Annotated in this window: 48 protein-coding genes and 1 riboswitch (1 of these 49 only partly in view); of the genes, 22 read left to right on the top strand and 26 right to left on the bottom strand. The window is 73.2% G+C overall.

What is annotated here, in order from left to right; genetic code table 11:
• Positions 1 to 196, bottom strand: the 5' portion of a protein-coding gene (locus ACTMSW_RS27670) for a hypothetical protein (RefSeq protein WP_441183642.1). It extends 2 nt beyond the left edge of the window; the window shows 196 of its 198 coding nt (coding positions 1–196); the start codon lies at positions 194 to 196; the stop codon is cut by the window's left edge — 1 of its three bases falls inside, at position 1.
• Between the two features lie 221 nt (positions 197 to 417).
• Between ACTMSW_RS27670 and ACTMSW_RS27665 the strand changes: the two genes are divergently transcribed.
• The 3 genes from ACTMSW_RS27665 to glgB all read left to right on the top strand — a co-directional run bounded on the left by ACTMSW_RS27665 (position 418) and on the right by glgB (position 4892).
• Positions 418 to 630 (top strand): winged helix-turn-helix domain-containing protein, encoded by a 213-nt coding sequence (locus ACTMSW_RS27665; RefSeq protein ID WP_441183641.1) that lies wholly within the window; start codon positions 418 to 420, stop codon positions 628 to 630.
• Positions 631 to 708: 78 nt separating this feature from the next.
• Positions 709 to 2802 carry a maltotransferase domain-containing protein gene (locus ACTMSW_RS27660; protein ID WP_441183640.1) on the top strand — a complete coding sequence of 698 codons (2094 nt, stop codon included), beginning with the start codon at positions 709 to 711 and terminating at the stop codon, positions 2800 to 2802.
• Positions 2790 to 4892: a 1,4-alpha-glucan branching protein GlgB gene (gene glgB, locus ACTMSW_RS27655; protein ID WP_441183639.1), complete on the top strand. Its 2103-nt coding sequence runs from the start codon at positions 2790 to 2792 to the stop codon at positions 4890 to 4892. Before ACTMSW_RS27660 ends, glgB begins: the two co-directional genes overlap by 13 nt.
• A 202-nt stretch (positions 4893 to 5094) precedes the next feature.
• Here glgB and ACTMSW_RS27650 read toward each other — a convergent pair whose 3' ends face one another.
• Complete coding sequence (locus tag ACTMSW_RS27650; protein WP_441183638.1) at positions 5095 to 6135, bottom strand: App1 family protein; 1041 nt, start codon at positions 6133 to 6135, stop codon at positions 5095 to 5097.
• 145 nt (positions 6136 to 6280) lie between these two features.
• Here ACTMSW_RS27650 and ACTMSW_RS27645 point away from each other — a divergent pair, with 145 nt between their 5' ends.
• From ACTMSW_RS27645 to ACTMSW_RS27630, 4 genes are all read left to right on the top strand, one after another.
• Positions 6281 to 7900 (top strand): ArnT family glycosyltransferase, encoded by a 1620-nt coding sequence (locus ACTMSW_RS27645; RefSeq protein ID WP_441183637.1) that lies wholly within the window; start codon positions 6281 to 6283, stop codon positions 7898 to 7900.
• A 58-nt stretch (positions 7901 to 7958) separates the two neighbouring features.
• Complete coding sequence (gene yaaA / locus ACTMSW_RS27640) at positions 7959 to 8756, top strand: peroxide stress protein YaaA (protein WP_441183636.1); 798 nt, start codon at positions 7959 to 7961, stop codon at positions 8754 to 8756.
• Between the two features lie 100 nt (positions 8757 to 8856).
• Positions 8857 to 9528, top strand: a complete 672-nt coding sequence (locus ACTMSW_RS27635) for a hypothetical protein (RefSeq protein WP_441183634.1) — start codon at positions 8857 to 8859, stop codon at positions 9526 to 9528.
• A gap of 96 nt (positions 9529 to 9624) precedes the next feature.
• A complete protein-coding gene (locus ACTMSW_RS27630; RefSeq protein WP_441183749.1) occupies positions 9625 to 10545 on the top strand; it encodes a TAXI family TRAP transporter solute-binding subunit in 921 nt (306 codons plus the stop codon).
• A gap of 57 nt (positions 10546 to 10602) precedes the next feature.
• Here the strand turns inward: ACTMSW_RS27630 and ACTMSW_RS27625 are convergent, their stop codons facing one another.
• Complete coding sequence (locus ACTMSW_RS27625) at positions 10603 to 12060, bottom strand: sensor histidine kinase (protein WP_441183633.1); 1458 nt, start codon at positions 12058 to 12060, stop codon at positions 10603 to 10605.
• Between the two features lie 7 nt (positions 12061 to 12067).
• Positions 12068 to 12724 (bottom strand): response regulator transcription factor, encoded by a 657-nt coding sequence (locus tag ACTMSW_RS27620; RefSeq protein WP_441183632.1) that lies wholly within the window; start codon positions 12722 to 12724, stop codon positions 12068 to 12070.
• A gap of 89 nt (positions 12725 to 12813) precedes the next feature.
• Here ACTMSW_RS27620 and ACTMSW_RS27615 point away from each other — a divergent pair, with 89 nt between their 5' ends.
• The 3 genes from ACTMSW_RS27615 to ACTMSW_RS27605 all read left to right on the top strand — a co-directional run bounded on the left by ACTMSW_RS27615 (position 12814) and on the right by ACTMSW_RS27605 (position 15224).
• A complete protein-coding gene (locus tag ACTMSW_RS27615) occupies positions 12814 to 13152 on the top strand; it encodes a DUF952 domain-containing protein (protein WP_441183630.1) in 339 nt (112 codons plus the stop codon).
• Between the two features lie 85 nt (positions 13153 to 13237).
• Positions 13238 to 14500 carry a hypothetical protein gene (locus tag ACTMSW_RS27610; RefSeq protein WP_441183629.1) on the top strand — a complete coding sequence of 421 codons (1263 nt, stop codon included), beginning with the start codon at positions 13238 to 13240 and terminating at the stop codon, positions 14498 to 14500.
• Positions 14501 to 14675: 175 nt separating this feature from the next.
• Positions 14676 to 15224, top strand: a complete 549-nt coding sequence (locus ACTMSW_RS27605; RefSeq protein WP_441183628.1) for an acyltransferase — start codon at positions 14676 to 14678, stop codon at positions 15222 to 15224.
• A gap of 65 nt (positions 15225 to 15289) precedes the next feature.
• Here ACTMSW_RS27605 and ACTMSW_RS27600 read toward each other — a convergent pair whose 3' ends face one another.
• The 5 genes from ACTMSW_RS27600 to ACTMSW_RS27580 form a co-directional block, all read right to left on the bottom strand.
• Positions 15290 to 16573: a nucleotide sugar dehydrogenase gene (locus ACTMSW_RS27600; protein WP_441183627.1), complete on the bottom strand. Its 1284-nt coding sequence runs from the start codon at positions 16571 to 16573 to the stop codon at positions 15290 to 15292.
• 5 nt (positions 16574 to 16578) lie between these two features.
• Positions 16579 to 18135: a glycosyltransferase family 2 protein gene (locus ACTMSW_RS27595; RefSeq protein ID WP_441183626.1), complete on the bottom strand. Its 1557-nt coding sequence runs from the start codon at positions 18133 to 18135 to the stop codon at positions 16579 to 16581.
• Positions 18132 to 19760 carry a glycosyltransferase family 4 protein gene (locus ACTMSW_RS27590; RefSeq protein WP_441183625.1) on the bottom strand — a complete coding sequence of 543 codons (1629 nt, stop codon included), beginning with the start codon at positions 19758 to 19760 and terminating at the stop codon, positions 18132 to 18134. The genes ACTMSW_RS27595 and ACTMSW_RS27590 overlap by 4 nt, the downstream gene beginning before the upstream one ends.
• Before the next feature lie 166 nt (positions 19761 to 19926).
• Positions 19927 to 21390, bottom strand: coding sequence for a glycosyltransferase family 39 protein (locus tag ACTMSW_RS27585; RefSeq protein ID WP_441183623.1), 1464 nt, complete (start codon positions 21388 to 21390; stop codon positions 19927 to 19929).
• Between the two features lie 103 nt (positions 21391 to 21493).
• Positions 21494 to 22957, bottom strand: a complete 1464-nt coding sequence (locus tag ACTMSW_RS27580; RefSeq protein WP_441183622.1) for a hypothetical protein — start codon at positions 22955 to 22957, stop codon at positions 21494 to 21496.
• A 211-nt stretch (positions 22958 to 23168) separates the two neighbouring features.
• On the opposite strand from ACTMSW_RS27580, the gene wecB reads away from it, so the two are divergent.
• Positions 23169 to 24257 carry a non-hydrolyzing UDP-N-acetylglucosamine 2-epimerase gene (gene wecB / locus ACTMSW_RS27575; protein WP_441183621.1) on the top strand — a complete coding sequence of 363 codons (1089 nt, stop codon included), beginning with the start codon at positions 23169 to 23171 and terminating at the stop codon, positions 24255 to 24257.
• 70 nt (positions 24258 to 24327) lie between these two features.
• Here the strand turns inward: wecB and ACTMSW_RS27570 are convergent, their stop codons facing one another.
• The 4 genes from ACTMSW_RS27570 to ACTMSW_RS27555 are packed head-to-tail and all read right to left on the bottom strand — an operon-like array spanning position 24328 to position 28093.
• Positions 24328 to 24915 carry a hypothetical protein gene (locus tag ACTMSW_RS27570; RefSeq protein WP_441183620.1) on the bottom strand — a complete coding sequence of 196 codons (588 nt, stop codon included), beginning with the start codon at positions 24913 to 24915 and terminating at the stop codon, positions 24328 to 24330.
• Complete coding sequence (locus ACTMSW_RS27565) at positions 24912 to 26294, bottom strand: glycosyltransferase (protein WP_441183619.1); 1383 nt, start codon at positions 26292 to 26294, stop codon at positions 24912 to 24914. Before ACTMSW_RS27565 ends, ACTMSW_RS27570 begins: the two co-directional genes overlap by 4 nt.
• Positions 26291 to 26845: a hypothetical protein gene (locus ACTMSW_RS27560; RefSeq protein WP_441183618.1), complete on the bottom strand. Its 555-nt coding sequence runs from the start codon at positions 26843 to 26845 to the stop codon at positions 26291 to 26293. The genes ACTMSW_RS27565 and ACTMSW_RS27560 overlap by 4 nt, the downstream gene beginning before the upstream one ends.
• A 30-nt stretch (positions 26846 to 26875) precedes the next feature.
• Positions 26876 to 28093 carry a glycosyltransferase gene (locus ACTMSW_RS27555; protein ID WP_441183617.1) on the bottom strand — a complete coding sequence of 406 codons (1218 nt, stop codon included), beginning with the start codon at positions 28091 to 28093 and terminating at the stop codon, positions 26876 to 26878.
• Positions 28094 to 28225: 132 nt separating this feature from the next.
• Here ACTMSW_RS27555 and ACTMSW_RS27550 point away from each other — a divergent pair, with 132 nt between their 5' ends.
• A complete protein-coding gene (locus ACTMSW_RS27550; RefSeq protein WP_441183616.1) occupies positions 28226 to 29872 on the top strand; it encodes a glycosyltransferase in 1647 nt (548 codons plus the stop codon).
• Between the two features lie 107 nt (positions 29873 to 29979).
• Here ACTMSW_RS27550 and ACTMSW_RS27545 read toward each other — a convergent pair whose 3' ends face one another.
• The 3 genes from ACTMSW_RS27545 to ACTMSW_RS27535 all read right to left on the bottom strand — a co-directional run bounded on the left by ACTMSW_RS27545 (position 29980) and on the right by ACTMSW_RS27535 (position 32886).
• Positions 29980 to 31017 (bottom strand): Gfo/Idh/MocA family protein, encoded by a 1038-nt coding sequence (locus tag ACTMSW_RS27545; RefSeq protein WP_441183614.1) that lies wholly within the window; start codon positions 31015 to 31017, stop codon positions 29980 to 29982.
• Positions 31014 to 32123, bottom strand: a complete 1110-nt coding sequence (locus ACTMSW_RS27540; RefSeq protein WP_441183612.1) for a DegT/DnrJ/EryC1/StrS family aminotransferase — start codon at positions 32121 to 32123, stop codon at positions 31014 to 31016. The genes ACTMSW_RS27545 and ACTMSW_RS27540 overlap by 4 nt, the downstream gene beginning before the upstream one ends.
• Positions 32124 to 32235: 112 nt before the next feature.
• Positions 32236 to 32886, bottom strand: coding sequence for a TetR/AcrR family transcriptional regulator (locus ACTMSW_RS27535; RefSeq protein ID WP_441183611.1), 651 nt, complete (start codon positions 32884 to 32886; stop codon positions 32236 to 32238).
• A gap of 163 nt (positions 32887 to 33049) precedes the next feature.
• Here ACTMSW_RS27535 and ACTMSW_RS27530 point away from each other — a divergent pair, with 163 nt between their 5' ends.
• From ACTMSW_RS27530 to ACTMSW_RS27510, 5 genes are all read left to right on the top strand, one after another.
• Positions 33050 to 33946: an ABC transporter permease gene (locus ACTMSW_RS27530; protein WP_441183610.1), complete on the top strand. Its 897-nt coding sequence runs from the start codon at positions 33050 to 33052 to the stop codon at positions 33944 to 33946.
• Positions 33939 to 34748 (top strand): ABC transporter ATP-binding protein, encoded by an 810-nt coding sequence (locus ACTMSW_RS27525; RefSeq protein ID WP_441183609.1) that lies wholly within the window; start codon positions 33939 to 33941, stop codon positions 34746 to 34748. The genes ACTMSW_RS27530 and ACTMSW_RS27525 overlap by 8 nt, the downstream gene beginning before the upstream one ends.
• A 128-nt stretch (positions 34749 to 34876) precedes the next feature.
• Positions 34877 to 36406: an SDR family NAD(P)-dependent oxidoreductase gene (locus tag ACTMSW_RS27520; protein WP_441183608.1), complete on the top strand. Its 1530-nt coding sequence runs from the start codon at positions 34877 to 34879 to the stop codon at positions 36404 to 36406.
• Positions 36396 to 38096, top strand: coding sequence for a CDP-glycerol glycerophosphotransferase family protein (locus ACTMSW_RS27515; RefSeq protein WP_441183607.1), 1701 nt, complete (start codon positions 36396 to 36398; stop codon positions 38094 to 38096). The genes ACTMSW_RS27520 and ACTMSW_RS27515 overlap by 11 nt, the downstream gene beginning before the upstream one ends.
• Positions 38097 to 38269: 173 nt before the next feature.
• Positions 38270 to 39205, top strand: coding sequence for a peptidoglycan-binding protein (locus tag ACTMSW_RS27510; protein WP_441183606.1), 936 nt, complete (start codon positions 38270 to 38272; stop codon positions 39203 to 39205).
• A gap of 51 nt (positions 39206 to 39256) precedes the next feature.
• Here the strand turns inward: ACTMSW_RS27510 and ACTMSW_RS27505 are convergent, their stop codons facing one another.
• From ACTMSW_RS27505 to ACTMSW_RS27485, 5 genes are all read right to left on the bottom strand, one after another.
• Positions 39257 to 40000, bottom strand: coding sequence for an alpha/beta fold hydrolase (locus tag ACTMSW_RS27505; protein WP_441183605.1), 744 nt, complete (start codon positions 39998 to 40000; stop codon positions 39257 to 39259).
• A 110-nt stretch (positions 40001 to 40110) separates the two neighbouring features.
• The gene (locus ACTMSW_RS27500) at positions 40111 to 40959 is read right to left on the bottom strand and encodes a C39 family peptidase (protein WP_441183604.1); all 849 of its coding nucleotides are present in this window, start codon (positions 40957 to 40959) and stop codon (positions 40111 to 40113) included.
• A 225-nt stretch (positions 40960 to 41184) separates the two neighbouring features.
• A riboswitch (cyclic di-AMP (ydaO/yuaA leader) is annotated at positions 41185 to 41327 on the bottom strand.
• Between the two features lie 321 nt (positions 41328 to 41648).
• Positions 41649 to 42395 carry a hypothetical protein gene (locus ACTMSW_RS27495; RefSeq protein ID WP_441183602.1) on the bottom strand — a complete coding sequence of 249 codons (747 nt, stop codon included), beginning with the start codon at positions 42393 to 42395 and terminating at the stop codon, positions 41649 to 41651.
• A 136-nt stretch (positions 42396 to 42531) separates the two neighbouring features.
• The gene (locus ACTMSW_RS27490) at positions 42532 to 42933 is read right to left on the bottom strand and encodes a hypothetical protein (RefSeq protein WP_441183601.1); all 402 of its coding nucleotides are present in this window, start codon (positions 42931 to 42933) and stop codon (positions 42532 to 42534) included.
• 92 nt (positions 42934 to 43025) lie between these two features.
• The gene (locus ACTMSW_RS27485; protein WP_441183599.1) at positions 43026 to 44276 is read right to left on the bottom strand and encodes an acyltransferase family protein; all 1251 of its coding nucleotides are present in this window, start codon (positions 44274 to 44276) and stop codon (positions 43026 to 43028) included.
• Positions 44277 to 44469: 193 nt separating this feature from the next.
• Here ACTMSW_RS27485 and ACTMSW_RS27480 point away from each other — a divergent pair, with 193 nt between their 5' ends.
• On the top strand, positions 44470 to 45081 hold the full coding sequence (locus ACTMSW_RS27480) for an alpha-ketoglutarate-dependent dioxygenase AlkB (protein ID WP_441183748.1): 612 nt from the start codon (positions 44470 to 44472) through the stop codon (positions 45079 to 45081).
• A 198-nt stretch (positions 45082 to 45279) separates the two neighbouring features.
• On the opposite strand, the gene ACTMSW_RS27475 is transcribed toward ACTMSW_RS27480, so the two are convergent.
• From ACTMSW_RS27475 to ACTMSW_RS27460, 4 genes are all read right to left on the bottom strand, one after another.
• On the bottom strand, positions 45280 to 45798 hold the full coding sequence (locus tag ACTMSW_RS27475; RefSeq protein WP_441183598.1) for a TrmH family RNA methyltransferase: 519 nt from the start codon (positions 45796 to 45798) through the stop codon (positions 45280 to 45282).
• Positions 45799 to 45955: 157 nt separating this feature from the next.
• Positions 45956 to 48439, bottom strand: a complete 2484-nt coding sequence (locus ACTMSW_RS27470; protein ID WP_441183597.1) for a DNA gyrase/topoisomerase IV subunit A — start codon at positions 48437 to 48439, stop codon at positions 45956 to 45958.
• A gap of 32 nt (positions 48440 to 48471) precedes the next feature.
• Entirely contained in the window at positions 48472 to 50529 is a 2058-nt protein-coding gene (locus tag ACTMSW_RS27465) for a DNA gyrase/topoisomerase IV subunit B (RefSeq protein ID WP_441183596.1), read from the bottom strand.
• Between the two features lie 188 nt (positions 50530 to 50717).
• Positions 50718 to 51161, bottom strand: a complete 444-nt coding sequence (locus ACTMSW_RS27460) for a DUF5990 family protein (RefSeq protein WP_441183595.1) — start codon at positions 51159 to 51161, stop codon at positions 50718 to 50720.
• A 175-nt stretch (positions 51162 to 51336) separates the two neighbouring features.
• Here ACTMSW_RS27460 and ACTMSW_RS27455 point away from each other — a divergent pair, with 175 nt between their 5' ends.
• Both ACTMSW_RS27455 and ACTMSW_RS27450 read left to right on the top strand, forming a co-directional pair.
• A complete protein-coding gene (locus tag ACTMSW_RS27455; RefSeq protein WP_441183594.1) occupies positions 51337 to 51993 on the top strand; it encodes a class I SAM-dependent methyltransferase in 657 nt (218 codons plus the stop codon).
• A gap of 203 nt (positions 51994 to 52196) precedes the next feature.
• Positions 52197 to 53456 (top strand): hypothetical protein, encoded by a 1260-nt coding sequence (locus ACTMSW_RS27450; RefSeq protein ID WP_441183593.1) that lies wholly within the window; start codon positions 52197 to 52199, stop codon positions 53454 to 53456.
• Between the two features lie 124 nt (positions 53457 to 53580).
• Here the strand turns inward: ACTMSW_RS27450 and ACTMSW_RS27445 are convergent, their stop codons facing one another.
• Positions 53581 to 54219 carry a class I SAM-dependent methyltransferase gene (locus ACTMSW_RS27445; protein WP_441183592.1) on the bottom strand — a complete coding sequence of 213 codons (639 nt, stop codon included), beginning with the start codon at positions 54217 to 54219 and terminating at the stop codon, positions 53581 to 53583.
• Between the two features lie 291 nt (positions 54220 to 54510).
• Between ACTMSW_RS27445 and ACTMSW_RS27440 the strand changes: the two genes are divergently transcribed.
• Complete coding sequence (locus ACTMSW_RS27440) at positions 54511 to 56163, top strand: carbamoyltransferase family protein (RefSeq protein ID WP_441183591.1); 1653 nt, start codon at positions 54511 to 54513, stop codon at positions 56161 to 56163.
• Positions 56160 to 57167: a glycosyltransferase family 2 protein gene (locus ACTMSW_RS27435; RefSeq protein WP_441183590.1), complete on the top strand. Its 1008-nt coding sequence runs from the start codon at positions 56160 to 56162 to the stop codon at positions 57165 to 57167. Before ACTMSW_RS27440 ends, ACTMSW_RS27435 begins: the two co-directional genes overlap by 4 nt.
• Positions 57168 to 57222: the final 55 nt, after the last annotated feature.

Raw genomic sequence — 57222 nt, 5'->3', positions numbered from 1 at the left:
ACCGCACGATCCCCACCACGAACAGCACGAGTACGCACAGCGCGATGGTGAGGCCGTAGGCGTACTGCCGCCGGGTGAGCGGCGCGTGCTCGCGGCGGGGCGGACAGGGCACCCGATCCCCGTCGGGGTGCGGAGGCCGGGCGCCCGGCACCGGGTACGCGGGCGGCAGCGGCCCATCCGGCGGACGCTCGTGCACTGTGCCTCCTCGTAGGTCACGGGAGTTGCAGGTCAGGACAGGTGGCACGGGGGAACCACCCCGCCCCGAACGGAGGTACTCCGCTGCTGACAAGAGAACCCCTACACGAAGCAACTTAGGACCCTAAGTAGCCAGAGTCAACACAGCATCCTCACCGTGTCGAGCCTGGTGCGATTCTGGACAGGCTGACGAGAGGTGGTTCCACCATGCCCCGCAAGCCTGTGTACGAGCAGGTCGTCAACGACGTCGTTGCGTCGATCCGAAGCGGCACCCTCAAGCCCGGCGACAAGTTGCCGACGATCGCCGAACTTGCACGGCAGTACAACTCTTCCGACAACCCGATCAAACGTGCCCTCTGGATGCTCGACGAACGGGGCTGGATCGAGGTGCACCAGGGCAAGGGGTCGTTCGTGGCGGCGGAGCCGCCGGCCTGAGCTGCCGCCTTCCACCCGGAGAACGGAAGCGGAGGCGCTGGCCGCGCGTGAGACGATCTCGCGCAGTAGGTTGAAGCGGTGACTGGACGGTTCCCGATCGAAGACGTCTCCCCCGTCGTCTCCTGCGGTCGCTACCCCGCCAAGGCGGTGGTCGACGAGCCGGTACCGGTGTCGGCGCGCGCCTACCGGGAGGGGCACGACGCCCTCGGCTGCAACGTGGTCTGGCTCGGCCCCGACGGGCGGGCCCGGCCGTTCACCCGGATGCGGCCGGGCGAGCCGGGGCAGGACCGCTGGCACGCCACGATCCGGCCGGATGCGGTCGGCGCGTGGTCGTTCACCGTCGAGGCGTTCTCCGACCCGTACCTGACCTGGCAGAACGCGGTGACCAAGAAGATCGCCGCCGGCCAGGGCCCGGAGGACCTTGCCAACGACCTGGCCGAGGGCGTGCGGGTGCTGAAGGCCGCCCGCAAGCGGGTGCCGGCGGCCGAGGTCGCGCGGGTGCGCGCGGCGGTGGCCGCGTTGCGGGACGGCACGCTGGCGCTGCCCCGGCGGGTCTCCCCCGCGCTGGACCTTGCCGACCTGCTCTGGGAGCACCCGGTGCGCGAGCTGGTCACCACCGGCGAGACGTACTCGATCTGGGTGGACCGCCAGCGGGCCCTCTACTCCGCCTGGTACGAGTTCTTCCCCCGCTCCGAGGGCGCGATACCCGCGACGGTGGACGCCCCGGCCCGCTCCGGCACCTTCGTCACCGCCATGGACCGCCTGCCCGGCGTCGCGGCGATGGGGTTCGACGTGCTCTACCTGCCGCCGATCCACCCGATCGGCCGGGTCAACCGCAAGGGTCCCAACAACTCGCTCACCGCCGGGCCCGACGACGTCGGCTCGCCGTGGGCGATCGGCGCCGCCGAGGGCGGCCACGACGCCATCCACCCCGACCTGGGTGAGCCGGAGGACTTCCGCGACTTCATCGCCGCCGCCGCCGAGCAGGGCCTGGAGGTGGCGATGGACCTGGCGTTGCAGTGCGCGCCGGACCACCCCTGGGTGAGGCAGCACCCGGAGTGGTTCACCACCCGGGCCGACGGCAGCATCGCCTACGCGGAGAACCCGCCGAAGAAGTACCAGGACATCTACCCGCTGAACTTCGACAACGACCCCGAGGGCATCCGGGCCGAGATGCTGCGGGTGGTGCTGCACTGGGTCGGCGAGGGTGTCCGGATCTTCCGCGTGGACAACCCACACACCAAGCCGGTCGACTTCTGGCACTGGCTGATCGCCGAGGTCAAGAAGGTCGACCCGGACGTGCTGTTCCTCGCCGAGGCGTTCACCCGGCCAGCGATGATGCACGGGCTCGGCAAGGTCGGCTTCACGCAGTCGTACACGTACTTCACCTGGCGGACCACGCCGGCGGAGATGCGCGCGTACTGCGAGGAGCTGGTGGCGGCGGCCGACTACATGCGGCCGAACTTCTGGCCGAACACGCCGGACATCCTGCACGAGTCCCTGCAGCACGGTGGCCCGCCGATGTTCAAGATCCGGGCGGTGCTGGCCGCGCTGCTCTCCCCCTCGTGGGGCATGTACGCGGGCTTCGAGCTGTTCGAACACGTGGCCCGCCCCGGCGCCGAGGAGTACCTGGACAACGAGAAGTTCCAGCTGCGTCCCCGGGACTGGGCCGGCGCGCAGGCGCAGGGCCGGTCCCTGGCGCCGTTCATCGCCACCCTCAACCGGGTCCGCCGGGACAACCCCGCCCTGCACCAGCTGCGCAACCTGGTCTTCCACGACATCGACAACCCGGCGCTGCTCTGCTGGTCCAAGCACGACCCGGTCACCGGCAACACGGTCATCGTGATCTGCTCGTTCGACTCGCGGACCGTCCAGTGGGGCAACACCACGCTGGACATGCCGGCGCTGGGCTTCGACTGGCACGAACGGTTCACCGTGCACGACGAGCTGACTGGCACCTCCTACGACTGGGGGCAGCGCAACGCGGTCCGGCTCGACCCGTATCTTCAACCGGCGCACGTGCTGACCGTGCGCCGACCGGTCCACCACGCGCCCGACGTGCCCGCCGCCGTCCAACCGGCCGAGCTGACCGTCGAGGACATTCCCGACGACCTGTCCGGCGGCACCGCCCCGACCGCTGCAACGAAGGACGACCCACGATGGACCAGCTGATCGCCGGCCGTACCCACGATCCGCACGCGGTGCTCGGGGCCCACCCGGCCGACGGGCGCACCACCATCCGGACGCTGCGGCGCGGAGCGCAGGACGTGGCCGTCCTGGTCGGCGGGGAGCGCCACCCGATGAAGCGGGTGCACGACGTGGGCGTGTTCGAGGCGACGGTCCCCGGCGAGGCGCTCGACTACCGGGTCGAGGTCGACGGGCAGACGCACGACGACCCGTACCGCTACCCGCCCACCCTGGGCGAGCTGGACCTGCACCTGATCGGCGAGGGCCGGCACGAACGGCTGTGGGACGCCCTCGGCGCCCGCGTCTTCGACGAGGGCGTCGCCTTCACCGTGTGGGCGCCGAACGCCCGGGGCGTCCGGGTGGTCGGCGACTTCACCGGCTGGTCGCCGGACGACGGCTGGCCGATGCGCTCGCTGGGCTCCAGCGGCGTCTGGGAGGTCTTCGTGCCGGGCGCGCAGGTCGGCGCCCGCTACAAGTACCGGGTCCTCGGCGCCGACGGACAGTGGCGGGACAAGGCCGACCCCCTGGCGGCGTACGCGGAGGTGCCGCCGGCCACCGCCTCGGTGGTGCACCACTCGACGTACGAGTGGAGCGACGCGGTCTGGCTGGAGCGGCGCGCCCAGCGGCGCGCGCACCAGGAGCCGATGAGCGTGTACGAGGTGCACCTCGGCTCCTGGCGGCCCGGCCTGAACTACCGGGAGCTGGCCGAGCAGCTGACCGCGTACGTGACCGAGCTGGGCTTCACCCACGTGGAGTTCCTGCCGGTGATGGAGCACCCGTTCGGCGGTTCCTGGGGCTACCAGGTCACCGGCTACTACGCGCCGACGTCCCGCTTCGGCGACCCGGACGACTTCCGGTACCTGGTGGACCGGCTGCACGCCGCCGGGATCGGGGTCATCCTCGACTGGGTGCCGGCGCACTTCCCCAAGGACGAGTGGGCGTTGGCCCGCTTCGACGGCACACCCCTGTACGAGCACCCCGACCCGCGCCGCGGCGAGCACCCGGACTGGGGCACGTACGTCTTCGACTACGGTCGCCGGGAGGTGCGCAACTTCCTCGTCGCCAACGCGCTGTACTGGTGCGAGGAGTTCCACGTCGACGGGCTGCGGGTCGACGCGGTCGCCTCGATGCTCTACCTCGACTACTCCCGCACCGACGGCCAGTGGGCCCCCAACCAGTACGGTGGCCGGGAAAACCTGGAGGCCATCGCGTTCATGCAGGAGACGAACGCGACGGTCTACCGGCGGCACCCCGGCGTGGTGATGATCGCCGAGGAGTCCACCGCCTGGCCGGGCGTCACCCGCTCCACCGACGGCGGCGGCCTGGGCTTCGGGTTCAAGTGGAACATGGGCTGGATGCACGACACCCTGCTCTACACGGCGAAGGACCCGATCTACCGGCAGCACCACCACCATCAGCTCACCTTCTCCCTGGCGTACGCCTGGAGCGAGAACTACGCGCTGCCGATCAGCCACGACGAGGTGGTGCACGGCAAGGGCTCTCTCGCGGGGAAGATGCCCGGTGACACCTGGCAGCGGCTGGCCAACGTGCGGGCGCTGCTCGCGTACATGTGGGCGCACCCGGGCAAGCAACTGCTCTTCATGGGCTGCGAACTGGCCGACGACCGGGAGTGGAGCGAGGAGCGCGGGCTCGACTGGTACCTGCTGCACGACCCGGCGCGGGCCGGCGTGCAGCGCCTCGTCGGCGACCTGAACGCCGTCTACCGGGACACCCCGGCCCTGTGGTCGCAGGACACCGAGCCGGCCGGTTTCCGGTGGATCGCCGGGGACGACGTCGCCAACAACGCCGTCTCCTTCGTCCGGATCGCCCCGGACGGCGCGACGTTGGTGTGCGTGGCGAACTTCTCCGCCCTGCCGCTGGAGGACTACCGGGTCGGCCTGCCGGCCGGGGGCGCGTGGGCGGAGGTGCTGAACACCGACGCGCACCACTACGGCGGCTCCGGCGTCGGCAACATGGGCCGGGTGCACGCCGAGGATGTGCCCTGGCACGGCATGCCCGCCTCGGCAGCGCTACGGGTACCCCCGCTCGGCGTCCTCTGGCTCCGCCCCGCCTGACCCCGGTCGGCGGTCGGCGGTCGGCGGTCGGCGGTCGGCGGTCGGCGGTCGGCAGCTCATGATCCACTCGATGTCATTGACATCGGGGTTAAAACCGCACCTGGACACCCCGATGTCAATGACATCGAGTCGATCTTGCCCGGAACTCAGGCGCTTCGGTCGCGAGGCCGCGTAGACAGCCGCGCGGGCCGGTCGGCGGCGCTCAGACCAGGCCGGCGTCGCGCAGCAGCTTCCACAGCCCCGCGCCGTCGGGCGCGGAGAGCCACTTCTGCCCCACCGGACCGGCCGACGAGCTGCCGGCCGGGGCCGGCAGGCTACCGGCGAGGACGGCCTGGGTGGGCGAGAGCCGCCGGATCGCCACCCCGGCGACGTTCTCCGGGTGGGCGGCGGCGAACTCCCGGTAGATCTCCGGGTCGTGCTGCCCGTCGTCGCCGACCAGCAGCCACTTGACCTCCGGGAACTCCTTGGCCAGCCGGGCCAGGGTGATCCGCTTGTGTTCCTTGCCGCTGCGGAACCAGCGGTCCTGGGTCGGGCCCCAGTCGGTCAGCAGCAGCGGCCCGGCCGGGTAGAGGTGCCGGGACAGGAAGCGGGTGAGCGTGGGGGCGACGTTCCACGCGCCGGTGGAGAGGTAGAACACCGGGGCGCCGGGGTGGGCGGTGACCAGCCGCTCGTACAGCACCGCCATGCCGGGCACCGCGTTGCGGGCGTGCTCGTCGAGGACGAACGTGTTCCATGCGGCGAGCAGCGGGCGGGGCAGCGCGGTGACCATCACCGTGTCGTCGATGTCGGAGAGGATGCCGAAGCGCACCTCGGGGTCGAGGATGCGGACGGGCGCCTCGACCGGCTCGGCGTCCGGCACGGTGATCCGCACCGAACCCCAGCCGGGCGGCAGGTCGGCCTCGACGGTCACGTCGACGAAGCCACTGCGGTCCGCCTGCGTCTCGTGCGTCACCCCGCCGGCCTCGATGGTCACCATGACGTGCTTGGCGGGCAGGGTGGTGAAGCTGCGCCAGCCCCGGACCTTCTCCAGCCGGCCCTGCTGGCGGGTGTCCGGCCGTCCCAGCAGCACCCGGCACATCACGCGTACCCAGCCGGGCGCGCCGTAGCCGGTGTAGGCGATGACGTTCGTCCGCCACCCGGTCCGCCGCAGCCGGCGCGAGACGAGGTGGTGCACGGCGTCCTCGATCCGCGCGGCCCGGTGCAGGTTGGGGATGGCCAGCTGGCCAGCGGGAGTGGGTGGCACGCTGCAACCCTGCCACACGTCGGCCGCCTCGGCCACGCGAGGCGATCGCCGGCGGCGCCACCGGCACCCCCGTCGCAGCGAACCGGCCCGGTCCCTCACGACCACGTGAAACACTCCGGTCGGGACGACGACGGGGGCCTTGGTCGTGTCGCGATCTGATGAACGCGCCGGGCGGTGGCGTCCCCGGCTCGACCGGCCGGCGCTCGTGGCGCTGCTGCTGGGGCTCGCCGGGGTCGGGTACCGGCTGGTCCTGACCCTTGCCACGGTGCCGCCGTCGAACAGCGACGAGGCGACCTTCGGACTCATCGCGGTGCACATCGCCCAGGGACGCGAGTTCCCGGTCTTCCTCTACGGGCAGCGCTACATGGGAGTCCTCGAGTCGTACCTGGCCGCGCCCGGAATCGCGATCGCCGGGCCGAGCTGGCCGGTGCTGCGGCTGCCACTGCTGGCGTTGTACGCGCTGTTCCTCTGGCTGGTCCACCGGCTGACCCGGCGGATCGGCTCGCCGTGGTTCGCCACGTTCGTCGTCGGTCTGCTCGCGCTCGGATCCGAACGGGTGGTTCGGGACCAGCTCACCGTGGTCGGTGGGCGGCCCGAGGTGAAGGTGGCGGTCCTGGCGATGCTCCTGGTGGCGGTGGGGCTCGCCCAGGGAACGGTCCACCGCCGCCGGTTGGCCGTCGGGGCGTTCGGCCTGCTGGCCGGACTGGCCGTCTGGTCGGACTGGCTGATCCTGCCGTACCTGGCCGTGGCCGGTCTGGTGCTGCTCTGGGTGGCGCGGCGGGAACTGCTGGGCTGGGCGGGTCTGCTGCTGGTGGCCGGGTTCGCCGTCGGTGTCGCTCCGATGATCCGCGGCAACCTGGTCGCCCCGCCCGGGGAGGACTCGCTGTCGGTGTTCCGGGAGATCAGCACCCCGGCCGGGCCCGTGCCGGCGTGGCCGGAGCGGGTGCGCGGCGCGCTGCTGGAGGGGGTGCCGCTGGCCCACAACCTCTGCCCGATCGACGGGTGCGCCCCCTGGGCGCGGTGGTTCGGCCTGCTCTACCCCGTGCTGCTGGTGATCGCCGCGGTGGTGGCGCTGGTCGCGTACGCCCGGACGGCCGGTCCGGGACGGGCCCGGCGGGTCGCCCCGGTCGTGCACCTAGCCCTGGTCGTCGGCGCGGCGGCGACCCTGCTGTCGTACGCGCGCAGCCCCTCGGCCGCCACCGACCCGCTGGGCAACGCGCGCTACCTGTCGCTGCTCCAGCTCTCCCTGCCGGCGGTCCTGTGGCCGGTGTGGCTGGTCGCCGTGGCCTGCTGGCGGGGCACGGTCGGCGTGCTCGGCCGGCTGGCCGGCGCGGTCGCCACCGCCGGGTTGGCCGCTCTGGCGGCCGCCACGCTGGTGGTCACCGTGCTGTTCGCCATCACCGGCACACAGGCCGGCCGGGCCGAGGAGCGGGGAGCCCGGGAGCTGGCCGACGCGGTCCGCGACGGCGGGCCCCGGGAGGTGTACGGGGACTACTGGACCTGCAACCGGTTGATCTTCAACACCGGCGAGGACGTGGTGTGCGGCGTCCTCGACGACGGGCTCACGCCCGGGCAGAACCGCTACTCGGCGTACTGGCGGCAGGTGGCGCGGGCCCCCCGGCCGGGCTACGTGGTGGAGGCCGGCTCGGCGCTGGAGCGGAAGCTACGGCGGCTGCTCGGCGACCGGGCCGACGCGGCGCTGGTCGTCGAGGTCGGCGGATATCGCGTGTACCACCCGGAGCAGCCGGTCCGGCCGTGGCGGTAGGGCCGGGCCGTACGCTGGCCGCAGCCGGCGCGTGCCGGGCCGACCGAGGAGTCCACCGATGCTCATCCTGCTGCCGCCCTCCGAGGGCAAGGCCGACGCCGGCACCGGCCGGCGGGTGGACCTCGCCCGGCTCTCGTCGCCGGAGCTGACGTCGGCCCGGGAGGAGGTGCTGGCGGCGCTGGTCGCGCTCGGCACCTCGGGGGACGAGCAGGCGGCGCTGGCCGCGCTCGGGCTCAGCCCCGGCCAGCGGGCGGAGCTGCGGCGCAACGCCCGGCTGCGGGAGGCGGCGACCGCACCGGCGGAGCGGCTCTACACCGGCGTTTTGTACGAGGCGCTCGACCTCGGCTCGCTGCCCGCCCCCGCGCTGCGGGCCGCCCGGCGGTCGGTGCTGATCAGCTCCGGCCTCTGGGGCGCGGTACGCCTCACCGACCGGATCCCCCCGTACCGGTGCCCGGTCGGCGCCAAACTGCCGGGGGTGGGTGCGCTGTCGACGTGGTGGCGGACGGCGCTGGCCCCCGCGATGACCGCCGCGGCGGGTACCGGGCCGGTGCTGGACCTGCGCTCCGGCGCGTACGCGGCCACCTGGACGCCGCGCGGCGCGACGGCCGCCCGCACGGTGACCGTGCGGGTGCTGCACGAGCGTGACGTCGACGGTGCACCCGTCCGATCGGTGGTGAGCCACTTCAACAAGGCCACCAAGGGCCGGCTGGTCCGTGACCTGCTGCTCGCCGGCGCCCGTCCGCGCACCGCCGACGCTCTGGTGGGCGCCCTGCGGGACCTCAAGTACCAGGTCGAGGAGCAGCCGACGCCGGCCGGCCGGCCACGTCAGGTCGACGTGGTCGTGTCCGAGCTGTAGGCCGCACCCGCAAGATTTCCTCAAGGCTCGCCCGGATCGGTTCTCTCGGCGCGCCGCAGCCGCCACGGTAGGGGGACACGACGCCGACGAGGAGCCCGAGGTGTCCCCCGAACTGATCCTGCTCGACCGGTCCCGGCCGCCGGTGACCCCGCCGCCCCTGGACTGGCTGACCCTGGCCGACGCGTTCGAGGCGGCCTGCCTGCTGCGCTGCATGACACCGCCGGCCGGGTCGAACTCCCGGCGGCCCGCTCCGGTGCACCCACCGATGACGGTGGAGTTCAACCGGGAGGAGGCGGCGCAGCGGATGCGGCAGCTGCTGGACCGGCTGGGCGTACCCGTCCGCCACGAGATGGCCGTGGGCGGGCTGCGTCGCCGCTACGAACTGCACCGGATCTCCGTGCCGGCCGCGCACCGCACCACGTACACGCAGGTGGTGGAGGCCGGGTGGCGGCAGGGCCGCCGCGAGCTGCTGGGCGGACCGGTGCCCGGGGCGTCGACCGCGCGTCGGGTGTGGCGGCCCCGGCTCGCCGCGGCGGCGTGGCGTGCCGCGCTGCTGGGCGGCGGCCGGCACGTCCGGCGGCACATCCTCGGCGTCCGGCTCACCGACCGGGAGCTCGCCGCCGTGCTGGTGCGGGGCGCGGCCCTGCTGGACGTGCCGGCGCTGCTACGGCCCGGCACCGGCTGCTTCGTGGTGAGCGTGGCGCAGGGCCGGGACCGGGAGCAGATCCTGGAGGCCACCGCCCTCGCACCGGCACCGGCTCAACCGGCATGATCGCCACCTGAGGGTTGCGCCGGGCCGCCCGGTCGGCGCACAGTGCAGCGCGTGAGCCGTACCTGGTCCGCCCGCTCCCGGCCGCCGTCCGCTCCGATGGCATTGCTGGCGCTGCTGTTGGTCGCGGTCCTGCCCGGTGCCGCCGGCTGCCGCGAGGGGGGCGAGGAGCCGGTGCGGATCCGGATCGCCACCGGCAGCCCCACCGCTGTCTACCACGCCTTCGGGCGGTCCCTGGCCGCGATCCTCAACCGGGAGCTGCCGAACGTCGAAGCCAGCGTCGTGGTCACCGCCGCGTCGGCGGAGAACGTCCGGCTGGTCGGCTCGGGCGCCGCCGAACTCGGGTTCACGCAGGCCGACGTGCTCCCGCCGGCCGGCGCGACGGACCCGGCGGTCGTGGCGGTGGCCCGGGTCTACGACGACCTGCTGCACCTGGTCACCGCGGCGGGCGGCCCGGTGCGGAGCCTGGCCGACCTGCGGGGACGACGGGTGTCGGTGGGCGCGTCCGGCTCCGGTACCTCGATCACCGCCTCCCGGCTGCTGGACGCGGCTCGGCTCGGCGGCGCCGACGACGTACGCCGGCAGCACCTCGGGCTGGACGACTCGGTCGCCGCCCTCCGGGCCGGCCGGGTCGACGCCTTCTTCTTCTCCGGGGGCCTGCCGGTACGGGCCGTCGAGGAGCTGGCCCGGGACCTTCCCGTCCGGATGGTCGACCTCGGTGACTGGACCGAGCCGCTGCGCGCGCGCAACCCGGAGGTGTACGTGTCCCGGGACATTCCCCGCTCGGTGTACGGGGTGGACCCGGTCACCACGGTGGCGAACCCGAACTTCCTCGTCGTCCGCGCCGATCTGCCCGAGGCGCTGATCCGGGAGGTGACCCGGCTGCTCATGGAACGGCGGACGGAACTGGCCGCCGCGCACCCGGCGGCGGGACGGATGAGTCCCCGGTCGGCCATCGTGACCGCGCCGCTGCCCCTGCACCCCGGCGCCGCCGCCTGGTACCGCGCCGCGAAACCGTGAAAGGAAGGGCCCCCGCTTAACGCCTGGCGTAGAGGAAGGGCCCCTTCTTAACGCCGCTCAACCCGCCTCCGCCCCCGAGGGGGCGGAGGCGGGTTGAGCGGCGGGCGCGGAAGCGGCAGGCGCGGCTGCGGGAGCCGGGACGGACGGAGCGGGTGCGGGGAACCAGACGCCCGCCACCAGGCCGCGGGGCGCGTTGGGGCGCATGGTGAGCCGGCCGCCGGAGGCGTCGACCAGCACCGCGACGATCGTCAGCCCGAGGCCGGCGCCGTCGACGTTCTGCACCTCCGGCGCTCGCCAGAACCGCTCCGTCGCCTGCCCGAGCTGACTCGCCGTCATGCCGGGGCCCGTGTCGCGTACCTCCAGGGTGGTCCCGCCGTCGTCGGGCCGCACCTCGACGGTCACCTCTCCCCCGGCGCCGCTGAACTTCACCGCGTTGTCGATCAGCGCGTCCAGCGCCTGGTCGATCGCGGTGGGCACCGTCCGCGCGTACGCCGGGGAGTCGACCGTGGTAAGGCGCAGCGTGACCGACCGGTGCCGGGCGAGCGGCTGCCACGCCGCGACCCGGCTGGCGGCGACGGCGGCCGCGTCGACGGTGACCCGCTGGTTCTCGCGGCGTTCGGCGCGTGCCAGGGTGAGCAGGGCGTCCAGTACGAGGGCCAGCCGGTCGGTCTCCTCCAGCGCCAACCGGTGTTCGGCGCGGCCGTCCGGGTCGGTGAGGCTCGGCCCCAGCTCCTCCACCCGCAGCCGCAACGCGGTCAGCGGGTTGCGCAGCTGGTGGCTGGCGTGCGCGACGAAGGCCCGCTGCCGGTCCATCACGTCCGACACGGCGTCGGCCATGTGGTTGAAGCTCGCCGCCAGGCGGCGCAGCTCCGGCGGGCCCAGCCGGTGCTGCACGCGGGCGCTCCGGTGGCCCTCGGCGATCTCGTGGGTGACCGCGTCCAGCTCGGTGACCGGGCGCAGCGCCCAGCCGGCCAGACCGAACGCGGTGAGCACGCAGGCCAGCACGGCGAGCAGACCCATCCCGGTCAGCAGCAGCCACCAGGCCGTGACGGTACGCCGGACCGGGCCGGCCGGGGTGGCGGTGACCACCGCGCCCAGCACCTCGCCGCCGTCGTTGATCGGCACCGCCACCACGATCGGGCCGTCCACCCACGGCCAGACCGACTCCGGCCCGCTGGCCTGCTGACCGGACAGCGCCACGTCCAGCGCCTCCCGGGTGCCGGGGGCGGTCCGCCAGCTCGCCGAGGCGACCACGGTGCGGCGGTCCCGGTCCACCACCGCCGCGCCGATGCCGTACAGCTCGTCGTAGCTGCCCAGTTCGTTGTCGAGCGGTCCCGGGGTGCCGCCGCGCAGCGCCGGCCCGGCGAGCGACGCGAACCGTGTCGCGTCGGCGAGCCGGTCCGCGCGCACCCGGTCGGTCTCCCGACTGGCCAGCGTCGCCGCCAGCGGGGTCTCCAGGGCCATCAGGACGAGCACCATCAGCAGCAGGTAGCTGATCACCAGGCGACGTCGCACCGGGACCTCACTCGCCGCGCAGCCGGTAGCCGACCCCGCGGACGGTCTCCACCAGGCGCGGGTCGCCGAGCTTGCCGCGCAGGGAGCCGACGTGCACCTCGACGGTGTGCCGGTCGGCCCAGGTGGTGCCCCAGGCGTCGAGCAGGATCCGGTCGCGGGGCACCGCCACCCCGGGCTGCCGGGCCAGCGAGAGCAGGATGTCGAACTCCTTGCGGGTCAGCGGCACGGCACGGCCGTCGACGGTCACCGCGCGGGCGGACACGTCGATGCGTACGGGGCCGGCCTCGATCACGTGCCGCTCCGGCACGGTGTGCGCCGCGCGGCGCAGGACCGCCTCGATCCGTGCCTGCAACTCGACCATCGAGAACGGCTTCACCACGTAGTCGTCCGCGCCGAGGCGCAGGCCGAGCACGCGGTCCCGTTCCTCGCCCCGGGCGGTCACCGCGATGATGCCGAGCTGGGTGCTGCGTCGGCGCAGCTCCCGGCACACGTCGGTGCCGTCGCCGTCGGGCAGGGTCAGGTCGAGCAGCACCAGGTCGCACGGTGCGGCCGACAGGGCGGCCGCCACGGTGGCGGCGTGTTCCACCTCGTACCCGCGTCGGGTCAGGGCGGAGGACAGGGCCGCGGCGACCCGACGGTCGTCCTCGACGAGCAGGATGCGCACCCGGTGCCCTCCGTTCCTCGCCAGCCGACCTGGGAATGGTGGCAGATGTCCGCCCACGGCGGGAGGGCCGGCCTGGCTATCCTGCCGGAATGATCTACAAGCTGCTGGCCACGACCGAGTGGGACGACGCGCTGGCCGCCGGGCACCTCACCGGCACCGCGATGGACCACCAGGACGGCTTCATCCACCTGTCCGGCCCGGACCAGGTGGTCGAGACGGCCCGACGAGTCTTCACCGGCGTGACCGGGCTGACGTTGCTGACGGTCGACGAGGACCGGCTGGGTCCGGCGCTGCGCTGGGAACCCTCCCGCCACGACCAGCTCTTCCCGCACCTGTACGGCCCGCTGCCGGTGTCGGCCGTCGTCGACGCGCGGGCGTTGCCGGCCGACGTGCCCGCCGCCGACGCCGTCGCGGCGCTGCTGGCCTGACCCCGCACGATCGCCGCGCCCAGCCGGTCCGCCCCGCCCTGCGGCCGATGCCGGCGATTCCGCGGGTCGGGTAAGGTCACGCCTCGTGTCCGCTGACCCCACCGTCCCGACGAAGCCCCTCGCCGACACGGCCTCCGGCGCCGCCGCCCGCGTGCGTGACCGGACAGTCGGCCGGTCGTCGTCCCCCTCCGCGACGACGGCTGACGGGCCGCCCCCGTCGGATGGCGGCACGCGCCGGCGGTTGTCGGCCGTGGCCCCGGCGCTGGTCACCTACGTCCTGTTGCGACTGGTCGGGCTGATCGTTCTGTGGATCTTCGCGCACCGGGCGGGGGCGGACTTCTGGTCGCTGCTGCACAGCCGCTACGACTCCCTCTGGTACGCGCAGATCGCCGAGCAGGGATACGACCAGAGCCTGGACAACGTCGGCCCGGACGGTAAGCCACGGTTGCCGAACCTGCCGTTCTTCCCGCTCTACCCCGGCCTCACGGCGGGGGTCGCCGCCGTCACCCCGTTCTCCATCCCGGTCTCCGCCCTGGTCGTGTCGTGGGTCGCCGGTCTCGCCGCCGCGTGGGGCATCTACGCCGTGGGCGTCCAGCTCGCCTCCCGGCGCGTCGCCCTGCTGCTGGTGGCGCTCTGGGCGGTGCTGCCCCACGCGGTGGTGCAGAACATGGCCTACACCGAGACCCTGTTCACCGCCCTGGTCGCGTGGACCCTGTACGCGCTGCTGCGCCGGAGATGGCTCACGGCCGGGGTGCTCTGCCTGATCGCGGGCTTCAGCCGCCCGACGGCGAGCGCGCTGATCGCCGCGGTCGGCCTCGCCGCGCTCGTGGCGGTGGTACGCCGCCAGGACGGCTGGCGACCGTGGGCCGCGGGGCTGCTCGCCCCCCTGGGCTACCTGGGCTACCTGGCGTGGATCGGCCAGCGGCTGGGACGCGCCGACGCCTACTTCCACATGCAGAGCACCACCTGGAAGATCGGCTTCGACGGCGGCGTGGATACTTTCGCCACGTTCCGACAGGTGCTGACCAAGGCAGTGCCGTTGTCCTACTACACGGCGACGCTGCTGATGGCCCTCGCCGTCCTGCTGGTCGTGCTGCTCGCGCTCGACCGCTACCCGCTGCCCGTGGTGGTCTACTCCCTGGCGTTCCTCGTCCTGACCGTTGGCACCGAGGAGTACTACTGGGCGAAGGGGCGCTACCTGGTGCCCGCCTTCGCGCTGCTGCTGCCGGTGGCCGTCGCGCTAGGCAGGGCGCGATTGCGTACCCGGATCCTCGTCCTCGGGCTGCTGGCCCTGATCTCTGCCTGGTACGGCACCTACCTCAGCCTGATCTGGACATACTCGCCGTAGCCGCCGCCAGCGCTGCGGGCCGGGCGGCTGGTTATGCTACGCCGGGTCCCGCCGCCCGGATCGTGCCGACGCCGGATGGCGCCGGCACCACGTCCCGCTGGCCGCGGCCCGCGGCTTCCGGACAGGCCCCCACTCGGCGCGACGGCGCGCCCCGAGACGATGCGAGCAGACAGACATGACTGACAGCAACGACCGCCCCTCCGTCTTCGTCCACCCGAGCGCGGACGTGGAGTCCGGCGCCCAGGTCGGGGACGGCACGAAGGTCTGGCACCTGGCCCACATCCGGTCCACCGCCCGGGTGGGTGCGGGCTGCGTCATCGGGCGCAACGTCTACGTCGACGCCGGGGTGACCGTCGGTGATCTCGTCAAGATCCAGAACAACGTCTCCGTGTACCAGGGCGTGACCATCGAGGACGAGGTCTTCGTCGGCCCGTGCGCGGTCTTCACCAACGACTTCCGGCCCCGGGCGCAGAACCCGGACTGGACCATCACCCCCACGCTGGTCCGCCGCGGCGCGTCCATCGGCGCCAACGCCACCCTGATCTGCGGGATCGAGGTGGGCGAGTACGCGATGATCGCCGCCGGCTCGGTGGTGACGAAGGACGTGCAGCCGTACCAGCTGGTCGCCGGCAACCCGGCCCGCCCGAAGGGCTGGGTGGACGCCAAGGGCGAGGTCATCTCCCGCGACGTGGAGAACCGACCGGCCGGCCTCGACCAGGGCTGAGCCCACCGACGCGAGACGGGTCCCGACCTGGAGAAGGTCGGGACCCGTCGTGCGTACGGCGGGGGTCAGCCGCCGATGACCACCCGGCGGGCGTCCGCCCAGCGCGCCGGGTCGGTGACCCGACGGCCGTCGACCAGCACCCGCACGCTCGGCAGGTCGGCGGCGGACAGCGCACGGTACTCGGCGTGGTCGGCCTGGATCACGGCCGCGGTGACCGGCTGCCCGTCGTACGGCGGCAGGCCGTGCGCGGTCAGCTCCTCGGCGGTGTACATCGGGTCGGACACGTACGGCTTGGCGCCCCGCGCCCGCAGCGCCTCCACCGTCGGGAAGACGCCGGAGAACGCCGTCTCCTTGACCCCGCCCCGGTACGCGGCGCCGAGCACCAGCACCTCGACGTCGGTCAGGTCGCCGTACGCGGCGGCGAGCAGGTCGACGGCGTACTGCGGCATCGCGGCGTTGGCCTCGCGGGCGGAGCGGACCACGGTGGCGTCCGGGTCGTTCCACAGGTACATCCGCGGGTAGATCGGGATGCAGTGGCCGCCGACGGCGATGCCGGGCGAGTGGATGTGGCTGTACGGCTGGCTGTTGCAGGCCTCGATGACCTTCAGCACGTCGATGCCGACGGTGTCGGCGAAGCGCGCGAACTGGTTGGCCAGGCCGATGTTGACGTCGCGGTAGGTGGTCTCGGCGAGCTTCGCCATCTCGGAGGCCTCGGCGGAGCCGAGGTCCCACACGCCGTTCGGCCGGGCCAGGTCGGACCGCTCGTCGAAGTCGAGCACCGCCCGGTAGAACTCCACGCCGTGCGCGGCGGAGGCCTCGTCGACGCCGCCCACCAGCTTCGGGTAGCGGCGCAGGTCGGCGAAGACCCGCCCGGTGAGCACCCGCTCCGGGCTGAAGACCAGGTGGAAGTCCTTGCCGGCGGTGAGGCCGGAGCCTTCGGAGAGCATCGGCGCCCACCGGTTGCGGGTGGTGCCGACCGGCAGGGTGGTCTCGTAGCTGACCAGGGTGCCCGGCTTGAGCCCTCGGGCGATGGCCCGGGTGGCGTCGTCCATCCAGCCGAAGTCCGGCACGCCCTCGGCGTCCACGAACAGCGGCACGACCACCACGACCGCCTCGGAGTCGGCGACCGCGGCGGCGGTGTCGGTGGTGGCCGACAGCAGGCCGGCGGCGACGGCCTCCTTGAGCTTCACGTCCAGGTCGGTCTCGCCGGGGAACGGCACCGCGCCGTCGTTGACGAGGCTGACGACCCGCTCGGAGACGTCGGCACCGATGACGCGGTGCCCCTTCGACGCGAACTGCACGGCGAGCGGCAGACCGATCTTCCCGAGGGCGACGACGCAGATGTTCATGACTACTACTTTCCTCCTAGTGGAAGCCGGCCCCGCAGGCGGGCCACGAGCCGGCGCGGCGTCACGGGTGCCACGGCGATGACGAGCTGACCCTTGTGGTTGGTGGTGGTGGTGAGGACGTGCAGGCGGGCGCCCCGGCGCACCACGGTCCGTTGCGGCACGGGCCGCCGCGCCCCGCGCAGCGCCGCCACGCCGGTGGCGCCGAACGCCTCGACCCGGGCCTGGACGGTACGCAGCTCGCCACCGGGCGCGGTGTCCGCCACCAGAGGGTCCAACGGTAGGCGGGCCCGGACGGTCGTGCCCGTGGCGTCGGCGACCACCGAGACCGTGGTGCCCACCACGTCTCCGGCGGCCAGGGCCACCGCATCGGTGAGCTCCGCCAGGTCGGGGCGGGGGCTGCGGGCGGTCACCAGCAGCGCGCGGTTGCCCTCGAAGGCCGCCGACACGGTGTCCAGCCGGGCGACCCAGTCGGCGGCGCCGGCGGTGACGTCGTACCAGGCGTCGGGAATGCCGAGCTGCGGGTCGCGGAACCCGGGGTAGCCGGCGTACCAGCGGTCGCCGTCCACCACCGCCGGTGGGATGCCCAGCTCCGCGTCCTGGCGGATCACCGCGAGCAGGTGGTCGACGTCGCCGTAGCGGGCGGCGGCCAGCCGGATCCGCGCCTCCACCGGAAGCTGGTCGCGGATGCGGTCGGTCAGGTACGCCTCGGCCAGTGCGCGTACGCCCGCGGCGACGTCGGACTGGACGTCCCGTTCCAGGCCCAGGAAGTCGTTCTCCAGGAGCTTGGCGATCTCCCAGGTGAAGTGCCGCAGCAGCACGGCGTCACGCCGGGGACCGGCCTCGATCAGGCCGGCGACGAAGGCGACGATCTCCTCCGCGCAGCGCAGCCGTTCCCGGTGCCGGCTCTTGTAGGTGATGTTGCGGGCGTTGAGCCGGCGCACCGCGTAGTAGTAGTCGTAGTCGGCGAGCACCGAGATCCGCCGGGCGCGTACGCAGGCCTCGATGGTGAACGGCTGGTCGCTGCCGACCGGCATGTCCTCGGGGTAGCGCAGCCCGTACTTCTCGATCAGCTCGCGCCGGAACAGCTTGGTGTTCGACAGCGACCAGGGCAGCGCCGAGTCGAACAGGTCGACCTCGGCCGCGTTCTCCGCGTAGATCGCCTGGTGGATGTAGCGGCTGTTGACCCCGACGAGTTTGCCGAGGACCACGTCGGAGTCCCACCGGTCGGCGGCGGCGACCAGTCGCTCCAGCGCCTGTGGGCCGAGGTAGTCGTCGGAGCCGATGAAGAAGACGTACCGGCCGGTGGCGTGTTCCAGCGCCCGGTTGCTCGGCCCGGCCGGGCCCCCCGAGTTCGCCTGGTGCAGCACCTTCACCGTGCCCGGGTACATCCGGGCGAACCGGTCCAGCTCCCGGCCGCTGCCGTCGGTCGAGCCGTCGTCGACCGCGACGATCTCCAGCCGGTCCCGACCGATCGTCTGTTCCACCAGCGACGTCAGGCACCGCGTCAGGTACGGCATGGTGTTGTAGACGGCGGTGACGACGGTGACGTCGGGAACACTCACGTGCCGACCCCGATGGCCGGTCGTGGTTCGCCCGGCCCGCCCGACACCGCCGTCGGCCCACCGGCGGAGGTGGCGGCCGGCGCGTCCGGCAGCAGCCGCCGGTAGACCTGGTCGAGCACCTCGGCCTGAGCCTCCCAGGTCCAGCTGCGCAGCAGGCCGGGCCGGTCGTACGCGGCCCGGTAGCGCGCCGGGTCGGCGAGCACCGCCCGCACCGCGCGGAGGTAGTCGTCGACGTCCTCGGCCCGGAACACCTCACCCTGACCGGTGTCCCGCACGGTGCCGGCCATCGTCTTCACGTCGCTGACCACCAGCGGCAGCCGCGCGTGCGAGTACTCGAAGAACTTGGTGATGAGCGCGATCTCGTGGTTGGGCCAGTGGTGGATCGGGATCACCCCGGCGTCGGCCGCGGCGAGGAACGGCACCACCTGCCAGTGCGCCACGTACGGCAGCGCGTGCACCCGGTCGGCGACGCCGAGCTTCCGGGCCCGGGCGAGCACGCCCGAGACGTAGGGGCCCTCCGGCTTGTTCACCACGAGCGCCACGTGCACCCCGGGCAGCTGCGGCAACGCGTCGACCATGACGTCCAGGCCGCGCTGCCGCGCCGCCGCCCCGCTGTAGACCAGCAGCGGCACGTCCGGGCCGATCCCGCAGAGGGCGCGCAGGTCCGGGGCGGGGGCGTCCGGGTCGAGATCCTCGGTGAGCGCCGCCGGAGCGTTGAGCACCACGTCGGGCATGGTGGTCAGGTGGTGCTCCCGTCGCAACAGCTCGGCGAGGCCGTCGGAGACGGTCATCACCGCGTCGGCGTACGGGGCGTACTCCCGCTCGTGGGCGCGGTGCGCGGGCAGCCAGCGCGCGTTGTCCTGCCAGGGCTTCAGCCCGGGCAGGAACTCGTGGGCGTCCCAGACCACCTTGATCTCGCGCCCCTCGGCGGCGGCGCGGATCTTGGCGCGGGCGGCGACGCCGAGCATCCGGAAGTCGTTGGCGTGGATCAGGTCGGGGCGCAGCTCGTCGACGACCGGCCCGTAGGCCAGCTCGTAGTCCCACAGCCCCGGCTCCAGCCGGCGCCACGCGCCGTCGCCCTTGACGGTCTGCCAGAAGCGCGTGTACGCCCGGTCCCACGGATTGCGGAACCGGCGGCGGGTGCGGGCCTGGGTGAGCATCCAGTACCGCCCGGACACCCATGTCCTGGTCAGCTTCGCGGCGACCTGCTCGGCCCGGAGCAGGCGCTTGCGCAGCCCCAGTCGGGGGGTTCCCGGGCCGGCGGCGGCCAACTGCGCGGCTCGTACCATGAGGTCGGCCTGCCAGGCCTTGACGGTCTGCTGGCGGTGGGCGGCGATCCCGTTGGGCGGGTACGCCAGGGGCCAGCGCAGCCAGGCCCGGCGGAACTCGTGGCGGCGCCGGGCCAGCGGCGCGGGCATTGCCAGCAGCCGCACCTCGGCGGCGCCCAGTCGCCACGACTGCGCGACCCCGCCGGGCGAGCGGCCCAGCAGGACGACGTCCCAACCGGCGTCGGCGGCCGACCGGGCGGTCTTCTGCACCCGGGAGTCGCCGTGCACACCGTTGTCGACCAGCATGACAACCCGGCCGCGAGCGCCGGGGTGCGCAGCAGCCTCGTCGAATGCCATCTGCCCGTCTCCGCCTCTCTGCGGACTCCGATACACCTGGGGATGGCACGTAGCGGACCGGCGCACGCCGGAAGCCTCGCCACGAGCCTCCGCGAGTCTACGGTAGGCCACCGGACGCCGACCCCGGCCTCGTCGCCGGCCCTCCCGACGCAGGTCAGGGCCGACCTCAGAAGAAGTTGTGGTAGAAGCCCTGGATCAGGACGGCCTGACCGACCGACAGCAGAACCAGGACGGCGACCACGGCGCCCCGGGCCCACGGCCGCCGGAAGCCGGCGGTCCACCGGTCGACCACGAGGCCCGCCGTGGCGGCGACGAGCGGGTAGAGGAACGCCCACGTCCGCTCGACCTCCCCGGGTCGCAGCTTGGTCAGCTCCGACGGCAGCGCCGCCCACAGGACCATGAAGAGGACGAGCACGGTGATGAGCACCGGCCGGCGGGCCCCGGGCACCTTCCGGAACAGGCCCACGACACCGAGCGCGGCCAGTGGCAGGCCCGCGTACATCAGCCAGGCCGCCGGGCTCCCCACCATCCAGTACGTCGTCGAGTAGCCCGAGACCCGGGGCGAGACCAGGTACGAGGCGAAGACGTTGAGACCGAGCACCAACCAGGCCAGCGCCAGGACGGCGACGCCACCGCCGGCGGCAGCGGCCAGCAACCGCCCGCCGGTGCGCCACCCACACTGCACAAGCACCGCCACCACGGCGGCGATGACGACGAAGGAAGTGGCGAACGTCATCAGGGTGCCCACGCCCAGCACGGCGCCGCCGGCGGCGGCGATCGGCGCCGACCGACGGTGCACGGCGAGCACGAACAGCCCCACGCTCAGGGCCATCGGGACCGCGAAGACCGTGTCCAGGTTGCTGTACGCGAGCATCAGCGGCCCCGGGGAGGCGGCGAACAGCACCGCGCCGATCCGGCCGGCCCGCTCGCCGCCCAGCGTACGGCCGATCAGCCAGGTGGCGACCGCTGCGGTGAAGGCGATGAGGGCGATGGTGACGGCGATCCACAGCTTCTGCGCGGAGCCGAAGATCTTGAACAGCAGGAACAGGAAGACGAAGACCCCGGCGGGGTGGGTGCGCGAGTTGTACGAGTGGAACCGCTCGCTGAGCTCGGGGTGCCGCTCGACGAAGCCGCGCAGCCTGTACTCGTAGACGAAGTGCAGGTCGGACGTGTAATAGGGAGCGTTCCGGTGGGTGGAGATCCCCCGGGTCAGGTCCTCGGGGTCGCCCCGCACCAGGGCGACCGCGGTGGCGGTCGCCAGTCCGGCCAGCACCACCAGCAGCAGCGCGGCGGCGGCGGGCAGGCGACGCCACGAGCTGACCATCCAGCCGAGGCCGGCGAGCAGCACGCCCGCCGGGATCACCCAGAGCGCCAGGGCGTCCCAGAGCGGGATGAACACGCCGTAGATCGGCCGCCGCGCGAAGTAGCCCCAGCCGAGCGGGGCGAGCGTCTGGCTCCACCACCAGAAACCCCAGAGAGCAGCCCCGACGGCCACCATCGCCAGCCACGGCCACCAGCGCCAGCGCGGCGCGGGGGCGGCCTGCGCGACGGGACGGTCCGCGACCGCGGCACCCGTGCCACCGCCCCCTGTCGCGCCGCCGGGCGCGTCGCGGTCGCTCGGTTCACCCATGTCCTCAACCCCACGTTCTACCCGCTGATGGCGACGCCGCTGCGCCACCGGTCGTTCCGGATGACGACTGTAGGGGATCGGGGCGGGCCGTAGGGGACGTCGATCAATCCCCGTCGATGGGCGGTGAGGGCCGCGGCCCCGGCGCGTCTCCCTGACCGGCGCGAGCGCGCCGCTCGAGCGCCGCGTCCAGCGCCGCGAGCAGCAGGACGAGAAGACCGATCCGGAGGTAGAGCGACTCCTGGATGCCGAACCGCGCGAACTCACCGGCCGACAGCATCAGACCGGCCAGGGTGCTGACCAGGCTGCCCACCACGGCCACCGCACCCGCCACCAGCAGAACCCGCCGTCGGCGCACCGCACCCGTGGCCCAGCCGGCGAGCGCGGCGAGCAGGGCGGTGGCGGCGACCAGCGGCAGGACGAGCCGCTCGGGAGGGAAGTACGCCGCCTGCACACCCGCCGGCAGGAGCGCGGCAGGGCGACCGTAGGTGCCCAGGCTGCGGCCGCCCAGCGCGACGGTGAACTTCTCCTCCATCGTGCGGGCGAAGTGCCGAGGGTCCGCCACGGCGTACCGGTAGCCCACCGTCATCTTGTTCTCGTCCGCCCACGCCCTCAGGTCCGGGCAGGCCCGGTACGCGTGCCCCACCCGCCGGACGTTCCACGACGTGCTGTTGGTCACCTTCTCCAGCGGGCGGCACACCGGCATGCCGAGTTCCTCGTGGTAGACCTCCCGCATCCGTCGGTCGTCCATCACGTCGATCATCAGCCGGTAGAGGAAGGTCTCCTCGGTCTGCGAGTGGCCCGAGGCGCTCCACCTGGCGAAGGTCCGGTCGGTGGGGCCGGCGATCGCCGCGGTCCAGGCCAGTCCGACGCCGAGCACGAGCACCACGGCCACCGCCGCGTGGCGGTGCGGCCGGCTGCGCCAGGCCAGCACGACCACCGCGATCAGGACGAGACCGACGAAGAGCAGCATGTCCTGCCGGGTGAAGATCCACCAGAAAGCCGTTGCCGCCATGGCGGCGGCGGCGACCCGCGACCGGGTGCGCCACCAGATCCCTCCCAGACCGACGGTGAGCAGCCCCAGGTTGATCGAGAGCGACTCGGAGATCATGGTGTGGTCCCACACGTAGGCCGGTGGCGTCAGTGCCAGCCCGAACAGGGCCACCGCGGCCAGTACCCGGGCGACCGGGCTACGCAGCGTGATCCAGAGCGCGACGACCAGGGCGGTCCACCCGAGCACGCCGACGAGGGCCTGGAGCAACGCCCGGCCCTCGTCCGCCCCGACCAGCGAGTAGAGCAGCGGCGCACCCCACAGACGGGGCGCCTGGCCGGTGAAGGACAGCGTCGCCGTGGGATCCGGCCCGTCCGTCAGGCCCAGATAGGAGCGGGAGTCGAAGGTACGGAAGGGCTCCACCCGGAGCGCCAGGCTCGACCGCGCGACGACGTACGCGACGATCAGACCGACCAGGACGAGGTCCAGCCGGCGGGCTACCGGTGACCACGTGCGGGGCCCGACGGAGGGGGATTCCCGTGCACCTGGTTCGGTGACGACCGGGGGTTCAGCGACCACGGCAACCCTCGTACGTGATGAGGACGGGTCACACCGTCCGGTGGATGTCGCGGCGATGTTAGCCTAGGCCGCCGTCGGCGCGGCGAGGCGGACAACTCGCCCGTTCCGCCGCAGAATCGGACCGGTCGTCGATGGCAGCCGGGCGACCGGTGAGCTGGGGGTGTGGCGCGCAGGCGCCGACCGCGGACAAGGTATCGGAGGAACGTCGCAGATGAGGGTCGTCAGCATCGTCGGGGCTCGACCGCAGCTGGTCAAACTCGCACCGATCGCGGCGGCGTTCGCCGCCACCGAGCACGAGCACGTCATCGTGCACACCGGCCAGCACTACGATGCCGACCTCTCCGACGTCTTCTTCTCCGGCCTCGGCATCCCGGACCCGGACGTCCACCTCGGTATCGGCTCCGGCAGCCACGGCGTGCAGACCGGCCGGACGCTGGCCGCGATGGACCCGGTGCTGGAGGAGCACCGGCCGGACTGGGTGCTCGTCTACGGGGACACCAACTCCACCCTCGCCGGCGCGCTGTCCGCCGTGAAGCAGCACCTGCCGGTCGCGCACCTCGAGGCGGGGCTGCGCTCGTTCAACCGGCGGATGCCGGAGGAGCACAACCGCGTGCTCACCGACCACTGCGCCGATCTGCTGCTCGCGCCCACCGGGGAAGCGATGCGACACCTCGCCGCCGAGGGGCTGGCCAACCGGTCGGTGCTGGTCGGCGACGTGATGGTCGACGTCTGCCTGCGGGTCCGGGACGCCGTGCTGACCGGCCGCAATCCCCGGCCGGAACTGCCCGAGGGCATCGACCCCGACGGGCCGTACCTGCTGGCGACACTCCACCGGGCCGAGAACACCGACGACCCGCAGCGGCTGGCCTCGCTGGTGGCCGCGCTGGCCGACCTGCCGGTGCCGGTCGCCCTGCTGGCCCATCCCCGGCTGCTCGCCCGCGCCAACGAGCAGGGGCTGAAGCTGGCTGGCGGATCGCTGCACGTCGGCCGCCCGCTGCCGTACGGCGCGCTGGTCGCGGCCGTCCTCGGTTCGGCCGGCGTGATCACCGATTCCGGCGGGTTGCAGAAGGAGGCGTACCTGCTGGACCGGCCGTGCACCACGCTGCGGCCGGAGACCGAGTGGGTGGAGACCCTGCACGACGGCTGGAACGTGCTCGCGCCGAACCCGGTCGCGCTGGGCCAGGCCGACTGGGTCGCCACCGCGACCCGGCCCGCGCCGGCCGCCCCGCGCCACGAGCCGTTCGGCGACGGGCGGGCCGCCGAGCAGGTCGTCCGGGTCCTCGCCGAGCGGGCCCGCTAGACCGGTACGAGAACGGGGGTGGCGGCCGTGGCCGTCACCCCCGTCGTCGTACCGCCCCCGGTTGCCGCGATCAGTTGGCCGCGGGCAGGGCGGGTGCGTCCAGGCTGGTGGTCGCGATCGCCTTCGGGAACCGCTTGGCGAGCTTCCAGCCGAGCGTGACCGTCAGCACGTCCGAGGCGACGATCACGTCCACGTCGTCGATGCCGAACGCCGGCAGGCGCCGCTCGAAGAGACGGGAGAGCACCAGCGGGCGGACGGCGGCGTAGCTCTTCATGAAGATCCGGCGGTGGAACGCCCCGGCGGCCCTCTGGTGCCCCTTGACCAGTGGCCGCACCGGCCGCTCGCCGGTCAGTTTCCCCAGGCCGGTGAGCACCGCGGCGGGCCCCCGGAAGACGGCGGCCCGCTCGGCGCGCATGACCAGGTGCCGACGCTCCGCGCCGTCGAGGGAGTGGATCCGCAGGTTCGGCCGACCGGCCAGCCCCTGCCAGCCCGCGTCGTCCATGACCAGGAGGTCGACCCGGGCGCCCTGGTCGAGCAGGTGCGTGGCCAGCTCGATGACCCGATCGTGCGGTGTGAGGTTGAAGGAGAGCAGGAGCACCCTCGGCTGCCGCCCCGCCGTCGCCGTCGCCGCCTGGTTGTTCTCGCGTACCGTCGTCACGATGCCTCCGCCCCACTCGCGATGGTCCGCTTGACCATGGCCCGCAGTCGTACCTCCAGGGGCGCGGTCACCGCCTCCCGGGTGAAGGCCGCGGCGTGCGCCTGCGCCTCCGCCCGCACCTGCGGGGTCATGTCCCGGGCCGCCTTGCCCGCGGCGATCATCGAGTTGGCGATCTCGTCCACGTCGAGGCTGTTCGGGTTGAACCACAGCGGATAGCCGGCCAGCACGTCCTGTGCCGCGATCCCCGGCGCGTGCACCGAGACGATCGGCCGGCCGCTGGCCATGTACTCGAAGATCTTGCCGGACGTCACGTACCGCGCCCCGCCGGCCAGGAAGACCAGCACGTCGCTGTCCTGGTAGACCCGGCCGACGTCGGTCTTCGAGACCGCGCCCCGGTAGGTGATGCCGGTGTCCGTTCCGGGTTCCCCGGCCGCATCGGCCAGTCCCATCCGCTTCATCAGCTCGGACTGGCTCTGCTTGAAGTAACCCAGGTGACCGTGGATGTGCAGTTGCGCGCCGGCCAGGTCGGGATGGCGCCGCGCGCGTTCGAAGGCGTCCGCCAACTGCTCCACCGGCTGGGTGTTGTTGACGGTGCCCAGGAAGCTGAACCGCAGCGGCCGCGTCGGGTCGGTCGACGCCGCGTCCACCGGCTCGCTCTGGCCGAACAGGTCCGGATCCCAGCCGTTCGGGACGACCATCATCCGGTCGGCGCTGTTCGGGTAGCGCTCGGCGTACCAGGTGCGCAACGGGTTGTTGACGAAGATGGACGCCGCGGCGTCACGCAGGATCCGGTGCTCCCACTTCCAGGCCAGGTGGCCGTCGGGGTACGCCGGTTTCTCCTCGAACATGTTCAGCGTCCACGCGTCGCGGTAGTCCACCGCGAACGGCACGCCGGTCAGGCGGTGGATCATCCACGCGGCGGCGAACGAGGCGAACGGGTTGCCGGTGGCGAGCACCACGTCGAACCGTCGGCGGGCGTGCATCGCCAGCGCCCTGCGCACCGACGCGGCGGCCCAGGAGAGGTAGTGCTCGGGGAAGATCTTCGACAACCCCAGCCGGTAGGCCTTGCCGGCCATGACCGGCGACAGACCGCGGAACCGGCTGAACCGGCGCAGGTCACGCTCCCAGGCGAACTGGCTCAGCGGAGGACGCTCGACCCGGATGCGGGGGTCGACGGTCTCGGCCAGTTGCTCGTCGACCGACCCGATCACCTCGTGGAGGAAGCTGATCGGCGACGCGAAGGCGGTCACGTCCCAGCCGTGCTCCGCCAGGTAGTTGGCGGTGGCTCGCGCCCGGTACACGCCACTCGCCCGGGAGGGCGGGAAGTAGAACGACAGGTACAGGATGCGTGGACGACGCGGTTCCCGCGTCCGGTTCATGACTTGTCCCCCTGTGCGGCGTTCGACATCGAACCAGCGTAGTCGTAGCTGAAGCAGACCCTTGGGGCCGAAGCGCGGCGCACGCCGCCGGTGAGACGTTCCGCGTACGGCATCGCCACCGGGTCGGTCACCACCACGAGATCGACGGCGGGCCCCCGCCGAACCAGCGCGTCGACCATGCGCGGGCGGGCGTCACCCCGCACCTTCCCCCGGGTACGCAGGAAGAGCCGGTGGGCACGGGCGGCGACGCGACGCTCGTACGACTTCTCGGCACGACGGGCGACGCCGCGCAGCGGGCCGCGGCCGATCGTCCGCAGCACCTTCCTCGGCGCGCGGAAGAGCACCGCCTGCTCGATCCGCAGCGCCGGCATGCGCTGCTCGATCTCGGCCAGCTCGACGACCCGCACACCCGTGTGCCACTGCTCACGGCTCCACTGGGCGGCCCGGTCGGTCACCACCGTCGCCCGGTGTCCGTCGGCGACGACCTGGGCCGACTCGTCGACCACGGCGCGCCGGCGGGTACCCCCGATGGCCAGGAACAGGACGTGCATCTCACTCCAACTGATCGAGGTCGCGACGACTCAGGCGGTCGGGCGCGCGGGCGCCTCGCCGAACCAGAGGTCGTGATGTGCGCGGGCCACCGCAGCGTACCCGTACCGGTCGGAGAGCACCTTGTGCGCGAGAGCGGTGTCCAGGCCGTGCGGGTGGCGTGCCCGCAGCTCGCGGTAGCCGGCGACGATCGTCTCCGGGTCGTCCGTGACGTCGATCAGCAGTCCCGCCGCGTCCTCGATGCCGGCGAGGGTCCGCTCCGGGCCACCACAGCGCGTGACCAGGACCGGCAGACCGGCCGCCACCGCCTCGACCACGGCCACCCCGAAGGTCTCCGCGCGACTCGGGTGCACCAGCAGGTCGTGCTCCCGCATCAGCCGCAGGGCCTCGTCCGGCGGGATCGCGCCGGTGAAGGTCACCGCCTCGGCGACGCCGAGTTCGGCGGCGCGCGCGGTCAGCGAGGCCAGCAGCGCCCCCTCACCGACGAGGGTGAGGGTGAGCGACCGGTCCTCGGCGTGGCAGCGGGCGAAGGCCTCCAGCAGCAGGGGTACGCCCTTGAGCTCGGAGAGCGCACCGACGAACAGCCAGCGACGCAGCGCGGTGACCGGAGTCGGCCGCGGCTGGTCGAAGGAGATGGGGTTGGAGATCGCCCCGATCCGGTCCGCGTGGTGCGGGAACGCCTCGACCAGCGGCCGGCGTACACCCTCGCCGACGGCGAGGAATCCCGAACAGCGGTGCAGCACCTCGTCGTACATCTCCCGGCCCTGCGGGGTGGACAGCACCTTGTCCAGGAAGCTCGCGTGCTCGGTGACGAACACCTTGGCGTCGGGTCGGGCGTGCCGGATCGCCGCCCAGCCGCTGGGCAGACCGACGTGGGCGTGGACCACCGACGCGTCGATCGGACGGCCACCCAGTGCGGCGCCCAGGGCCAGGTCGTGCCGGTGGGCGATGTCGGCGTGCCCCTGCCCCCGCGGCACCGGGACCGGTACGTAGACCAGGTCGGCGCCGCCCACGGTGGGGTTACGGTGCATCGCCCGCGGCGTCAACGCCCGGTGCGCGTCCATCACCTGCCGGTCGGCCGGTCCGTCGAGGTTGGCGACCCAGGCGTCACAGTGCAGGACGGTCATGCGGTCGCAGCCGGGACCCGTGGCGTCCACCATGGCCCGCACGAAGGAACCCCGGAACGGTAGCTCCCGGGTCGGGTACCACGGGGTGATGACGGCCACGTCCCGGTAAGAGGTTGCAGGCACCCGAACCTTCCCAGCCGTTTCGTCCAGACCGCCTGACGCTAACATGCAAGCCGTCGATCACCCCCACCCGGCCCGACCGGCCGGAACTCCCCCGAGCGACCGGAGACAGCCCGTGCAGCGAGCCGACCGGCCATGAGGAATCCACTGGATCCGGTCCTGCGCCGGGCGACCTCTCCCGCCGTCGTACGTCACCGCGCCGCGGTCCGCCTGCTGCGCGGCGTCACCGGAACTCCGATCCTGCCGTCCCGGGCCCGGGGTGCCCTGGCCCACCGGCTGCGGACCGGCATGACGCAGGCCGGATGGACGCCGGCGGAGGCCCGCGCGGCGCTGGCCGCGCTCGCGCGGTCGAGCGACTCGCGCACGAGGGCCGACCTGCTGATGCGGGAGGCCTCCGACGAGCTGGCGGCGGGTCGCACGCCGCCGCACCTCACCGAGGCGGTCCGCGCCGAGCTGGCGGTGGCCGACGAGCGGTTCACCGGCGGCGATCCGCGGGCCGCGGGCCGGCACCTGTACCGCGCCCTGCGCGTGCTGTTCCACCGGAGCCTGCACTTCGACCGGCTCACCTCGCCGCTGGCGGACGACCCTTCGGCCTTCCTCGCGCCGCTCCGGGACAGCGTCACGGGGCAGGCGCTGCTGGCGCCCCGGGGACGCAGGACGCCGGCGGCCGAGGCACCGGCCGACCGGCCGCTCCGGTTGCTGGTGCTGACCAACGGCAATCCGCACTTCCTGCGCGAGATCCGGGAACGGTACGCGGCACACCCCGCCGTGGAGTTCCGCTACCTGCATCTGACCGACGACCCCACCGCCGGGCCGCTGATCAAGCGGGTGGATCCGATCGTCGACCACCTGGTGACCGGCAGCTCTCCGTACGGCGAGCGCGTCGAGGAGTGGCTGCGACCGCATCTCGACTGGGCGGACACGCTCTTCGTCGACTGGTGCGTGGCCACCGCCGCTCTGGTCACGCTCGTGGACCCCGGCGACACCCGGGTGGTGATCCGGTTGCACAGCTTCGAGGCGTTGAGCTTCTGGCCGCACCTGGTCGACTTCAGCCGGGTGGATGACCTGGTGTTCGTCTCCGAACACCTTCGGGAGCTGGTCACGGCGGTGTCCCCCGACCTGGCCGGCGAGGACGCCCCCCGCCTGCACGTGATCGCCAACGCCATGGACCTGGACGTCTATCCGAGGCCGAAGGACCCGTCGGCCCGGTTCACCCTGGGACTCGTGGGCGTCGGCGCGGTGGCGAAGGACCCCCGGTGGGCCCTCGAGGTGCTCCGGGAGCTCCGCCGGGCCGATGCCCGGTACCGGCTGCTCCTGATCGGCGACGGCTTGAAGACCTCCGCCAGTGGCGCGGTGCGCGACTACCAGGCGGCGCTCGACCGGGACCTGCGCGAGCTGGAGACGGCCGGCGCGGTCACCCGGGTCGGTCACGTCACCGACGTTCCGGAGGCGCTGACCCGTGTCGGCGTCATCCTCAGCACCTCGGTCCGGGAAAGCTTCCACTGTGCCCTCGTGGAGGGCGCCGCCAGCGGCGCGCTTCCGGTGGTGCGGGACTGGCCCTTCTTCGCGCGCCAGCGCAGCGGCGCCCGCACCCTGTTCCCGGCGGACTGGGTGGTGGGGACGCCCGAGGAGGCTGCCCAGCGGATCCTGGCCGGGACCACCGGCGAGGAGCAGTGGCGGACCGCCGGCGGCAGCGCCGCGGCGCACGCGCGGGCGACCTGGGACTGGTCGGTCACCCGGCACGACTTCGACGCGTTGTTCCGCCTGCCCGACCGGCCCTGAGTCTCCGGTCACCCGGGAGCGCACGTCGCTCCGCCGCGTCACGACAGCGCCCGTCCACTCCACGCGGAGAGGCCCGGCCGTCGGCCGGGCCTCTCCGCGTCGGTCGGTCAGATCGTGGTGCCCACCCGGGTCGCGTCGCCGCCGACCGAGGAGCCGACGTCGACGGTGGTCCCGGCCGAGGCGGACTCCAGCAGCCCGGCCGCCACCTGGACGGTCCGCAGGCCCTGGCGGAGGGTCACGATGTCGCTCTGCTTGCCCTCGACCGCATCGCGGAACCGCTCGTGCTCGACCAGCAGCGGCTCCCGCTTCGGGATGGCGTACCGGACCATGTCGCCCTCGGCGACGCCGCGGAACGCGCGCAGCGCCTCCCACTCGGTGTCGATGGCCGCGTTGGCGTAGAAGGTGAGGTCGGCGGTGAGGGTGTCGGCGACGAAGCAACCCCGGTCGCCGGTGATCACCGTGGACCGCTCCTTGAGCGGGCTCAACCAGTTGACCAGGTGGTTGACCATCGTGCCGTCGGCGAGCTGGCCGACGACCGCCACCATGTCCTCGTGCAGCCGGCCGCTGCGGGAGACGGTGCGCGCCGACACCGACGTGTACTCCTGCCCGGTCACCCAGGCGGTCAGGTCGATGTCATGCGTGGCGAGGTCCATCACCACGCCGACGTCGGCGATCCGGTGCGGGAACGGACCCTGCCGCCGGGTGACGACCTGGAACACCTCGCCCAGCTCGCCGGCCTCCAGCCGGGTCCGCAGGTTCTGCAGGGCCGGGTTGTAGCGCTCGATGTGCCCGACACCGGCGACCAGCCCGGCCGCCTCGAACGCCTCGACCAGCCGCGTCGCGGCCTCGACCGACTGCGCGAGCGGCTTCTCGATCAGCGCGGACACACCGTTGGCGGCCAGTTCGAGGCCGATCTGCTCGTGCAGGGCCGTCGGGCAGGCGACGACCGCGTAGTCCACGCCCAGCTTGAGCAGGTCACCCAGCTCCGGCACGACCGGGGCGCGGAGCGTGCCGGTGGTGTCGCCGGCCGGGTCGACGATGCCGACCAGCTCGACGCCGTCCAGGTTGGACAGCACCCGGGCGTGGTTGCGGCCCATGGCGCCCAGGCCGATGAGGCCGGCGCGCAGCCTCTTCCGCTCGCTCATCGGGCACCGCCGGCCAGGTTCGCGCCCTCGGCGATCCGCTCCAGGTCACCCTCGCTCAGCGACGGGTGCACCGGCAGCGAGACGACCTCGGCGGCGGCCCGCTCGGTCTCCGGCAGGTCCCACGGGCCCGGCTTGCCGTCCTCGGTGAGGTACGGCTTGAGCCGGTGGATCGGGGTCGGGTAGTAGACCGCGTTGCCGATGCCCAGCTCGGTGAGGCGGGCCTGGGCCGCGTCCCGGTCGCCCCGCACCCGCACCGTGTACTGGTGGTAGACGTGGCGGGCGTTGTCGGCCACCGGCGGCGTCACCATGCCGGTGATCTTCGAGTCGAGGAACTTGGCGTTGGCGCGGCGCTGCTCGGTCCAGTCGGCGAGCTGGCGCAGCTGCACCCGGCCGATGGCGGCGGCCACGTCGGTCATCCGCATGTTGGCGCCGACGATCTCGTTGGCGTACCGCTGCTCCATGCCCTGGTTGCGCAGGAGTCGCAGGGTGCGGGCCAGCTCGGGGTCGGCGGTGGTGACCATGCCGCCCTCGAGGGAGTGCATGTTCTTGGTGGGGTAGAAGCTGAAGCAGCCCGCGCTGCCGAAGGCGCCGACCGGCTGGCCGTCGAGGGCCGCACCGTGAGCCTGGGCGGCGTCCTCGACCACGGCGAGGCCGTGCCGGGCGGCGATGTCCATGATCTTGTCCATCGCGGCCGGGTGGCCGTAGAGGTGCACGGGCATGATCGCCACCGTGCGGGGACCGACCGCCGCCTCCACCGCGGCGGGGTCGACGCAGAAGCTGCCGGGCTCGATGTCGACGAAGACGGGCTCGGCGCCCACCAGTCGGACGGAGTTGGCGCTGGCGGCGAAGGAGAAGGACGGGACGATCACCTGGTCACCCGGGCCCACGCCCAGGGCCATGAGGGTCAGCTGGAGGGCGGACGTGCCCGAGTTGACCGCCACGCAGTGGCGCCCGGCGACGAGTTCACCGAACTCCTCCTCGAAGGCCGCGACCTCGGGACCCTGCACCACCTTGCCGCTGCGGAGCACCCGCACGGCGGCCTCGATCTCGGCTTCGCCGATCACCGGCCGAGCGGGTGGGATGAATTCAGCGTTCTGCCCAGTCATGGGCATCCTCCTGTCGGTGTGGAGCTCGTCCGGCCGCGATGGTAGCCGGTCCCCGGGTCGGGAACCCTGGCGGTGCGACTGGCGGATCGGAGACCCGGGTGAGCTGGGACATTCACGGTCTTACGGGAAGCTCGACGTCCGACTCGCCCCGGATTGGCACCTGGCATGCTACTCGGAGCGCACCGACGACGGCCGAGGCCATCCTCGGCACGTCCGCCGGGTCGAGCGGCAGTCGGGCGATCGCCACCCGCCAGTAGAGCGGTCCGACGATGAGGTCGATGGCGGTGTCGGGGTCGACCACCGCCGGCAGTTCGCCGCGTTCGACGGCGCGGCCGATCAGCAGGCCGCCCACCGTGCGCTGGTGCAGCCGCAACGCCTCCTGGAGGGTCTGCGCGATCTGCGGGTTGCGGGCGGCCTCGGCCAGCAGGTCGGGAATGATCTGCGAGGCGAGTGGGTGGCGCAGCGCCTGCGTCATGATCAGATAGAGCATCTCCAGGTCGGTCCGGAGATCACCGGTGTCGGGCAGCGGCAGGCGCTTCCCGGCGGCGGCCGACACGACCTCCAGCACCAGTTCCAGCTTCGAGCTCCAGCGTCGGTAGACGGCGGTCTTGCTCACCGCGGCCCGCCGGGCGACCGCCTCGATGGAGAGCCGCCCGTAGCCGACGGCGGCCAGTTCCTGCATCACGGCGCGCCGGATGGCCGTCGTGATGTCGTCCCGGAGCACCGCCGCACCAGCCGGAGCACGCCTCTTCTCGGTCGTCACGTGGGACAATGTAGCGCAGCGACGGTACGGTTGCGTCCCGACGTGTTTTCCACTACCGTCCACGCAGCGACGAGGCGGCGACGTCCCCGCCACAGCGGCCCGTCGGACCCGCCGAACCTGTTGCGTCGCGGCATCCCACTGAGAAAGATCGGAGCGCCCATCCATGGCCAACACGGCGGTGGCTGACGCCGACTCAGGACTGACCGGGGCGGAACTCGCCGCCCGGTACGGTCTGACGGTCGCCGGCGAACGTCCCACCCTCGCCGGCTACACCCGGCAGCTGTGGTCCTACCGGCACTTCATCGCGGCGTACGCGAACGCGAAGATGGTCGCGGCCTTCGCCACGGCCCGCCTGGGGCGGGTGTGGCAGGTGCTCACACCCCTGACCAACGCGGCGATCTACTACCTGATCTTCGGCGTCATCCTGAACACCAAGGGTGAGATCCCGAACTTCATCGCCTACCTCTGCGTCGGGCTGTTCATCTTCAACTTCACCCAGACCGCGGTGGTCCAGGGCACCCAGTCGATCAGCGGCAACCTCGGCCTGATCCGGGCGCTGCACTTCCCTCGGGCCAGCCTGCCGATCTCGGTCACGCTCACCCAGTTCCAGCACCTGCTCACTGCCATGGTCGTGCTGGTCGCCATCGTGCTGGTCACCGGCGAGCCGCTGAACCTGGAGTGGCTGCTGGTGATCCCCGCCCTGCTGCTCCAGTCGATCTTCAACGTCGGCATGGCCCTCGGGATGGCCCGGCTCGGCGCCAAGGTCACCGACCTCAAGCAGCTCATGCCGTTCATCACCCGCACCTGGATGTACGCCTCCGGCGTGCTCTACAGCGTGGACAACTTCGCCAAGCACCTGCCCGGCTGGGCGCAGACGATCATCGAGGCCAACCCGCTCCTCATCTACATCGAGCTGGTCCGGCACGCCATGCTGGAGAGTTCCCCGCTGACCTCCTCAACGACGCGGCTCTGGCTGGTCGGCGCGGCGTGGGCCCTGGCGGCCTTCCTCGGCGGTTACCTCTACTTTTGGCGCGGCGAACAGGAGTACGGTCGTGGCTGAGCTCAACCAGGTCGCTCCCGGCGTCACCGGAGTCGCGGGCCAGCGCGTGCCCACCGTCATCGCCGACAACGTGCACCTCGTCTACCGCATCTACGGTGCGGGCACCTCGGGCAGCGGCTCCGCGGTGGCGGCGCTCAAGCGGATCGTGACCCGCACCGAGGCCCCGAACGTCCGCGAGGTCCACGCGGTCAAGGGCGTCAGCTTCACCGCGTACCGCGGCGAGGCGATCGGGCTGATCGGCAGCAACGGCTCCGGCAAGTCCACCCTGCTGCGGGCCATCGCGGGGCTGATGCCGACGAACAAGGGCGCCATCTACACCCAGGGGCAGCCCTCGCTGCTCGGCGTCAACGCCGCCCTGCTCAACGACCTCTCCGGCGAGCGGAACGTGGCGCTCGGCTGCCTGGCCATGGGTATGCATCCGGACGAGGTCCGCAAGCGCACGGCGGAGATCATCGACTTCTCCGGGATCAACGAGCGGGGCGACTTCGGCTCGCTGCCGATGCGGACGTACTCCTCCGGCATGTCGGCCCGGCTGCGGTTCTCGATCGCCGCGGCGAAGAAGCACGACGTGCTGCTCATCGACGAGGCGCTGGCCACCGGTGACGCCCGGTTCCGCCGCCGCAGCGAGGAGCGGGTCCGCGAGCTGCGCGCCGAGGCCGGCACGGTCTTCCTGGTCAGCCACGCGATCGGCACGATCCGGGACACCTGTGAGCGGTCGATCTGGCTGGAGTCCGGCGTGATCCGGATGGACGGGCCGACCGACGAGGTCGTCGCCGCGTACCACGAGTACATGAAGAAGTAGCGTCCGGCGACGCCGCCCCCCGGTGAACCGCCGGGGGGCGGCGTCGTTCCCGGCGCGGCTAAGGTCGCATCGTGCTCCGGCGGGACGACCGGGGACGAGAAGGCGTGACAGACCAGTAAGGATCGGCGATGACGCAGGACGGCACCCCCGCACCGGCCGCCACGGCACCCTGGCGACCCTCCCGGACCGTGGCGGTGATCCTCGCCGGTGGCACCGGCGTACGGCTCGGCCTGGGCATCCCCAAGCAGCTCGTGAAGATCGCCGGCAAGCCGATCATCGAACACACCCTCGCGGTCTTCGAGGCCGCACCGGAGATCGACGAGATCATCGTGCTGATGGCCGCCGGTCACGTCCCGGACGCCGAGCGCATCGTCGAGCGGGCCGGCTTCCGCAAGGTCACGACGGTCGTCGAGGGCGGTGACACCCGCAACGCCACCACCCGCCTCGCCCTGGACGTGATCGGCCCGGACGACTGCAACATCCTCTTCCACGACGCGGTACGCCCGCTGGTCAGCGGCCGGATCATCCGGGAGTGCGTCAACGCGCTGTGGACCTACGCGGCGGTCGACGTGGCGATCCCGTCGGCGGACACGATCATCCAGGTCGACGCCGACGACTGCATCACCGACATCCCGGTCCGCTCCCGGCTGCGCCGCGGCCAGACCCCGCAGGCGTTCCGGTCCGGCACCATCCGCGAGGCGTACCGGCGCGCCGCGGACGACCCGGACTTCGCGGCCACCGACGACTGCGGCGTGGTGCTGCGCTACCTGCCCGACACCCCGATCAAGGTGATCGACGGCGCGGACGAGAACATCAAGGTCACCCACCCGGTCGACGTGCACCTCGCGGACAAGCTCTTCCAGCTCGCCGCCGCCAAGGCGTACCGGCTGGCCGACCACCGCGGCTACACCGAGGAGCTGACCGGCCGCACGATCGTGGTGTTCGGCGGCAGCTACGGCATCGGGCAGGAGCTGACCGAGCTGGCCCGCGGCTTCGGCGCCCGCGTGTTCCCCTTCAGCCGCTCCACCACCGGCACCCACGTGGAGCGCCCCGAGGACGTCGAGGCCGCGCTGAAGACCGCCTTCGCCGCGACCGGCCGCGTCGACCACGTGGTGGTCACCGCCGGCGTGCTGGAGAAGGGCGAGCTGGCCGGGATGGACCCGGAGACCATCGACCGGGTCCTCCAGGTCAACTTCCTCGGACCGGTGACCGTCGCCCGGGCGGCCCTGCCGTACCTGCGGCAGACCCGGGGCCAGCTGCTGCTCTACACGTCCAGCTCGTACACGCGCGGCCGGGCCCGCTACGCGCTCTACTCGGCGACCAAGGCGGCGCTGGTCAACCTCACGCAGGCGCTCGCCGACGAGTGGGCGGAGTGCGGCGTACGGGTCAACTGCGTCAACCCGGAGCGGACGGCGACCCCGATGCGGACCCGCGCGTTCGGCGAGGAGCCGGCGCACACCCTGCTGTCGGCGGAGACGGTGGCCCGCGCGTCGCTGGACGTGCTGCTGTCCGGGCTGACCGGGCAGGTGATCGACGTACGCCGGTCGGCCGACGGGGCCGACGCGGTGGAGCCGGCGGCGGTGGTCCCGGCCCAGGCCGGGGTGGAGCGCGGCGACCAGCCGGCGGACCAGGTGGGGGCGGAACAGTATGCGTGGTGACCTCGTCCGGAAGCTGATCGCCCGGGGCCTGGCCACGGGTCTCGCGGTGGCGGCGTTCGTCGTGCTCGCGCTGACCGGGGCGACCGGCTGGGGCCTCCTTCTGGCGGTCGCTGCCCTGGCCGCCGCCGCCGGGGAGCGCCGCGTACGCCCCGGCGCCGACGGCGTGGCCGAGCTGGTCCTGGTCGCGGCGGGTGTCCTCACCGGGTACGCCCGACGCCTGGACGCCGGATTCGACCCGGCGCTGGCGGCGACCGCGCTGGTCCTGCTGGGCCTGGTCCTGCTGGTGGGTCCGCTGCGCGACGCGGGCAACCTGGAGATCCGCGCGGCCAACCTGCCGGTGCGCCCGCTGGCCCCGGTGGTCGCCGCCGAGCTGCCGACGATCCTGCTGGTGCTGCTGGGCCTCGTCGCGGTGGCCGCCGCCCTGACCCTGCCGGCGGTCGTCGCGCTGGTCCTGGCGCTGCTGGTCGGGCTGGCCGCCGGCGTGGTCGGGCTGGACCTGGCCCGGCGGCGGTTCCGGCCGCCGGCCGGCGGCGGACCGGTGGCGCAGGCCCTGCGCCGGCACCGACCCGAGTTCCTGCTCTACTTCTCCGCACCGCCCGGCTCCGAGTACCAGGTCACCATGTGGCTGCCCTACCTGGAACGGATCGGCCGGCCGTTCGCGGTGGTGCTGCGGGAGCCGGAGTTCCTGCCGACCGTGGCGGCGGCCACCACCGCACCGGTGCTGTACTGCCCGACGCTCAAGGCGATCGACGAGGTGCTCGTGCCGAGCGTCACGGTGGCGTTCTACGTCAACCACGGCGCGAAGAACGCGCACTGCATCCGCTTCACCCACCTCACCCACGTGCAGCTGCACCACGGTGACAGCGACAAGGCCCCCAGCGCCAACCCGGTCTCGGCCATCTTCGACAAGATCTTCGTCGCCGGTCGGGCCGCCATCGACCGGTACGCGCGCGCCGGCGTGGAGATCCCCGCGGAGAAGTTCGTCGTGGTCGGTCGCCCCCAGGTCGAGAAGATCGAGGTACGCGCCGAGGCGCCGGCGGGCCGCACCAGCCCGACGGTGCTCTACACCCCCACCTGGACGGGGCACCACGCGGACACCAACTACTGCTCCCTGCCGGTGGCGGAGACGCTGCTGCGGCGGCTGCTGGACCGGGGGGCGACGGTGATCCTGCGGGCCCACCCGTACACCACGCAGAACCCGGCCTCGGCGCGGCAGCTCGGCCGGCTGACCGAGCTGCTGGCGGCGGACCGGGCACGCACCGGGCGGCCGCACGTCTTCGGCGCCGCCGCGAGCCGGGACCTCACCCTGGTCGAGTGCGTGAACCGCTCCGACGCGCTGGTCTCCGACGTCTCCGGGGTCATCTCCGACTACCTCTACTCCGGCAAGCCGTACGCGGTGACCGACATGGTGGACGGGGGCGAGGCGTTCGTGGCGGAGTTCCCCCTCGCCGGGTCGGGCTACGTGCTGCGGCGGGACATGTCCAACGTGGACGACGTCCTCGACCGGCTGCTGGACACCGATCCGCTCGCGGCGGCCCGGTGGGCCACCCGGACCCGCTACCTCGGGGACTTCCCCGTGGAGACGTACGCCGAGGGGTTCCTCGCGGCCGCGCGTCGCGAGATCGACGGCGTCGCGGCGGTGCCCACGCCGCGCGCCGGGGACACCGCGCCACTTTCCCCCACGGCCTGAGCTGGCGAAATAATCTTTCCAAGTTCACACCGTTGTAAATATTTATCTTCATCACCATACTGGCGGAACCGGCGTTCCCGGACCGGCGGACGGAGCCCGTCCGCCCCGGGCACCGGTCGACGCGGCGCGCCCCCGACGCCGCTCGCACCCCTCCACCCCAAGGAGTGCGCCATATGGCTATCACCGTCCGCCGGATGCTCACCTGGCTCGGCGCCGCGGCCCTCACCGCCGTCGCCGTGCTCGTCGGCCCGACCGCCGCACAGGCCGCCACCCCCGCCTGGCCCACGCTGAGCAGCGGCATGTCCGGCGCCAACGTCACCTCCGCCCAGTTCCTGCTGCGCCACCACGGACGGACGCTGAGCGTGGACACCTACTACGGCTCCGGGACCGTCTCGGCCGTGCAGTCCTTCCAGTCCGCCAACGGCCTCACCGCCGACGGCATCGTCGGTCCGCTGACCTGGAGCCGGCTGGTCGTCACCCTCGACGTCGGCGCGAACAACAACGCGGTCCGGGCCCTGCAGACCGCGCTCAACAAGTACGGCCACGGGCTCACCGTCGACGGGGCCTGGGGCGCCAGCACCACCACCGCGGTCAACTCCTTCAAGGCCAGCCGGGGCCTCACCGGCGGCACCACCGTCGGCGCCACCACCTGGCAGTGGCTCATCGGCGACGGGCAGGGCGGAGGCAACTACAGCCTCGTCATCGGCCGGTCCGTCCTGCCGCGCAGCGAGTACGACGACCCGCACCACGACTACCCGGCCATCGACCTGCCCACGAACACCGGCGTGACGACCTACGCGATCACCGCCGGCACCATCAGCCACGTCGGTGGCGGCTGCGGCTACGGCATCGGCATCTCCGGCGACGACGGCGCGTACTACCAGTACTGCCACCTGTCGTCCCGCTCGGTGGCGGCGGGCAGCCGGGTCAGCGCCGGCCAGGTCATCGGGTACACCGGCAACACCGGCAACAGCACCGGACCGCACCTGCACCTGGAGATCCGGGTCAACGGCGGGAACCGCTGCCCGCAGCAGATGCTGCTAGCCCTCTACGACGGCGCCTCGGTCCCGGCCCCGTCCGCCCTGCCCTCCAGCGGCTGCTCCTACTGACACCCGGGGCCGGCGGCCGGGCGGTTCCTCCCGCCCGGCCGCCGGCGCACGTCAGCGGTACGGGTCGACGAGGGCGAGAACGGCCTCCGGGTCCTCGACGTGGGCGTTGTGCCCGAGGCCGGGCAGCGTGACGACCGGGACACCGAACTCCTTGAGCTGGGCGTCGGAGACCATCGGGTCGTTCTCGCCCCGGGCCAGCACCACCGGCACGTCGGTCGCCGCCAGCAGGGCCGCCAGGTCGGGCTCTCCCACGCCGAACGCGACCGGGTCCATCGCCAGCCGCCACCGCCCGTCGAGCTGCCGCAGGCCCGCCTCGACCACGGGATGGTCGGGCGCGAGGAGCCCGGCCAGGCCGGAGACCCGCAGGTAGCGACGGGCGGCCTCGTCCCGGCTGGCGAACCAGGCCACGGGCCGCGCCGCCAGGTCACCGGCCTTCGCCAGCTCCCCGGGCGACCAGACCGCCTTGATGCCCAGCCCGACGACCGCGTCCACCGGCAGTCCGGCCGTACGCGCGGCCAGCGCCAGGCCGACCACGCCGCCGAGCGAGTGCCCCAGCACCACGAGCCGGTCGGTCGGGGCGAGACTCCCGGCGAGCCGGTCGGCCAGCCCGGCGAACGAGTACGCCGGCAGCGGCGGTGACCAGCCGTGCCCGGCGAGGTCCGGCGCCAGCCAGCGCCCCGCCCACCGGCGCTCCAGCAGCGGCGCCGACGGCAGCCACACCTCCCCCGTCGCGCCCATGCCGTGCAGCAGCAGCAGGACGGGGCGCCCGTCCCGGTCACCCGAGTCATCGACCATGCGCGCAGTCTGCCACCGGCCGGACCCGCCGGGCGAGAGCCGCGACGCGGGTACGACAACGGGCGCCGACCCCTCCTGCGGAGGTCGACGCCCGTCGCGGAGCGTGTCGGTCAGGCGGAGTAGCCGCGGGTGGCGGCCCAGTTCGCCAGGTCGATGGTGGTCATCCAGTACGCGGGGACGGCCGGATCGGCGGAGTCGGCGATCCGCACCAGACGCCCGTCGTCGGAGTAGCCCACCACCGCGATGTAGTGGCCGCCGGGGAACGAGTGCCAGCCGCCCTCGGTGTCCGTGGCGGTGCCCGCCACGTTGACCACGACGCCACGGCCGTCGGTGACGGCGGCGACCACGTCGGCCTGGAGCCGGTCCATCTGCGCCGGGGTGGCCGCGCCGCCCGGGATCATCCGGCTGCGGTACGGGTCGCCCTTGACCACGGCGTTGAGGACGCGGGTGGTGTCCTCGACCGAGTCGGTGCCGAACTGGTCGGTGCCGAGCGGGCCGGCGAGCTGGTCCTGGCTGCGGGCGATGCCGGCGGCGCTCAGGGCGTTCCGGACCGCGGCCGGACCGCAGTTGAAGAAGGTGGTCTGCGCCTGGTAGTCGTACTCCAGGATCTTGCGCTTCGGCGCCTTGGGCGGCTCCGGCCTGCGGGTCAGGTCCGGGTCCGCGGCGGCGGTGCTGGTGGCGGCGCGCGGCGACGCGGGGGCGGCGCCGGACGGGGTGGCGCTGGACGGGGCCGCGGCGGCGCGGGCCTCGCCGCGCGACGCGACGGTGGTGTCGCCGCGCAGCTCCGCCACGCCGGCCGGGGTCCGTGCGGCGGCCGGGGCGTCGTCGCCGCCGGTGATCAGGGGACCGCCGGAGGCGAGGACGAGCGCGGCGGCCGACGCGGCGGCCACCTGGTACGGGCGCTCGGCGGCCAGTCGACGGAGCTGTCGCTTGAGGTGGTGCTTCACATGTTCCTCCACGGTCTCGGGGGGCGAGCGGCACACCGGGTCCCCGCCGCGCGGGACAGCGACGGGCCCTCCGCGCGGACGACGTCGGCGCGGTGGTGGACCACTACTGGGGAGAGCGCCCGGACTACCGGGCAGCGCGGTGGGTCAGCTCGCGGCCACCGGCCGAGCGAGCACGGGTACCGCGGCGCCGTGGAGACGGCGGAACAACCAGGGGGTGGGTGCGTGCTGCACGAGTGCAACTCCTTCCGGTGCCGCCTACCGGGTTAGCTGACGGATTCGGGCGGGAAGTACGCCCTACCGCGGGCCGTGGGCCTGCGGATTCACCCCAACGTGCACTGGGTCCCCGGTTCGTGATCATCACGATTGAGCGGGTCGGCGCGGCGTCGCTCCTTGCGATCGGGTACCGCACCGGACGAGGCGACACTACTGGCCGGCCATCGGCCTGCCAACCCGCTCCCACCTGCGTAAACCTGGCCCGCGGCAGCAATTTTGCAGGCAGTTAACCACTGACGGTATTCAATGGGACGGCGATCGCAGAAACGCCCTCGGGGAGGACATCGGGACACACCTGGATGATGGTGCCCGAACCATCGGGAGCAATCGACCACGGTGCGGCGGGTGCCCCTTTCCGCAATCATGTGACCGGGCTCACGGAATTAACGGAGCAGTACCGCCCGAAAGCGGGGCGGACAGGCCGGTACTCAGCCCACCCGGGCCGGCCGCCACCGGGCGGCAGCCACCCGGCGTGGGACCGCCGCCGCCTCCCGGGCGGTCGGAACCCGACCCGGACGCAGCCGGGCCGCCGCCGCGTACGCCTCGGCGGCGAGGGCCCGCGCCGCCTCCGCGGCCACCTCGGCGTTGCGCCACGCGGCCTGTTCCCGCTCGGCGGCGGCCCGGTACGCGGCGAGCTTCCCGTCCCGTACCGCCCGGGCCAGCACCACCTCCTGCTCCACCGGGTGCCGACGCGGGTTCCAGCCGTGCCGGCGGCCGAAGACGTCACTGAGCTGGCGGGCGGACAGGTCACCGCGCCAGTGGGCGGCCATCGCGGTCTGGTGCAGCCAGCGCTCCCGGGTCGCGTACTCGGTCGGGGTGCGGGGCGTACGGGGGCTGGGCAACGCCCTGGTGCCGACGAACCGGCGGGCGGCGGTCTCCGCCTCGTCGTACGCCGCCCAGGTGCGGTCCACCTCCTCCTGCGCGGTCAGCCACGCCTGGCGGCGCCGTCGGGCGGTCTGCGCGGCCCCCGCCGCGGCCACCGCCACCTCGTCCGCGTACCGGCGCAGGTCCGCCAGGTCCTCGACGGGCGGTGCGGGCGGGTCGTCGGTGGGCCGTTCGCGCTCGGGACGGGCGACGAGCACGGTGAGCACGGTCAGGGCGAGAACGAGCAGCACCGACCAGATGACGGTGGCGCGGGGCACGTCGAGGAGGAACTCGTTCAGGACGATGGCCATGGCCGGCAACCTCACTCGGGAAGCGAAAGCGACGTCGGGTGCGCCGTGCGGGCTCACCCGGGTGCGGGGACGCCGGGGGCTCGGGACGCGCGGTGGGGAGCTTCGGGAAGGCGGTGCGGGCGTACGCCCGGACGGGTCAGGCCACCGGCGGGGCGCGGGACCCGAGGGCGGCCGGGACCCGGCCGACGGGCGCTCGCAGGACGGTGTCCGGCACGACCCGGTCGGCGGACGCGGCTGCCTCGGCGGCGACCGGCGATGCCGCCGGCCGGAGCCACGACGCGCCGTCGCCCGGCGCCCCGGCGAGCGCCGTGATGGTGGTCGAGGCGGCGCGCGCGTCCGGCGCGACGTCGACCGTCGGGCCGGGCAGCGCGCCCGAGGCGGCGGGGGCGACGGCCGAGGCGGCCATGACAGGTGCCGTCGCGAGGGCGGGCGCGGCGACGCCCAGGGTGAGGCCGCCGGTCAGGGCGAGGCCGGCCACCAGCCGAGACGCCCAGCGCGTCACCCACCACAACGGACAGGTGAGCGCGACCGGAAGCACGACGTCACGCTACCCCCGACCCCGTCGGTCCGCACTGCCGGCGGGCGTGTCGACGCCCATCCTTCACCCGCGATCCACCAGGGTGGACACCGCTAGAGGCGGTCGCCGTGATGCGCGTACACCCGGGGCGTCTCCTCGTCCCCGGCCCGGGCCGACGGGACGGACCGCGCCGGCGTCGGCGCCGCCGACGGACCCGGCACGGCACCGTCCTCCCGGTCCCCCGCGGGCGCGGGCGCCGCGCGGCGGCGCGGCCCGAGCAGGCGCGTCATCGGCGTCTCCACGAAGCGGTGCAGCAGCCCGGCGAGGACCAGGTTGACCAGTCCGAAGCCCACCACCACCGCCGGGCCCCACCACCCGGTCAGGCCGACACCATGGTGACCGGTGAGGCGCAGCACGGTGACCATGACGAAGACGTGCACCAGGTAGAAGGCGAACGACACCTCACCGAGCCACACCATGGGCCGGCTGCGCCACGGCGTCCGCCGACCGCGGACGTCCGCGTCCGCGGCGGCGGTGATGACCAGGATGTACGCGACCGACAGCAGTCCCGCCCACAGCTCGGCGCGGATCCACTCCCCCGCGACGAACCAGGTGGCCACGAAGACGACGGTGGCCACGCCCAGCCCCGGCCCCCGCCACCGGCCGCGTCGCATCAGCTCGGCGGCGGCCACGCCCATCCAGAACTCCAGCGACCGCACCGGCGGGAAGACCTGCGTGAACCACCAGCGGCTCTCCTCCGGCACCAGCTGCTGCGCCGGCCAGAGCGCGACGATCAGCAGCGGTACGGCGACGACCACCGCCCACAGCACACCCGGACGCGTCCGTTGGATCAGCGGCAGGGCGAACGGCAGGCACGCGTAGAAGAACAGCTCGCAGGAGAGCGACCAGCTCACGTTGTTGACGCTGTAGAAGATGCCCGGCGTGGGATCCCACGCCTGGACGAGCAGGAGGTTCTCCACCACGGCGCGGGGGTTCACCGGGTCGGCCATCGCGTACCCGACCAGGAGCACCACCGCGAACATCACCAGGTGGTTCGGGTAGATCTTGGCCAGCCGGCGACGCAGGAACGTCCGCTTCGCCTCGCCCGGTCGGGCCGACCACACCAGCACGAATCCACTGAGGATGAAGAAGAACTGCACACCCGACAGGCCCAGGGTGAACAGCCGGTCGACGACCGCCTTGTAGGCCGGCTCCGCCACGATCCCCATCGTGCCGGCGTGGAAACCGAACACGAGCATCGCGGCGATCCACCGCAACCCGGTCAGCGACGGCAGGCGACCCGCCCCGCCGGAGGCGCGGGTGCCGCCGGACGCGACCTGGTCGGCGACGGGTGCCGCCGTCACGCGGACCGGCCCACGGTCGTCGGGAACACCAGCACGGCGGCAACTCCTTCACGCTTCGCGTCACCGGCCGTGCCCGCGGGTCGGGGCTCGTGGCCGGAGGCCGACCGCGACCTTACCCGGCGGGCCGTTATCGTACGGGTGTTCGACGGTGGGGTACGATCGGGGCGTGGCGGACGTCGCGTACCAGCCCTCGATGCTGGATCTCGCCGAGGAGGGCCCCGCCCTGGGGCCGCTCACCGGTCACGTCACCCGGCACCAGCTCGGCCGAGGCGCCTGGGTCGACCACCTGCCCGGCTGGGTCCGCGGCTCCGACCACGTCCTCGACGTCCTCCTGGGCGACGTGCCATGGCGTGCCGAGCGCCGCCGGATGTACGACTCGGACGTCGACGTCCCCCGACTGCTCTGCTGGTACGGCGCCGGCCGGTCGCTGCCCCACCCCGTCTTGACCACGGCCCGCGACACGCTCACCCGGCACTACGCCGAGGAGTTGGGCGAGCCCTTCGTCACCGCCGGCATGTGCCTCTACCGCACCGGCCGCGACAGCGTCGCCTGGCACGGCGACACCCAGGGCCGCTCGGCGCACACGGACACGATGGTCGCCATCGTCTCCTTCGGCTCTCCCCGCCCACTCCTGCTGCGCCCGCGCGGCGGCGGCGCCCCGAGCCTGCGGTTCCCCCTCGGGCACGGCGACCTCGTCGTGATGGGCGGGTCCTGCCAGCGCACCTGGGAACACGCCATCCCGAAGACCGCCCGCCCGGTCGGCCCCCGGGTCAGCGTCCAGTTCCGCCCCGCCGGCGTGGCCTGACCCGCCCCGCGCCCTCACGCCCGCGCCTCCGCGCCCTGCGCCGCCCACGCCCACGCCCCACGACTTCATTGAAGTCGGGGCATCTCTGCCACCGGGACACCCCGACTTCACGGAAGGCGAGTGGATCAACCCCGGCGGGCGCTGCGCAACCCCGCGCGGCACAACCCCGCGCCGCCCCGACCGGCAGAGCGGCGCGGGTCAGAGGAGGCCGGCCAGTTTGTAGAGGACGAGCGAGCCGGCGACGGCCACGTTGAGGCTGTGGCCGGCCCCGACCATGGGGATCTCCACGGCCGCGTCCAGGCTGTCGAGCGCCTCCGGCGGGATGCCGCCCTGCTCGTGCCCGAGGACGACCACGGTCCGCCCCCGGGCGGCGGGCAGGTCACCGAGCCGGATCGCCTCGTCGGCCAGTTCGACGCCGAGGATGCGACTGCCGGCGGCCCGTTCGACGGCCAGCCAGCGCAGCGGTGAGCCGACCCGGTGCACGCAGCCCGGCCGGCGCAGCGTGTTGCCCCGGGCCACGGCCTCGTCGACCCAGCGGAACGGCGGCACCGCGAGGCAGGCGCCGACGGCATCGCAGGTGCGCAGGAGCGTACCGAGGTTCGCGCCGTGCATCGGCCAGAGCGGGGCCGCCACCAGGTGGCCCCAGCAGCGGTGCGGGCGGGTACGGCGGGCGGCCCGCAGCTCACGGGACGGTCGGACCCGGATGGCCGCGGTCATGCCGCGACGGCGACTCCGCCGCGGAAGGAGAAGACGAGGAACATGCGAGGTGTGCTTCGCGGCGCACACGAGCCATCGACGATGACAGAGCCCGCCCATTGTAGGCCGGCGGGACCCGCGGACGGCAGCACGCCGGCGGGCCCTGTCGGGCAGCGGGTCAGGGACGCTCGACCTGGTGGCCGATCACCGTCGGGCCGAGCATGACGGCGAAGCCGGAACCGTCGCGGCGCGGGTCCGCCGCCGGCAGCTCCACCGGATCGCCGTTCGCGGTGGCACCGACCGGGCGCGGACCGACCCACGCCGCGACCACGTCGGTCTCACCCTTGAGGAACCGCTGGGCGCGTACGCCGCCGGTCGCCCGGCCCTTCGCCGGGTACGCCACGAAGGGCGTCACCTTGACGGTGGCGCCGGTGGAGGTGACCACCATCGGGTCGCCGTGCGTGGGGTCGTCGGTGCGGACAGCGCCGAAGAACACCACCCGTGCGCCGGCCGGCACGGTGACGCCGGCCATGCCACCGCCCTTGAGGCCCTGCGGGCGTACCAGCGTGGCCGGGAACCGCAGCAGGGACGCCTCGGAGGTGACGAAGGTCAGCGACTCGGCGCCGTCGGTCAGCCAGGTCGCTCCGACCACCTCGTCGCCCTCGCGCAGGCCGATCACCTCGAACTCGTCGGACCGCACCGGCCAGTCCGGCGCGCACACCTTGACCACGCCCAGCCGGGTGCCCAGCGCCAGGCCCGGGGACCCGTCGGCCGACGACCCGAGCGGCGCCAGGCCGACCACCGTCTCCCCCGGCTCCAGCGGCACCAGCTCCGCGGCGGACATCCCGCCCCGCAGCGACACCGTGCCGGCCTGCTCGGGCAGCACCGGCAGGGGCAGGACGTCGACCTTGAACGCCCGGCCGGCGCTGGTGACCACGAGCACCCGGCCCCGGGCGGTCGAGTGCACGACGGCGCGTACCGCGTCGTGCTTGACCCGACCCTGCCGGCGGCGCCCCTCGGCGGTCTCCTCCGACTCCGCCGCGGTCCGGGCGACCAGCCCGGTCGCGGACAGGATCACCTGGCAGGGGTCGTCGGCGACCTCCAGCGGGCCCGCCGGTACGGAGGCGGCGAGGACCTCCTTGAGATCACCGTCGACCAGGTGGGTGCGGCGCGGGGTGCCGAACTGCTTGACGACGGCGGCCAGCTCGTCGGAGACGACCTTCCTGAGCACCTTCTCGTCGTCGAGGATCGTCGACAGCTCGGCGATCTCGGCGCGGAGCTTCTCCTGCTCGGCTTCCAGCTCGATCCGGTCGTACTTGGTGAGCCGGCGCAGCGGAGTGTCCAGGATGTAGGTGGCCTGGATCTCGGAGAGCGTGAACTTCTGCATCAGGCCGTCCTTGGCGGCCTGCGCGTCCTCGCTGGCCCGGATCAGCTTGACCACCCGGTCGATGTCCAGCAGCGCGATCAGCAGGCCGTCGACCAGGTGCAGGCGCTCCTGGCGCTTGCGCCGCCGGTACGCGCTGCGCCGGGTCACCACCTCGTAGCGGTGCGCCAGGAACACCTCCAGCAGCGCCTTCAGCCCGAGGGTGCGTGGCTGCCCGTCGACCAGCACCAGGTTGTTCACGCCGAAGGACTGCTCCAGCGGGGTGAGCCGGTAGAGGTCGGCGAGCAGCGCCTGGGGGTTGACGCCGACCTTGCACTCGATGACCAGGCGGGTGCCGTTCTCCCGGTCGGTGAGGTCCTTGACGTCGGCGATGCCGGTGAGCCGCTTGGTCTTCGTCACCTCGGTGGTGATGGCGGCGATGACCTTCTCCGCGCCGACGCCGTACGGCAGCTCGACGACGGTGATGGCCTGCCGACCGCGGCTGCCCTCCAGGGGACCGATCTCCACCTTGCCGCGCATACGCACCACGCCACGCCCGGTCTCGTACGCCCGCCGCACCTCGTCGAGGCCGAGCAGCAGGCCCCCGGTCGGCAGGTCCGGGCCGGGGACGAACTCCATGATCCGGTCCAGCGTGGCGTCCGGGTGGTTGATCAGCCAGCGGGCGGCGGAGACGACCTCGCCGAGGTTGTGCGGGATCATGTTGGTCGCCATGCCGACCGCGATACCCGATGCCCCGTTGACCAGCAGGTTGGGGAAGGCGGCCGGCAGCACCGTGGGCTGGGTCAGCGACCCGTCGTAGTTGGGCTCGACGTCGACGGTGTCCTCGCCCAGCTCGCCGACGAGCAGCATCGCCTCGCGGGACATCCGGGCCTCGGTGTAGCGGGCGGCGGCCGGGCCGTCGTCCGGCGAGCCGAAGTTGCCGTGCCCGTCGATGAGCGGCACGTTGAGCGAGAAGTCCTGGGCGAGCCGCACCATCGCGTCGTAGATGGCGGTGTCACCGTGCGGGTGGTACTTGCCCATCACGTCGCCGACGATGCGGGCCGACTTGACGTGCCCCCGGTCGGGGCGGTGGCCCTGCTCGTGCATCGACCAGAGGATGCGCCGGTGTACCGGCTTGAGGCCGTCCCGGGCGTCGGGCAGGGCCCGGCTGTGGATGACCGAGAACGCGTACTCCAGGTAGGAGTCGGAGACCTCGGTGACCAGGGGGTTGTCGAAGACCCGCGCGCCGGCCTGGTCGAACGCGGAGAGGTCGACCTTCGTTTCCTTGCGGCGTGCCATGGCTCAGCTTTCCCCTCGAACGACAGCGGTCGTCATGCGTCGATCGCCTCCCGGTCGACCCGGTCGGCGGAGTCGATCAACCAGTTGCGGCGCGGCTCGACCTTCTCCCCCATGAGCAGGTCGAGGATGCGCTCGGCGGCCTCGACGTCGTCGAGGGTGATCCGGCGGACCGCCCGGGTGGCCGGATTCATCGTGGTCTCCCACAACTCGTCGGCATCCATCTCACCCAGACCCTTGAAGCGCGGGATCGGGGTGACGATCTGCTTGCCGGACTTCTCCAGCTTGCGGACCGTCGACTCCATCTCCGCCTGGGTGTACGTGTAGATCGTCTGCGGGTTGCGGCCCTTGGTGGTGATCTTGTGCAGGGGCGGCATGGCCGCGTACAGCCGGCCGGCCTCGATCAACGGACGCATGTAGCGGGCGAAGAGCGTGATCAGCAGCGTGCGGATGTGCGCGCCGTCCACGTCGGCGTCGGCCATGATGAGCACCCGCCCGTAGCGCAGGGCCGACAGGTCGAACGTGCGGCCGGAGCCGGCCCCGAGCACCTGCACGATCGCGGCGCACTCGGCGTTGTCCAGCACCTGCTGGAGGTTGGCCTTCTGCACGTTGAGGATCTTGCCCCGGATCGGAAGTAGCGCCTGATACTCGGCAGATCGGGCAAGTCGCCCTGTTCCCAAGGCGCTGTCCCCTTCCACGATGAACAGCTCGCTGCGCTCGATGCCGGCCGACCGGCAGTCGACCAGCTTGGCCGGCATCGCCGCGCCCTCCAGGGCGGTCTTGCGGCGGGCGGCGTCCTTCTGCTGCTTCTGGGTCAGCCGCACCCGGGCCGCGTCGACGATCTTCTGGAGCACCGTCCGGGCCTCGGCCTTGGTGCGCCGGTCCTCCAGCCACGCCTTGACGTGCTGCTCCACCTGCGACTGCATCACCTTGGTGATGCCGGCGGTGGACAGCTCGTCCTTGGTCTGCGACGTGAACTGCGGCTCCGGGATCCGGACGTGCACCACGGCGGTCATGCCCTCCAGGACGTCGTCCAGGGTGGGCGCGTCCTCCTTGGCCTTGAGCAGGCCGCGGGTGGTACGGATCGCGTCGGCGAGGGTGCGCGCCAGGGCCCGCTCGAAGCCCTTGCGGTGGGTGCCGCCGTGGGCGTTGCGGATGGTGTTGGTGAAGCACTCGACGGTGCGCTCGTAGCCGGTGCCCCAGCGGAAGGCCACCTCGACCTCGGCGCGGCGCTGCACGTTGGACTGCATGACGCCGTTGGCGTCGGCGGCGTTCTCCCGGTAGGTGCCCTCGCCGGTGACCAGCAGGGTGCCCGAGACCGGCCGGTCGCCGGAAGGCGCGAGGAACTCCACCATGGCGGTGAGGCCCTCGGGATAGTGGAAGCGCTCCTCGGTCGGCTCCTCGCCGGTCTCGTCGCGCAGCCGGTAGTCCACGCCCGGGACCAGGAAGGCGGTGTTGCGCAGCTTGGTGCGGACGGCCTCCACGTCGAGGGCCGCGCCGGTCTCGAAGTAGCGGGCGTCGTGCCAGTAGCGGATCGAGGTGCCGGTGCGCTGGCCGCGCTTCATGCCGCCGACGACCTGGAGGCCGGGGCCGGCGGTGAAGGGCGCGTCCGGGCCGTCGCCGTCGAAGACCCCCGGTACGCCGTGCCGGAACGACATGGCGTGGACCTTGCCGCTGCGGCGGACCGTCACGTCGAACCGCCGGGAGAGCGCGTTGACCGCCGACGCGCCGACGCCGTGCAGGCCGCCGGAGGTCTTGTAGCCGGAGCCGCCGAACTTGCCGCCGGCGTGCAGCCGGGTGAGCACCAGTTCCACGCCGGAGATGCCGGACTTGGCGTGCACGTCGGTCGGGATGCCCCGGCCGTCGTCGTCGACCTGGACGGACCCGTCGGCGTGCAGCGTCACCGTGATCGTCGTGGCGTGACCGGCGACACCCTCGTCGGTGGAGTTGTCGAGGATCTCGTTGACGAGGTGACCCACGCCACGGCTGTCGGTGGAGCCGATGTACATGCCGGGCCGCTTGCGGACAGCGTCCAGCCCCTCGAGGTGCGTGAGGTCGTCGGCCCCGTACAGGGTCTCAGGCTCTGCGGTCAACTGGTCGTACTCCCCGGTCTCGGCGGTGTGCTGCCGCTTCCCGGCGGGTGTGGCCGGCGCGGCACGCCGCAGCGAGCCTAGCCGTACGCCCCGACAACGCCGTGGACGCCTGCTCGACCCGCCGCATCCGGCTCAACCGGCGCGGACGCCGGACGATTCCGGTGGGTGACCCGGTCGACACCCCGCCGTTACTCCACGGTCCAGGTGATGTGCGCCGGGCGGACCCGGGCGCACAGGGGCCCGCCCTCGGCGTCGGTCAACCCGAGTCGGCCGACCAGTGCTCCCGCACCGTCGTACGCGGCGCGCAGCAGATCGCCCGGGACGTCGCCGAACACCAGCTTCGCGCGGCGGAACATCTCGAACTCGTCGCCCGTCACCGCACCCCAGCTGAGGTAGAGGAACCGCGCCCCGGGGCGCCCGTGCACCCACGGCCCGCCGACGTCGAGCAGCCCGTCCACGTCGCGGCTGGTCACCTCGATCTCCCAGGTCGCCTCGGACGCGTCGGCTCGCACGCGGTCGACCACCTCGGCCCTGCGTTGCATCCCGACGTGCACGTTGCCGAGCCGCAGCGCGTCGGCCGTCGCGCCGGCGCGCCGCCCCGGCAGGTCGCTGCCCTCGATCCGAATCCGCACGGTCCGACTCTAGGACGCGGCTACGCCCGTCGTCGGTGCACCGGCCGCGCGGGCATCGGCGTGGACGGCACGGCGGGTGGGCCCGTCTCGGCCTTCTCCGAGCGCACGCAGCAGGTCACCGGGTTGACCTACCATGGGCTCGCCCGCGGACACGCGTGCCGAAGGGGGCCTGGCGATGCGCGAGGACGATGCGGACCGGCTCGCGGCGGAGTCCCTGGCGGCCGGCGATCCGACCGGCTGGTTCGACCGCCTCTACCGAGAGGCGGCGCGGGGCGCGGCGGTGGTGCCCTGGGAGCGCACCGCTCCACACGGCCTGCTCGTCGACTGGACCGCCGCGCACCGGGTCGCCGGCGACGGACGGCGGGCCGTCGTGGTCGGCTGCGGGTACGGCCGGGACGCCGAGCACGTCGCCGGTCTCGCCTTCGCCACGGTCGCCTTCGACATCTCCCCCACCGCCGTGGCCGCCGCCCGGGAACGGCACCCCGACTCCGCCGTCGACTACCGGGCCGCCGACCTGTTCGACACGCCGGCGTCGTGGCGGCACGGCTTCGACCTGGTGGTGGAGAGCATGACCGTCCAGGCACTGCCGCTGCGGCTACGGCCGGCCGCGACCGCCGCGGTGGGCGAGTTGGTCGCGCCGGGTGGCACGCTGCTGGTCATCGCCGCCGGGCGCGGCGACGACGACACGCGGCCCGCCGGGCCGCCCTGGCCGCTGAGCCGCGCCGAGGTCGACGCGTTCGCCACCGGGGGCCTCACGCCCGTGCGGGTCGAGCACTTCCAGGACCCGGAGGGCGTACGCCGCTGGCGCGCCGAGTTCCGCCGCGCCGCCTGAGTCACCCCTCCTCCGGTACGCCCGGGATCCCGCACGCGGCTGCCCGGTGGATGCCGCACGCCTGCTCGACGGCGTGCGGCCCGCCCTCGTATGGCAACCCGTGAACGATCCTGTTACAAGGCATTGACGTTCGTCACATGAAGATGATCTGATCGCGCTCTCGGAGGATCTTTCACGTTTCGATGGACAGCTGGAGGGCGTCAATGTCCCGATTCCGTCGTACCGCCGCGGCGGCGGTGCTCGCCGTGGCCACCGCCGCGCTCACCACCGCCGTCGGCCTGTCCGCTCCCGCCACGGCGGCGCCGCCCACCGCCGCGGTGGCCCTCGGCGACAGCTTCATCAGCGGCGAGGGGGCCGGGGCGTACACCCCGGTGGTCGACGCCAACGGCGTCGCGCAGGGCTTCCCGGGGTGGACCGCCCCGAACAGCAATGCGTTCTTCTGCCACCGGTCGGCGAACGCCTCGCTGCACCGGGCGAACCTGCCGGGCATCCAGGACCGGTTCAACCTGGCCTGCTCGGGCGGCCAGCCGCACGACATCGCCGCCGCGTCGTCGGCGCGGACCAACGGCCGCCAGGTCGCCGCGCAACTCGACCAGCTCCGCGCGGTCGGCCGGACCCACGACATCGACCTGGTCCTGCTCGGGCTCGGCTCGAACAACAGCTCGTTCACGTTCGGCAGCGTCGCGGAGAAGTGCGCCAACCGGTTCATCGCCGACGCCTGGACCGGCTGGTGGGAGTTCTGGGCGTACCTGAACGGGCCGGTGGAGCAGAAGCCCTGCTCCGACGCGGACCTGGCCACCGCCGCGCAGCTCAGCGCCGCGACGACGGAGACCACCGCCGCCGTACGCCAGATCCTCACCACGCTGCGCGAGATCGACGCCGACGGCCAGCACCGGGTCGTCTTCCAGGACTACACCAACCCGCTGCCGTTCGACCTCGACCCGACGTTCCACAGCGAGGACAGCCGCGACGACACCCGGGACAAGTTCCGCGCCCTCGGCGCCGAGCGGTACGCGGCCGGCTGCCCCATCCACCGGGCCAGCCTGCTGCCCGGACACCGCTTCTCCCAGGGTCTCGGCACGATGGTGAAGTCCAGCCGGGACACCCTGGCCGCCGAGTTCCCCGGCGCCGACCTGGTCTACCTCAACGTGCAGCGGGCCTTCGACGGCGCCCGGCTCTGCGAGTCGTCGGCCAGCCCGGCCGGTACCCTGGCCACCCCGATCCGGCTCCAGGACGACCCGCCGAGCGGCACCTTCGTCACCAACCTCTCCGGGTACGACAAGATCGCCATCCAGCGGATCGCCAACACCTGCGTCACGTACTTCCAGACCTGCCAGGAGTCGTGGCACCCGAACGCCACCGGCCACCAGGTCCTCGGGCAGTGCCTGACCGGCGCCGCCGCGACCACCGCCCGCGACGTCTCCTGCACCCGCACCCCCACCGGCACCATCACCATTTCCTGACGTGCGGCTCCGCGATCTTGCACTTTGTGTCGGTGCCAAAGTGGCATTCAGGACAGAACGGCGACCACAAGTGCAAGATCGCGGGGCCTGCCCGGGCCGGGCGGAGCCGGGCGGGACAGGGAGGTCAGAGGTGGGCGGTGCCGAGGGCGTGGGGGGTGGGGGGCATCGGGATGCTGGTGTCAGGGAAGGGGAAGCGGTCCAGTTCGCTGATGGTGAAGCCGGCGGCGCGGATGGCACCCACCGTGTCGCGGCTGGTGTGGCAGCCTCCGCAGACCAGCGGCCACAGCGTCGCGTCGACCACCCGTTGCGCGCGGCGCAGGCCGGGCGTCTCCGCGCGTACGTGCTCGAAGAAGCGCACCTGACCGCCCGACCGTAGGATCCGGCAGGCCTCGCGCAGCGCGGCGGCCTGGTCCGGCACCGAACAGAGCACCAGGGAGAAGACCACGGCGTCGGCCTCGCCGTCGGCCACCGGCAGCGCCTCGGCGAGTCCGTCGGTCACGGTGACCGGCACCGGGGCGCGCGTCGCCGCCTCCTGGGCCGCCGCCCGCAGCCGGGGTTCCGGTTCGACGGCGAGCACGTGGGTGACCGTGGGCGGGTAGTACGCGAAGGCCCGCCCGTTGCCCGCACCCACCTCCACCACCCGGCCGGTGAGGCCGGCCGCCACCCGACGGCGGTACACGGCCACGCCGGCGCGATCCATGGTGTCGGTGGCGCGTTGGTACATCCACGCGAACACCGGGCGGGAGACCTTCCCACCGGACATGCCGTCCTCCTCCGAGAGCGAGCGGGTCCGGCGCCGGCATTCACCGACGCCGCAGTCGTGGGCGGCGACCGCCGAGGGAGAGCGGCCGACGAGGATGCCGACGCTACCTGCTCGCGACGACCGGAACGGGCCGTCGGAGCGTACGACGGGTGGCGGCCCGTGACGACCACATGACGTTTCGTATCGGCAGGCCGGCTCCACCCTCGAATCTCCACACGCGACCGACACCCGCGTCGGAGAAGTCGATGATCTACAGGTTAGGAGGAGAAGCCGAGGGTAGGGACCCTGGTCATGCGGGTCCTTGGAATCAACGCGATCTTTCACGATCCGGCGGCTGCCCTCGTGGTCGACGGCCGCGTGGTGGCCGCCGCCGAAGAGGAGCGGTTCAGCCGCCGTAAGCACGGGAAGCGTCCCGTGCCGTTCTCGGCGTGGGAACTTCCCGAGTTGTCCGCCGCCTGGTGCCTGGCCAGCGCCGGTGTCGACGTCGACGACCTCGACGCCGTGGCCTACTCGTTCGACCCGGGCCTGTGCCGGCCGGCCGACAGCCTCGGGCTCGCCGACCCGTGGGACTGGCTGCGGGTCGAGTACGCGCAGCGTGCGCCGCAGTTCCTCGCCGCCGCCCTGCCCGGCCTCGACCCGGCGAAGGTGCGGTTCGTCCCGCACCACGTGGCGCACGCCGCGTCGGCCGGCCTCGCCGCGCCGCCGGGCGGCGACGACACCGCCGTGCTCGTCCTGGACGGGCGCGGTGAGGTGGCCAGCCACCTGGCCGGCGTCTACTCCGACGGCCTGCTGAACCCGCTGTACGCGCAGGAGCTGCCGCACTCGCTCGGCCTGCTGTACGAGGACCTGACCCGGCACCTGGGCTTCCTGCACTCCAGCGACGAGTACAAGGTGATGGCTCTCGCCTCGTACGGGAAGCCGAAGCACCTGGGACTGCTGCGCGACCTGGTCCGGGTCACCCCGGAGGGCGGCTTCACCATCGACACGATCGACTGGGCGAGCATGGCCAAGGCGCGTACCGCCGACGGGGAGATGACCGACGACCACGCCGACCTGGCCGCCAGCGTGCAGACCCGGCTGGAGGAGGTCATCCTCGACCTGTCCGGCTGGCTGTACGACGCCTCCGGCGGTGCGTCGACGATCGCGCTGGCCGGCGGTGTCGCCCTGAACTGCGTGGCGAACGCGCGCCTCGCCGCCGAGGGTCCGTACCGGAACGTGTGGGTGCAGCCGGCGGCCGGCGACTCGGGCACGGCGCTCGGCGCCGCCCTGCACGTGGCCCGCGACCTGGGCGACCGGTCCACCCCGATGGGTGGCGCGGACCTGGGGCGCGGCTGGTCGGACGAGGAGCTGGAGGCGGAGCTGCGCCGTGCCGCCCTGCCGTACTTCCGGCCCGACTCGATCGCCGCCGAGGCCGCCCGGGTGCTGGCCGACAACGGCATCGTGGCCTGGTTCCAGGGGCGCAGCGAGTACGGTCCGCGCGCCCTGGGCCACCGGTCGCTGATCGCCCACCCGGGCGACCCGGCCACCACGGCCCGCATGAACGACGTCAAGGGGCGGGAGCAGTTCCGCCCGATCGCCCCGATGGTCCGCGCCGACCGGTTCGCCGAGATCTTCGAGGGCGTCTACCCCAGCCCGTACATGCTGTTCGTGCATCGGGTGAAGGAGCAGTGGCGGGACCGCATCCCGGCGGTCACCCACGTCGACGGCACCGCCCGGGTGCAGACCGTGCACGACGACACCGAGCCGGTGGTCGCCGCGATGCTCGCCGAGTTCGAGCGGCTGACCGGCCTGCCGGTGGTGGTGAACACGTCGCTGAACACGGCGGGCCGGCCGATGGTGGACACGCCGCGCGAGGCGATGGAGCTGTTCGGGTCCGCACCGGTGGAGCTGCTGGCGCTCGGCCCGTTCGCGGTGCGGCGGGGCGCGCTGGGCGGTGACCGGTGATCAGCGTCGTGGTGCCGACCCTCGGCCGGCCCAGCCTCGCGGTGCTGCTCGACGCGCTCGCCGCGCAGGTCGCCGACCTGCCCGACCCGGAGGTCCTGCTGGTCGACGACCGCCGCGACTCCACCGGGGAGCTGGCGGTGCCGGGGGCGCTGGCCGCGTACACGAAGGTGTTGGTCGGGCCGGGTGCCGGCCCGGCGGCGGCCCGCAACGTCGGCTGGCGTGCGGCCCGCTCCCCCTGGGTCGTCTTCCTCGACGACGACGTGGTGCCCGACAGCGGGTGGGCCCGCCGGCTGGTCGCGGACCTCGCGGTGGGCAACCGCGTCGGCGGCGCGCAGGGCCGCGTCGCGGTGCCGCTGCCCGCCGACCGGCCCCCCACCGACTGGGAACGCGGGACCGCCGGGCTCGCGGAGGGCGCCTGGATCACCGCCGACATGGCCTACCGCCGGGCGGCGCTCGCCGAGGTCGGCGGGTTCGACGAGCGGTTCCCGCGCGCCTACCGGGAGGACGCCGAACTGGCCCACCGGGTCCGGCTCGCCGGCTGGGACCTGGTCCGGGGGCAGCGGTCGGTGACGCATCCGGTACGCCCCGAGGACCGCTGGGTGAGCCTGCGGGTACAGCACGGCAACGCTGACGACGCGTTGCTGCGCCGGCTGTACGGGCCGGGGTACCGCAGCGCCCTGGAGCTGCCGCCCGGTCGACGCCACCGGCACGTCGCGGTCACCACCGCCGGCGCGCTCGCCCTGGCCGCCGCCGCGCTGCGTCCCCTGGCCCGGCCGGCGGTCCGGCCGGCGCTGGGCGGTGTCGCGCTGGCCGGTGCGGTCGCCTGGGCGGTCGGCACGGCCGAGTTCGCGCGGGCCCGGATCGCGCCCGGTCCGCGTACCGCCGACGAGGTCGGCACGATGCTGGTGACCAGCGCGCTGATCCCCCCGCTCGCCGTCACCCACTGGGTACGCGGCTGGTGGCGCAGCCGCACCGAGGACCCCGGGCGGGCCGTTGATGTTTGAGACTCTTGCCCCGGGCAACAGGTCCGGCATGGCGGGTGCCCCGATCGGTCCACGT

This window comes from Micromonospora sp. BQ11 (assembly GCF_052068135.1).
GTDB lineage: Bacteria > Actinomycetota > Actinomycetes > Mycobacteriales > Micromonosporaceae > Micromonospora.
This window is presented reverse-complemented; position numbering and strand designations above follow the sequence as displayed.

What these genes read in the sequence shown, in the direction of transcription:
- ACTMSW_RS27475 (WP_441183598.1), bottom strand. Translation starts at nt 45,798, where the DNA reads ATGACCGCGGCCATCCGGGTCCGACCGTCCCGTGAGCTGCGGGCCGCC.
- ACTMSW_RS27480 (WP_441183748.1), top strand. Translation starts at nt 44,470, where the DNA reads ATGCTGGATCTCGCCGAGGAGGGCCCCGCCCTGGGGCCGCTCACCGGT.
- ACTMSW_RS27505 (WP_441183605.1), bottom strand. Translation starts at nt 40,000, where the DNA reads ATGGTCGATGACTCGGGTGACCGGGACGGGCGCCCCGTCCTGCTGCTG.
- ACTMSW_RS27630 (WP_441183749.1), top strand. Translation starts at nt 9,625, where the DNA reads ATGGCATTGCTGGCGCTGCTGTTGGTCGCGGTCCTGCCCGGTGCCGCC.
- ACTMSW_RS27530 (WP_441183610.1), top strand. Translation starts at nt 33,050, where the DNA reads ATGGCCAACACGGCGGTGGCTGACGCCGACTCAGGACTGACCGGGGCG.
- ACTMSW_RS27520 (WP_441183608.1), top strand. Translation starts at nt 34,877, where the DNA reads ATGACGCAGGACGGCACCCCCGCACCGGCCGCCACGGCACCCTGGCGA.
- ACTMSW_RS27510 (WP_441183606.1), top strand. Translation starts at nt 38,270, where the DNA reads ATGGCTATCACCGTCCGCCGGATGCTCACCTGGCTCGGCGCCGCGGCC.
- glgB (WP_441183639.1), top strand. Translation starts at nt 2,790, where the DNA reads ATGGACCAGCTGATCGCCGGCCGTACCCACGATCCGCACGCGGTGCTC.
- ACTMSW_RS27605 (WP_441183628.1), top strand. Translation starts at nt 14,676, where the DNA reads ATGACTGACAGCAACGACCGCCCCTCCGTCTTCGTCCACCCGAGCGCG.
- yaaA (WP_441183636.1), top strand. Translation starts at nt 7,959, where the DNA reads ATGCTCATCCTGCTGCCGCCCTCCGAGGGCAAGGCCGACGCCGGCACC.
- ACTMSW_RS27545 (WP_441183614.1), bottom strand. Translation starts at nt 31,017, where the DNA reads ATGAGCGAGCGGAAGAGGCTGCGCGCCGGCCTCATCGGCCTGGGCGCC.
- ACTMSW_RS27560 (WP_441183618.1), bottom strand. Translation starts at nt 26,845, where the DNA reads ATGCACGTCCTGTTCCTGGCCATCGGGGGTACCCGCCGGCGCGCCGTG.
- ACTMSW_RS27495 (WP_441183602.1), bottom strand. Translation starts at nt 42,395, where the DNA reads ATGGCCATCGTCCTGAACGAGTTCCTCCTCGACGTGCCCCGCGCCACC.
- ACTMSW_RS27565 (WP_441183619.1), bottom strand. Translation starts at nt 26,294, where the DNA reads ATGAACCGGACGCGGGAACCGCGTCGTCCACGCATCCTGTACCTGTCG.
- ACTMSW_RS27450 (WP_441183593.1), top strand. Translation starts at nt 52,197, where the DNA reads ATGTCCCGATTCCGTCGTACCGCCGCGGCGGCGGTGCTCGCCGTGGCC.
- ACTMSW_RS27590 (WP_441183625.1), bottom strand. Translation starts at nt 19,760, where the DNA reads ATGGCATTCGACGAGGCTGCTGCGCACCCCGGCGCTCGCGGCCGGGTT.
- ACTMSW_RS27585 (WP_441183623.1), bottom strand. Translation starts at nt 21,390, where the DNA reads ATGGGTGAACCGAGCGACCGCGACGCGCCCGGCGGCGCGACAGGGGGC.
- ACTMSW_RS27445 (WP_441183592.1), bottom strand. Translation starts at nt 54,219, where the DNA reads ATGTCCGGTGGGAAGGTCTCCCGCCCGGTGTTCGCGTGGATGTACCAA.
- ACTMSW_RS27455 (WP_441183594.1), top strand. Translation starts at nt 51,337, where the DNA reads ATGCGCGAGGACGATGCGGACCGGCTCGCGGCGGAGTCCCTGGCGGCC.
- wecB (WP_441183621.1), top strand. Translation starts at nt 23,169, where the DNA reads ATGAGGGTCGTCAGCATCGTCGGGGCTCGACCGCAGCTGGTCAAACTC.
- ACTMSW_RS27615 (WP_441183630.1), top strand. Translation starts at nt 12,814, where the DNA reads ATGATCTACAAGCTGCTGGCCACGACCGAGTGGGACGACGCGCTGGCC.
- ACTMSW_RS27440 (WP_441183591.1), top strand. Translation starts at nt 54,511, where the DNA reads ATGCGGGTCCTTGGAATCAACGCGATCTTTCACGATCCGGCGGCTGCC.
- ACTMSW_RS27515 (WP_441183607.1), top strand. Translation starts at nt 36,396, where the DNA reads ATGCGTGGTGACCTCGTCCGGAAGCTGATCGCCCGGGGCCTGGCCACG.
- ACTMSW_RS27540 (WP_441183612.1), bottom strand. Translation starts at nt 32,123, where the DNA reads ATGACTGGGCAGAACGCTGAATTCATCCCACCCGCTCGGCCGGTGATC.
- ACTMSW_RS27550 (WP_441183616.1), top strand. Translation starts at nt 28,226, where the DNA reads ATGAGGAATCCACTGGATCCGGTCCTGCGCCGGGCGACCTCTCCCGCC.
- ACTMSW_RS27600 (WP_441183627.1), bottom strand. Translation starts at nt 16,573, where the DNA reads ATGAACATCTGCGTCGTCGCCCTCGGGAAGATCGGTCTGCCGCTCGCC.
- ACTMSW_RS27470 (WP_441183597.1), bottom strand. Translation starts at nt 48,439, where the DNA reads ATGGCACGCCGCAAGGAAACGAAGGTCGACCTCTCCGCGTTCGACCAG.